This window comes from Streptomyces viridochromogenes (assembly GCF_001270495.1).
GTDB lineage: Bacteria > Actinomycetota > Actinomycetes > Streptomycetales > Streptomycetaceae > Streptomyces > Streptomyces viridochromogenes_A.
The window spans coordinates 286,252-343,922 of sequence record NZ_LGUR01000230.1; the positions used below are offsets into that span (position 1 = coordinate 286,252).

A 57,671-nucleotide genomic window follows, 5' to 3' on the forward strand; every position below is an offset into this window, starting at 1 on the left:
GCGTCCCGAGACGCCGCAGACTTGTCCACGGCCTGTGTATACGTCGGGCCCCACAGCCGATTCGCGAACCCGTTCAAGGCGGGAGACCGCGCTCCTTCTCCCCTCGGCCCGCCGATGGACGCGGCGGAGGCCGTGGATCTCTTCGCCGCCATGCTCCGCGGCCCGGTAGGCCGCTGCTACGCAGCCCGGTTCTCCCAAGCCCTGCGCGGTCGCGACCTGATGTGCACCTGTCCCCTCGGCGTGCCGTGCCACGCCGACGTTCTCCTCCGCCTCGCCAACGAGTCCGGCGACGGCGACGTGATCCGCACCTGCAACTCCCTGGAAGGCCCCCAATGAGTCACCCGATCATGTTCGCTGCGGCCAAGCACCTCACGACCGCCGAGGAGCGGCGCACGGCCGCGCGGGAGAACGCCTTCCGCACATGGGGGCCGAGGTCCGTCGCAGCAGCCGCGAAGTACGCGCGCCGCCTCCTGGGCGACGAGGCGGTCACCCTCGACTGGGAGGTCCTGGGTCTCCTCTCCTTCGAAGAACACCTGCAAGCCTTCGCCCCGCTCGACACCTTCGGAGGCCAGCACCTTGAGCTGTACTACACCGACCAGGGAGGCACGGAGCGCATCCTGCTGCGGGTGTCGTGCGTGAGCTGCCCGAGTCAGCATGTGCACGAGGTGACGTCGATGGAACAGCTCGGGCAGCTGCTGTCCCAGACCCCGGCCTGGCAGTCCATCGACCCACGCGACGGAGGCAATCTCTGATGTCTCGCGCGCACATACAGGCGCTCGCGACCCAACCGCAGGGGATCCACAGCCTTCGCGGTATGACGGCCTGGGACCGTTCCGCAATCATCCTGCTCGGCGCGGCCGGCTTCGCGTTCTCCTACGACGCACTGCGGCAGATCGCCATTGCCATCCACGCCCGGGAGACCCTGAGCTACCTGTTCCCGGTGTTCATCGACGGGTTCATTGCGTACGGCGTCCGAGCGATCGTGCTCCTCCGACACCAGCGCTTCGGCGCTCGCCTTTACGCCTGGTTTCTCTTCCTCGCGGCCACTGGGGCGAGTCTCGGCGCCAACGCCCTTCATGCGATCACGCTGAACCACGGTCCGCAGGCAGGACGGTCCGCGCTGCACCTCACGGACAGTGTCGTCGGGGTGCTGTCGACACTCGCGCCGCTGGCGCTGGCGGGCTCCGTGCACCTCTACATCCTGATGGCGCGGACCGCCGAAATGTCGGTCCGGGACGGCGCAGACAGCGGTCCGGGACCGGTCCGCCGAGATGTCCCGCCGCTCGGCAGCATCACGGCCCAGCCAGGACCTCGTCCGCTGGAGGCAACGGCGTCGGCTGAAACGCGAAGTGTCGAGGCTCGTCCGTCCGCAGTGGACAGTTCTGCTGGGACCGCCGTTGACCTGTGGAAACACGAGGATGCCCAGACTGCGGAACCTCGTACGGACGAGTCGAGCACAGGTTCGTCCGCGCTTGCGGACGGCACCGGTGCGGAGCTGGACCAGTCGGACGGACCGCCCGTCGCCCTCGCGAACCACGGGGCTGCCACGGCGCCCGCGACGGCGGCCGAGCCCTCCGTCCCGGCGACGGTCCGCACCGGTGCGGACGGCGAAAAGTCCCCCGTCCCGGACGGCGCCGAGTTCCCGCAGGACCGGGAGGCCGACAACGAATGGCTTGAGGATCTGCTGCCGATCGCACGGGCCGCTTCCGAGAAGGCGGGACGGATCAGTCGTGACGCCGTGAAAGAGGCCGTCCGCGCACACCAGCCGATTAGCAACGACCGCTTGGGCGTACTGCTGGCACGGCTGAAGGAAGAGGAGGACGAGGCCGCGAAGGCACCCGCCGCTGCCTCCAGCGCCCTCTGGTGATCTCATCTCATAGGTGCCCCCACGGCCTCCGCGGTTTCGCCCCGTAGAGGCCGTGGACGGTCCGCTTGATCAGGAAGGAAAGACCATGTGGCGACGCCGACAAGACCGAGCGGAGGACGCCGCCCGCCCCGATGCCGTGCAAGCGGGTTCCGCACTCGCGCTCCACCTCCAGAACGGTGGCGAACTTGCAGCGGTCCAGGTGGACGACCTTCCTCTTGCGGACGGGGAGATCGCCCTTGCGGACGTAACGTGCTCGGTCGCCCGGTTCTACGGAACCGACATCGTCGACCCGCGATCGGCCGGCTACTTCGAGGACCACCCAACCTTCGGCCGACGCTGGGTGCCCAACCGTCGGCTCGACGCCCGGCGTCGTCAAGAGGCGGAGGCTGCCGCTGAGCCGCAGTGGCGCGATCACACCGTGGCGCGGGTGGTCCTGACCTCCACCGGAGTACGGCTCAAGCCATCCGGTTCATCGACCTGGTTGCCGTTCGACCACGCCCTCCTGTCCGGGGTCACGACGGGACAGCCCGAAGTCGTGCTCTCCTACACCCTGTGTGCGCCGCTGCTCCTCACCGGACCGGCCGCGCCTTGGCTCGGCGTCGCGATCGAGCACCTACGGCGCACGACTTTCTAGAGATCTTCAGCTGTGCGGGTTACGAGGGGCGTGACGGCTGGCGTAACCCGCATCGTTAAAGATTTCTACCGGCCGTGGGCCGACTGTTGCTACTGATCGGTGGCCGGCCATGCGAACCCTCACCTCCGCGGTCTGCCCTTCGGGGATGCGCGCGGCAGTGAAGCGCCCCGGCTGAACGAGTGGCCTGGCGGCCCTGCCGACAGCGAACCGCAGCGCTACCCACCTAGCTTGGCGGTCACAGATGGGCGCACCCACAGGAGCTGCCAATGAGCGTTTCGTCCCTAGCCGAGGCCAGTGCCCTGCGCCTCACCCAGCCGAATATCGAAGCATCCCCGGTGCAGATTGCGGCAACCCCTGCTCCTGCACTGGCAGGCACTCCGCCGGTGCCAACCAATGTCGGGCCGTCTGGCCCACTGGCCCAGCTCTTTACTTTCATCCCAACGGAGACGCTCACAGTCTATGTGGCTGTAGACACAGCCCTAGGCGCAACCACTGCACCCAAGGGGCTCGCTCTCTGCAAAGCAAGCTTTGAGGCGCGATGGTGGTGGGTTGTAGGTCTCGCCCTTGCAACCATTGCACTGACGTGTGCGCTCAGCTATCGAAAACAGAGGCAGGCAAATCCGGCAGATTCGTTTCGAGCTCCTATTGCCGAGACAGCTGCCGCTACAGCAGGCTTTCTCATTTGGTCACTATCCTTGCCGAGTACTCCGCTAAGGGACTTCTGCGGGTACGATCCGTCGAAATGGAGTCCTGTCATCATTCTGGTCGGAACAATTTTGATTGCAACAATGCTCCACGTGGCTGGTAAAACCGTAACGTGGACCAAGGTACTTACGAGCGCAACACCGCCGGCCTGACGTTCGCTCGTGCAGCCCTTCCCGAATTTCGACGGCATGTTGGGATGTGTGTATATGTGTCCAGCTTCAAAGTGTAGCGTCCGCATGTGCAGATGCGATCATGCTGAGGCGGAGGTGTCATAGAGATAGAACCCGGCACCTAGCGTGCCAGGGTCCTTGTGGACTAGCGACATCCGCATCACCGGCGACGCGGGCTCCGGCGGCACCCGTCCCTCAGACCCGCGCACCACACATTAGGCCCTAAAACCCGGAAGGTAGAGGGCAGCGGGTTTGCGAATAATCGACGTACTCTCCCCCACTGGCGAGAAGACAGGGCGGATCGAACTTCCTCCAGAGATCTTCAATGCGAAGGTCAACCGACCCCTGATCCACCAGGTGGTTGTTGCTCAACGAGCCGCCGCTCGCCAGGGCACGCATAAGACCAAGACACGTGGCGAGGTTCGGGGCGGGGGAAAGAAGCCTTACCGCCAAAAGGGCACGGGCCGAGCCCGCCAGGGATCCAACAGGGCACCGCAACTCAGAAGCGGCGGCAAAGTACATGGTCCAGTTCCGCGTGACTACTCGCAGCGCACGCCGAAGAAGATGAAGGTCGCCGCACTGCGTGGTGCCCTCACTGACCGGGCTCAGTGTGACCGTGTCCATGTTGTCACGGGGATTACTGCTTCACGACTCCCGTCTACAAAGGCAGCTAAGCACCTAATTTCGTTGATCAGCGAACGTAAAAATGTTCTGCTAGTAATTGACCGCGCTGATGATGTCTCTTGGCTTTCCGCGCGAAACCTCCAGCAGGTGCATATTCTGGAACCGGAACAGCTGAACACGTATGACGTTATTGTTTCCGATGACGTCATCTTTACTGAGTCGGCGCTCCACCATTTTGTAAGGGCCTCGGCTCCATCCACTGCCCTCAACTTCCCCCCTGATGGAGGCAGGTCAATGCGCGTTATCGCCTATTTTATGGACAAAGATGAGGAAGGCCTCGCCCTCCGCACACTTCACAACGTTTCCCGCACTCGAAGCTATGTGATCGGCGATGTCAATACGAATGACATACCCCTGCTCGAACAGGGCGGCCTGACTGTTGACAAGATTTCCTCAGGTGCGATTGTCGAGGCTGCCTCAGCAAGCGAGAAAGTCCGCACTAGAAAGAACGTCGTTGATGATTCTATCCCGCTAGACGATAGGTCTCTTGAGGCCTCTACATCGCCGAGGTATTGGATACTTCAGTTGGCCGAACCGATGCTGGAGGATCACAGGGCGAAAATTGCGAGGATTGGCGTACACGTGCAGCGCGTCATTCAACCCAACGCATACTTGATAGTTGCCACAAGGAGGCAAGCGACGAGTTTGAACGGCTTGCCATTCGTGGCAGGGATAACAAAATATGAGCCACGCGTGGCAAATCCCATTCGACTCAGGCCCGAGATCGATGCAGAGTCACCTCGGAGCAATCTTCAGACATGGGACTTGCGCTTGACTGATGAGCATGCGGCTCGTAAATTCATTAACTGGCTGGCTAAGCACGCCGACTCCGAGGATTTTCAGATCCTGGGGTCTGCCGGGCACCGAGTTCGGATCAAATTGCCCGGCGGATCGATACTGGAACAAGAGATTCCGCAATTTGTCGGGGTCCTAGATATGGTGAAGTATGTGCCCCCGAAACTCTGCAATAGCGTTGCTCTGCAACTGATAGGGATCACAGGTGACAACCCAGGACATCGAATTCTCCCATATAGAGGAAGTGGTCAAACTATTGCAATAGCCGACAGTGGCTTGGATCAGCAGCATCCGGATTTCGCCGGTCGACTTGTTGGTGTGATCGGCCTTTGGCGCCCCGGTGAAACTAGCGACCCGCACGGCCATGGTACTCATGTGGCGGGCTCAGCATTGGGTGACGGTACGGCATCTAATGGAGAAATACAAGGTGTAGCTCCGGAAGCTCACCTATACTTCCAGGCTATTACAGACAACTACGGCCGCCTCGTACTTCCGCTTTCCCTGGCCGATGGGCTGTTTGAACCCGCCTATGCCGCAGGTGCCCGTATACACAACGACAGCTGGGGAGCCGAGACAGCGTCTACATATAACGGCAATTGTGACGATGTAGATACTTTCGTTGCGCGGCGGAGAGACATGCTGATTGTCATCGCCGCTGGCAATGCAGGAAACGAGGCAGGGCGGGTTCATTCGCAGCCCGGATATGTCGATTGGGAATCCATTGATTCCCCTGGGGCCTGCAAGAATGCGCTCACCGTGGGTGCCAGTAGAAGCACCAGAACCATCGGCGGTTACTCGCAAAAGCTCTATGGGCAAGTCTGGAGGGAAAAATTTCTAACCCCACCTATAGCGATCGAACGCGTTTCCGGGGACAAGGAAGCCATAGCGGCTTTCAGTAGTAGAGGGCCTTGCGATGACCAGCGCATCAAGCCCGATGTAGTGGCTCCGGGGACGGACATCTTGTCGACTCGCTCTAACCTCGCGCCTAGTCGCAATTTCTGGGGGGATTACCCTCCGAACATGAGGTATGCCTACCATGGCGGAACGAGCATGGCTGCACCTCTAGTGTCCGGCTGCGCGGCACTCGTCCGCGAGTACTATATGCGAACTCGCGACTTTACGCCTAGTGCGGCTCTACTTAAAGCCACTCTGATAAATGGCACACGTCCTCTCACTGCACCTGATTCCGTCGCCCGGGAGCGTCAATATCACCAAGGTTTCGGTGCCATATATATGCCGTGCACAATCCCTAATTCAAGTGTACCCAATCTAGTGTTGGAGTTTGAGGATCCTTGGCAGAACCCAGCTTTGCAGTTCCGGGCCGTTGGGGACTATGCGAGATTCCTCATTGAGGCAGGAAGCAGGTTGCCGCTACGTATATGCCTCGCCTACACTGACCTGCCTTCCAGATCTCTGCAAAACGACCTCAGCATAATCGTAAAGGATCCAGCCCAGGTCAAGCATATGGGAAATGCCGCATTCCAGCCACGACTGCTCAAGAGTGACACCACAAACAATGTGGAGATAGTCCGCTTGATGAGTCCGCAAGCAGGAACTTATGTGATTCAGGTGTTTGCGCGTAGCCTCCGCGAGCCTCCCCAAGATTATGCGCTTGTAGTTAGCGGTGACTTGAAGGGGTCTTTGACGCGTCTGCCAGACTGAGATTGCGTCTGGTCGAGAACGCCGACATCGGGACACTGCATAGACGTTAGATAGATGGCCAGGCCGTCCGAAGAGGCCTCCCCATCACAGAAGTCGGAACCTAATTCCTAGAATTAGGTTCCGACTTTTTTGCTGATTCGAGTTGTCCGCGAACCCCTGCGATGATTCAGGCACGGCCAGCGCCACAAGGCACTTCCTGGCCGATGGAGATTCGTGTATCGATCTTCCCTTAATCGAGCGAGGGGTTAACGACCTTGATATGAGTAACGGCTCATCCGAACCCTCAGCCTTGTTGCGCCATAGCACAGGTTGAAGATGACACGAAAATCGGCACTGACACGAAAGACGGCCGAAATCTCCCGTGCATGAGAGGCACCGAGGAGTAGGTGCCGCACCGCAAGGTCACCATCCATATCTCGAATCGGTAGTTGCCGGTAAATCCCGCAGAAGGAGGGATCTCCCCCCTCCTTCTGCGAAGGGGTGTTGCGGTCCCCACCTCCACGAGATCCACGAGACCGCAAACACCCGACTGTCGAAAGCCCCCTGCACCAAGGTTGTGGTTCCTGCATGCCTCGATCCGGCCGTTTTATACCTATATCCGCCACAATGACGATTATCGGTTCCCTTGCTGCACTGTCGACCGGATGCTCCAGCTCGACAGGCGGCCCCTCCAAGACCACGACCGCACTACCGCACTCCGTCTCGGTCGGCATCACCGAGACGATCTCACCAAGCGCGGGAAGCCCCGCGTCGCCGCCAAGTACCGCTTTGCCGAGGGACGTTGAGCGCACTGCGCGGGCTTTCACCACGGTCTACGCCGAGCACGACGCGCGCGACGGCAAGGACAGCTCGTACGCCGATGCCGGCGCTCGGGCGGCCCAGCTCACAGCAGGTGAACTGGTGGGCATCCTTGGCCAGAAGCGGCCGAGTCAGGACGCCGCGTGGGCCGCGCTGCGGGCCGAGAAGGCCCGCCAGACAGTCGAGATCACCTCGGCTGTGGTCCCCGACGGTGCACCGGCTGTGACGGCGTCCTCCGCCCTCGTTCGAGTGGGTTACACCCTCACGACGACCCCGAAGTCCGGGCACACGCGCCGCAGCAGCGAACATCTCGCTCTCCGTCTGGAGCACACCTCCAAGGGCTGGCGCGTCACCGCCTTGCCCTGGGCGTGACGGGGCCGCGATGAACAAGGGCACACAAGCTGGTCTGGGACTCTTCACGGCCGGGGTCATCTCGGGTGTCGCCCTGCTGACCACGTTCGGCGGGGCCGACAGCGCCTCCGCACGGGAGACCGGGCCGGGCGGCAGTATCACGACGGACGCGCCCGTTCCCGGCTGGGTCCGCGAACTCATCAACAAGCACGCGGGCGAGTGTCCGCAGGTCACGGCCTCGCTCTTGGCGGCTCAGCTGTACACCGAGAGCAAGTTCGACTCCGACGCGAAGTCGCGTGTCGGCGCCCTCGGTATTGCCCAGTTCATGCCAGCGACCTGGGCCCAGCACGGCAAGGACGGTGACGGGGACGGGGTCAAGGACATCCTCAACCCGGTCGACGCCGTCGCCGCACAGGCCGCGTACGACTGCACCTTGGCCAAAGAGGTCAAGAACGTGCCGGGTGAGTCGACGGACAACATGCTCGCGGCGTACAACGCGGGCGGCCCCGCGGTGATCAGGTTCAGCGGCGTGCCCCCGTACTCCGAGACCCGCGACTACGTGCGGAACATTCGTGCGCTGGCCTCGAAATGGGCGGACGCCGTCCGCCCGGACGCTCCGGCCGGCAAGGGCGCGGCTCGTGCGATCTCCGCCGCGAAGACGGCCCTGGGCACCTGGTACCGGTGGGGCGGCAACTGCGTCAGTCCCTACACGGGGGCAGGCGGCTGCGACTGCTCGTCACTCACCAAGATGGCCTGGGCCTCGGCAGGCGTAAACCTCCCCCGGGTCACGTACGACCAGGTCCACGCCGGGACCGCCGTCAAGAGCGTTTCCCAACTCGCTCCGGGTGACCTGCTGTTCAGCATCCCCGGCAGCGCGGGGCCCGAGCACGTCGGCATGTACGTCGGCAATGGCCAGGTTATCGACGCCCCGCGCACGGGGGCGAAGGTCCGGATCAAACCCCTCAGTTACTGGAAGCCGCAGATTGTCGCGATGCGGCACGTCGGCTAACCACTTCGGAATCCCCAGTCCCAGTCGATTTCGGCAAACTCCCACCCCCCGGATTCGCCTGACGTCCAGCCAGGCCCCCAGCCGTCGCTGGCCGATGAGGGCGCAGCCACGCGGCTGGAGTAGGCCGCTTCCGCACGCCCTGCAGTAACCCAATCAAATCTCTTTGAAAGGCAGGACTTTCATGAATCTGCGTACCCCTGCGCGTCTGGCCACTCCGGGTCTGCTGGCCCTGTCGGTGGTCGCCGGCGTGACAGCAACCACCACCTCACCGGCCAGCGCCGCCAACAGCGTCGGCACGAAGGCTTGCACCGAGTGGGTGCATTTGAAGACCACCGTGTCTGCCACTGTGAAGCTGCGCAGCGGGCCGGGGACCAAGTACGTCGCAATGAGGCAGCTCGCCAAGAACACGAAGGTCTACTGGGACTGCAACCGCGGATCGACCGGCAGCGGGAAGTCGTGGGGCCACGTGCTGGTGAAGTCGGGCGCGAACAAGGGCAAGTCGGGCTGGGTGGCCCGGACTTACATCAACACGCCGATGCAGCTCTCCTGACGAAGGAATTCGCCGCTGCCAGGGAATCCAATCCCATTCGATATCCAAAGCATTAGGGGCACCAATATGCACAACTTGCTGTCTGCCGCTGCCGAACCTTCCTTGCACTCGACTCTCGCGGCCGGGGCCGACGTCGTGTCCGGCGTGAAGCCGGACTGGGGCCCCTTCGGGAAGCTCGGCAACACGGCAAAGGTGATCTTGGGCGTCATCGCCGCCGTCGTCCTCGTCGTCGGCGCTGGCGCATTCCTCGCGGGTGTCGGCAAGTCCAAGGGCTGGTTCGGTGAAGGCCACAGCACCATGGACAGCTCGCGTGGCAAGGGCATGATGGTCGGCGGCCTGACCTGCGTCTTCCTCGTGGCCTCGTTCGGCACCATCTTCGCCATCACGTACGGCATGGGTGTGTGACCCATGGTCTCCCGATCCCGAAGGAGGAACGATTCCTCTGCGAAGGCGGCAGGAGCACGCAAGCCGTTGGCCAAGCTCTGGGGTATCGCAGCCGGCGGGGCGGCCGTGGTTACCGCGGCCGGGGTGATCGTCAGCCTGGCCACGGGCAACCCTCCCGCTCCTGCTCCCCCCGCGTCAGCACCCGTCCACTCGGCACCGCAGGCGGGGGGAGAGGGCGTGCGTGAGGTGCACAGCGTCCCCGTGGGCTACCCGCACACTCAGGCCGGCGCGAAGGCGGCGGCGGCCAACTACACCACAGTGAGCGGCAGTTCTGCCTTCCTCACGGACAAGGACGCTCGACACCGCGCCGTGTCGGTCATGGCGGCCAAGGGCACCGCCAGCACGGCGACGAAGAAGGCTGACCACGCTGCCCGTGAAGCGGTCAGCGCACTCCGGGGCGACAACGCCAAGGTCTCGACGAAGAAGGCCATCGCCCGTACCGGCGTCCTGTCGGCTCACATCCTGGGCTTCGACGCTCATGGGGCGATGGTCCGGCTGTGGACGACGACGGTTCGCGGTAGCGCGGCCGGGCATGCGACGCCGAAGGTGGGCTTCCAGTCGGTGACGGTCACGCTCACCTGGGAGTCCAACGACTGGAAGCTGAAGGCCAGTTCGAGCACGAGCGGGCTGGTCGCGCCGATCGACGCGCGGCAGGCGTCCAACGTCACGAGCGACTTCTCCGACTATGTACCGGCCGCTGCAGAAGACCCCGCCCTGAGCGGTTGGGCTGGTCAGGACGGATTCCCTGCACCGTATGCGCGCAGCGAGCGCGGCGCCCGTGCCGCCGCTGTCAGCGCCACCATGCTCTACGGCGACCCGAGGTTCTTCACCGATGAGGACTGGCGGCACCGGATGCTGACGGCCACCGCAGCGCCGGGCGTGCTGCCCTCGGTCACGTCAGACGCGGACTCGACGGCCCGCCTGGTCATGGAGAACCGGGGGGTCGGGGCCGGCGGCAAGACGGCCGACGGGAGCGAACTGATCACGCGGACGGCGGCGCTCGCCACCCGCTCGATCTCGTTCTCCGACCAGGCCGCGAGCATCGAGGTGTGGACCGCGTCTGTGGGCGGGGTCGCCGGAAAGGACGAGACACAGCGCCCGCAGGTCGCCTTCCTCCGGATGACCGTGGACCTGGTCTGGGAGGACGGCACCTGGAAGACGACGGCCGTTACGCCGTCCGAACCGCTCGTGCCGTCGCCGCCGGCCATGCAGGAGGCGGACCCGGCCGACAGCTTCGCGGACGTGGGGGGTGCCAGCAATGCGCCTGCGACTGCGTGACGATGCCCCTGGGCTGCTGAGCGTCGAACGGGGTACCCCGAGCCGCTGGCGGAGCCGCGTTCAGACGGTGGCCATGGTCAACGTGATCATCGGGTTTCTGCTCGTGCCCTCTGCGGTTGCCAATCCGTTCTGCTACATCCCGATGGTGTGCGAGGCGAAGGCGGCGATCGACTTCGTATCGGATCCGCTGGGCTTCCTTCTCCAGAAGCTCACCGAGGCCAACATCTGGTTCCTGCGCAAGATGCTGGAGCTGATCCAGAACACGACGAAGATCGATCTCACCTCGCCTGGCTTCCTGAAGCAGTACGCGATCATTTTCGCGGCCTCCAGCCTGCTCACTGTGGCCCTGTGGTTGATCGCCGTGGCCAAGAGGGCGGTCCGCGGGGTCGCCCTGACCACCGCGGTCTCCGAGGCGATCGGCTTCTTGCTCCTCCAGTTCGTGGTCAACGCGATGACTCCGGGCGCAATCGCCTTGCTGATGAGAGCCATTGACGAGGTCACAGCCGTTTTCGAGCCCTACGCGACCGCGAACTTCAAGCCGTTCCTGGAGAACATCCTCAAGACGATGGCAGCAAACCCCACCGCGGGCGTGGGTCAGCTGTTGGTCGTCAACCTCATCATGATGTTCGGCGCTCTGCTGATGTGGATCGAGCTGCTGATCCGCAGCGCGGCCATCTACGTGGCCGTCGCTCTCGGCCCCATCGTGAACGCCGGGCTCGTCGACCGCGATCTGTGGAACAAGAGCAAGAAGTGGTTCGCCGCCATCTTCGCAATCGGCCTGAGCAAGCCTGTGCTCTTCGCCCTCCTCGGCCTCGGCGGCGCACTCCTCAGCGACACCTCGGGCAGCATGTCCGACGAGGTCTCCAAGACGCTGGTCGGTGCGCTGATCCTCCTGCTCGCCGTCTTCGCGAGCGCCACGCTCTACAAGTGGACGCCCGCCTTCGGCGACGAAATGGCCCAGCTCCACCACGACCGGAAGACCGCCCAGTCATCGGGCCCGGCCGCCGCGATCGACGGTCCCGGCCAGCACGCGAACAGGGCGATCGGGGCGCGTGTGCAGGACTCCTTGGTCGGTGGCAGCTCGAAGACGGCAGGCAGCAAGGCGGCAGGCGCCAAGATGGGCGGCGGAACGGCCGTAGCCGGGCCGGTCGCCGCCGGGGCAACCGTGGCCAAGGCCGGGGTCGACATGGCGAAGAACAAGGCCACGAGTTCCCCCGGCATGCAGGGCACCGACGCCGCCAACGGCAGCACCCCCGAACACCCCGAAGGCCAGCAGGGCGGCGACGACCACGCCGGTACCCCCGGTGCACCGGCCGCAGCTCGCCCAGGGGGAGCGACCTCCGACCCGGTCGTCAGCTCTCCTTCAGACTGGTCCTCGGCCGGCAGCCACGCAGCGTCCGGACGTCCACCGGGAACCAGCGGAGCCCCGAGTACGGCACAGCCGCACTCGCCGCCGGCTCCCGATCCGGCGGTCTCCTCCCCGACGCCGCCACCCGCCTCCCCCTCCGCTGCATCAGGAACCACCTCGGGCTCCGGGCCTTCGGTCACGCCCCCGCCGCCGTCGCGTCCGTCGGGCGGCCAGGCACCCGGACGTCCGAACCCCAGCAAGGATCAGTGACCCATGTCGACTCGTACGTATCAGTTCGGAAAGCACCGCCCCACGGGGCTGGTGGGCCGCCGCGACCTCGGCGAACAGGTCGTTCTCGGTGGCGGTGCGGTCACCGGCATCCTGTTCGGCTACCTCTTCAACGGAGCGACGGCCATCGCCGCGACCTTCCTCGTCCTGCCGATCCTGCTCGCCCTGGTCATCGTGTACGCCCCGTACCGGCCGAAGGGCACGTCCCAGCGGCGCACGCTCTACCGCTGGTGGCGGATCAATCACTACCACCGCAAGGCGCTCCGCCGTACCGGCGGCGTGTGGGTGTCCCCGGCCTTTGAGGCCGGCGTGGGCCGCGACGGCACCCCGCCGGATGCCGCCCTCGCGGAGCCGGAGGGCATCACGGGCATGACGTGGGTGCCGGTCACGGTGCGCGGGCAGAAGGCCGTCGTGGTCCTCCAGCCGGAGGCCGGGTGCGTCACGGCCACCCTGGAGATCGCCTCCCCCGGCCTCGGTGGCAAGGAAGTCGGTGAACAGGTCGTCGCCCTGGAGCGCTGGGGCGAACTCCTCGACGCCTTCGGCAACGTCGAGGAACACCCGGTGAAGAGGGTTCAGGTCCTCGCCCGGCAGATGAAGTCCGACCCCTACGCGCACCAGCGGTTCATCGCTCAGCGCGACGAGTCGGCGGCGACGGCCGACGCGCCGCAGTGGCTGAAGGACTCGTACGACGTCCTGGCCAACGCCGTATCCACCTCGGCGGAGGAACACCGCTACTACATCACCATCCACGCCAAGTTCACCCGCGACCTGGCGGCCGAAGGCGCGGCCCGAGGCACCGGTGACGAAGGGGTCGCTGCCGCCATGGCCGCATACCTGGAAGAGCTGTGGTCCCGCGCGGAGGACGCCGACCTCTCCGTGATCGCACCCCTGGACGAGGGCCGGATGACCGCGTTCATCCGCAATTCCTACGACCCGGACCACGCCATCTGGGACACCGAACTCCCGCGAGCGCACGCCTTCCCGCGCAACGTCGACGTTCGCAACGGCGCTCACGTCGCCACCCGGGCCGCAGGCTCGACCGACAGATGGTTCCACGCCACGGCCGCCGTCGTCGGGTGGCCCGCCACGCCCGTGGGCCCCGACTTCCTGTCGCCCCTGCTGATCGGAATGCCCGACGTGATCCGCACCATCTCGATCACGCAGCAGCTTGAGCCGAACGACAAGGCCGTGGAACGGATGCTCGCGGAGGACACGAACAACCAGGCGGAGATGGACCGCGACCGTAAGCGCGGCAAGAACATCGACCCGCGCGACCGGATCGCGGCGGACGCCACCGGATCACGGGGCATGGCCCTGGCCTCCTCCGGCGCGGCCGGCTCCGCCGTCGTCGGCTACATCACCATCTCCTCCCGCAGCGTCGAGGAACTGGAGCGCACGAAGCGCACGACCGCTTCCCGTGCCCGCAACGCCCACCTCCGGATCGAATGGCTCGACCTCGAACACGCAAGGGCCTTCGCCACGACCCTCCCCCTCGCCGGAGGCATCAAGTGACTGACCTGCTCGACCTCGCCCCGCTGTCCCCCATGTATGAGACGGTGCGCCGCCCGCTCTACACAGAGACGACCACCAGCCAGGCCCTGTACCTTCCGATCGCGCCGCCGACCCTCGGCACTGCGGGCGCGATCATCGGCCGGGAGCTGTACTCGGGGAAGGCGTTCATCTACTGCCCCTTCTCGGCGTTCGGTGATGGCCTGCCCGGCGGGAACATGATCGTGATGGGCGACACCGGCCGGGGAAAGTCGGCGCTCACCAAGACCTACACCGCACGGCAGATCCGCCTCGGCCGTCAGGTGGTCGTGCTCGACACCAAGGAGCAGAAGGAGCGGGAAGAGGGCGAGTGGGCCGCGCTCGGTCGCTCGTTGACCGGGAAGGCCCCGGTGAAGTTCGCCCCGGGGGGCGGGCGCGGCGCCTCCTGCATCAACCCGATGGACCCCGCCATCGCGGGCAAGCGGCAGATCGAGCTGGTTCGGACGATCGTAGAACTCGGCCTCGGCAAGGCCCTGGACGAGTTCGCCGGCTCCGCACTGCGCATCGCGATCCGCCGCGCCCACCAGCGGGCGGGTGCCCTTGGCCGTACGCCGGTCCTGGCGGACGTCGCCGCCGCGCTCCGGTCTCCGGAGGAGTCCGACGCCACGGCCAAGCAACGGACACGGGACGAACTCCTCGGTGACGGCCTCGAAGCGTCCTACGTGCTGGACCGGCTCTGCGGCAGTGAGCAGGACGCGACCGGCGACCTCACCGGCATGCTCGACGGGCCGACCAGCCTCGGCGTGGATCTCGACGCCGACATGATCGTCTTCGACCTGACGAAGGTCCCGTCCGGAGGCGTCGCCATGACCATCCTGGTCGCCGTCATCAGCGTGTTCCTCGAAGAGGTCTGGCTGCGTCCGCTGTGCGAGTGCGGGACGGAACCGGGACAGCACGATCGGGTCGTGGTCGACGCGAACTCCGGAGCTTGGGAACTGGGTCCGAACCCGGAATCGGGCTGCCGCCGCTATACCCAGCGCAAGCGCATCCTCGTCTGCGAGGAGGCGTGGCACATCCTCGGAACTCCCCAACTCGCTTCGCTGTTGGAGAAGTTCCTGAAATTCGCTCGTGGCTACGGACTGTCCTGCATCTTCATCGTCCACCACCTGTCGGACATCGATGACAGCCCGGAGACCCAAGCGGCGCTGAAGATGGCGGACACCATCGTCATCTACTCGCAGAAGAAGTCCGAGGCAGAAGTGACGGTGTCCCGGCTGGGCCTGCCGTCCTGGACGATGGAGCACATCATGCGCCTGCGCCGCGGAATCGCTCTGTGGAAGGTCGGCGAGGTCATCTATCCCGGCGTCCAGCACCTCCTGGTCGAGGCCGAGCAGCACCTGTGCTTCTCCTCCGGCTCGATGACCGACCTGACCAGCACATCTCCGGACACCGAATGAGCAGGTACCGCCACCTCTCCGCCGCCGATCCCTTCCACGCAGATTCGGAGCGCGCCCCCTCCATGACCATCACCACCGACGCGACCACTCTCCCAGCCGACGAGCACGCGGTGCGGCAGGACATCGATCAGCTGCACGCCGATACTCTCGAACTCGCGCGCCGTACGAAGGCGCTGGCCACCGCGCTGGATCACGGCGACTACTCCGCCGCCGGGGGCCGCGTCCATACGGCCGTCGCTCACATCTGGCGAGCTGCCGAAGACCTGCACAGCGCCTTCCACACGGCGCCGCCGCGCTGTGCCGGGCCGGACGCGTCCCTCTCCCGGCTCTGCGGCCGGCGGATGCGCTACCTCGCGGCCCGCGTCGCACGGAGGGCCGAGTAGTGGACGTCATGCCTAGTGGGATCTCCCTGGCCCTGTACGTCCTGACAGCCGTGTGCGCGGTGGCCCTGGTCACGGTCTGGGTCCTGCTGAACCGGAGCCGGCGCAACGCCGGATTCGCGAGCAAGGGACAGCTCGAGCGCCAGATGTCGGCCAAGGCAGTCCTGCGGGCCACCGAAATCCGCCCCTCCCTCACCAGCGACAACGGCCACCCCACCCACGCATCAGGTGTGAGCTTCGCGAAGGACCACTCCGCCGTTCGCTGACCTTCCCTCTCCTCGTCGCCCACCTCGTTCCGGAGCACGTCATGCACCGCCCGCTCGATCCTCACGATTTCGGCTACTCGCTGGGCACCTCGCAACGCCCGAAGGGCGTCGAGCTGTGGTCCCGCGCCGACAAGGCATGCCGGGTCATCGGCCCCATGGGCAGCGGAAAGACCATGCGCTTCTTCGCGCCGACCATCCGCAACTGGGCCGGTCCGGTCCTGGCCACCTCGACCAAGCCCGACATGGTCGAACTGACCCTCGACGCCCGGCGACGGGACGGCCGCCCCGTCGCGGCCTTCGACCCGCAGAACATCGCTCCGAGCCTCCCGAAGTTCCGGTGGACGCCGATCAACGGCGCGTCCGAAACGGAAGTCGCGATGATGAGGGCCAAGGCGTTCGTCGCAGGCTCGCGCACTCCCAACAGCGCGGCACAGTCCAGCGAGGGCAGCGCCTTCTACAAGGGGCAGGCTTCCAAGATCCTTGCCGCCTTCCTTCACGCCGCAGCCCTCGACGGCGCCACCCTCGACTGGGTGCTGAAGTGGGCACGCAAGCTTACCGACCCGGCGCCTCTCGGCATCCTCAACGCTCACCCCGGCGCCGGCCCCGGCTGGGCGGACATGCTCCGCACGGCCACCACGGGCGACAGCCGCACCGTCGGCAACACCGCTTCGACCCTCGACGCGGCTCTCGAACCCTTCATGCACCAGTCGGTGATCAAGGCCCTCCAAGGAGACGCAGAGGACCCCACGGACTTCGACGCGTTCCTCGACGCTGGCGGCACCCTCTACCTTCTCGGCAAGGACTCGGAGGTGAACAGCGTCGCACCGCTGACCACCGCGATAGCCGAAGACCTCTTGGACCTCGCCGAGGCGCACGCCCTCACCTCCTCGGCCGGGCGGCTCGACCCCGCTCTCCTCGCGGCCTTGGACGAGGCGCCGAACATCGCGCCCATCCCCTCCCTTCGCCAACGCGTCGCCGACGGCCGGGGCCGAGGCATCACGGTCGTCTATGGCCTCCAGGCGTGGGCGTCGGCCCGTGCCCGCTTCGGCGAGGACACCGCCAAGGAGCTGGCGGCCTTCACCAACAACGTCATCGTCCTGCCCGGGGACAAGGACCCCAACTTCCTCAAGGACATGTCCGACCTGTGCGGTCAGGTCGAGCGAGAGCGCACGACGAAGACCACGTCCGGCGGGGACCGCGGCGGCCACTCGACCGCCACGCACATGGCGCTCGAACCAGTCCTTCGAGGAGACGAGATCAGGGGTCTGCCCGAGGGGCACGCCCTGGTCCTCGCGGACAACCTCCCACCGATCGTCACCCGTCTCGACGGCATGTGGACCTGGGAGTCCTGGTCCGAGATCGAGGGTCACGTCCGAGACCTGCGAGCCGCCAACAAAGCCGAGCGGACCCGGCGGGCCTCCGAGAAGAAGAACCAGGCCAAGGCCCACGCCGCCGCGTGGGCCGGCCGTGAAGGAGCGGCTGCCGCATGAACGAGACCCTGGCCCACTTCGAGCCCTTCCCCGAGCCGCCCGCGCTGATCCTGGAGTACATCGCGGAACGGACCGCGGAAGAGTCCGTGGTCGACGGCCCCGCCCCGTGGGACCTCGGCGCCCTGTCAGCGGAGTTGATCGAACCGATGCCCGCGTGGCTCGACTCCGTGTGCCGCTGGCTGAACGGACGGTACGCGTGGCAGCCGCAGGACGTGATCCCGCCCTGCTGGGCGAAGCACGAGGGCCTGGCATACGAGATCGCGGCCCTGGCCTTCGCCAGGGGAGACGCGTATATGGAAGCGGGCTCGTCCGTGATCTGGCACGAGCAGTACGACCGATTCCTCACTCGGATGAACAAGACGTTGGGCAAGGCGGGCGACGAATGCCGCGTCGGCAAACACGAGGAGCGTCCGGCGCGTTTCCAGCTCGCGGCCTGGCGTACTACAGCCCAGGGAGAAGCGACGGGACCTGCGGGACGAGTCGAGGAGATGGCCGGATGATGACGGACCCCAACATGGTCTTCTCGACGGACTCTCGTCACGGACTGGTGGCGCGAAGCGGCTGGGAGCAGGAGGAGGCCCGGACCGTGCTCCGTGATCTCGGTTGGGAGTGGGCGGAGGAGCTGCACGCGCTCGTCCCGCCGGACGACGTGCCGAAGGCCGACGCCGGACTCCAGGCAGTGGAGAAACTGCACCGGCACGGGCACCGGACCGGGTACGCCGTGGGTCCGTACGGCACCATGCGGTTGACCCTGGCTCGCGCGGAACAGGTGTTCACGAAGGTCGCCTCTCGGGAATCTGCTGCGACCGAGCCGGGCCGAGCACAGACAGAACCGCGGTCTGCCCACCGTGACGCGGCGGTCATAGACGGGGCTGAGACCGTGACGATTAGCTCCGAGCCTCCGGCGATCTAGCTGTGTTGTCCGGGCACGTTGGTGACAGGCGACACGCCTTGAGCGGTCCTTGAAAGGGGTGAGGGCCTCTGGGTTCGGTGTGGATTGCGACATCTACAACCGGCGCCCAGGAGGCCCTCGTTGTCCCACCGTGATGCCCCGCTGACTCCGACCGGCAGGCTGCGTCTGGCCCGGTGTGTCGTCGACGACGGCTGGCCTGTGCGGCGGGCCGCGGAACGATTCCAGGTCAGTCACACCACCGCCGCCCGATGGGCCGGCCGCTACCGCCACCACGGCGCCGAGGGCATGCACGACCGCTCCAGCCGCCCCCATCACTCACCCCGGCAGACGCCCGCCACGGTTGAAGCAGAGGTGGTGCGGATACGGCGAGAGCACCGCATCGGACCACTGCGGCTGGCCGCCCGCACCCGGATCGCCGCGTCCACGGCCCACCGCATCCTCAAACGCCACGGCATGCCCGTCCTGGCCGCGCTGGACCGGGCCACCGGTGAGCCAGTCCGCCGCTACGAACGCTCCCGGCCCGGCGAACTGATCCACATCGACGTCAAGAAACTCGGCCGCATCCCCGACGGCGGCGGCCACCGCACCCAAGGACGCGCCGAAGGCCGACGCAACCGGACCGGGACCGGCTACGCCTACCTGCACACCGCCCTGGACGACCACTCCCGCCTGGCCTACACCGAAGACCTGCCCGACGAGACCGCCCCGACCTGCGCAGGCTTCCTCACCCGCGCCACCGCCTGGTTCGCCGCACACCACGTCACCGTCGAACGCGTCCTGACCGACAACGGGGTTCATGGCTGGACTTGACGCGGGACCATCCCCGCGGGTGCGGGGAGCACGAGCACATCCACCCGCATCAGTTCCGGCACACGGGACCATCCCCGCGGGTGCGGGGAGCACCGGCTCCCTCATCCGGCGCCGCCCGCGGGGCGGGGACCATCCCCGCGGATGCGGGGAGCACGGCTTCGAGCTGCGCGATCTGTTCCTGATCGGGGGACCATCCCCGCGGGTGCGGGGAGCACTCCTGGACGGCGCCGAACGGCATCTACCGCGGGGGACCATCCCCGCGGGTGCGGGGAGCACGCCCTGGCACTTGGGGACTTCGCTGGGCAGTTGGGACCATCCCCGCGGGTGCGGGGAGCACCCACCGAGGGCCGGGCCGCCCACCTTGACGAGGGGACCATCCCCGCGGGTGCGGGGAGCACATGTTGAGGATCGCGGGGTCCAGGGGCGCATCGGGACCATCCCCGCGGGTGCGGGGAGCACCCGTCCAGCATCAGCTTCCGGCAGACGGCCGCGGGACCATCCCCGCGGGTGCGGGGAGCACACCACGGGATACAGAGCGGTGAGCGCGTCGTCGGGACCATCCCCGCGGGTGCGGGGAGCACATCATCGTGCCGCGGAGCTGTTCGGACCGCTGGGGACCATCCCCGCGGGTGCGGGGAGCACCGCACCGCGCCGATGGAGTCGAGGGCCGAACCGGGACCATCCCCGCGGGTGCGGGGAGCACCCCACGTCGGACGCACCGAGGACGGGCGGACCGGGACCATCCCCGCGGGTGCGGGGAGCACATCTCCAACCGTGAGTACGGCGGCCCGTACTGGGGACCATCCCCGCGGGTGCGGGGAGCACCCCAGCGATCGAAGCGCCGGGTTCGAGTCCGGGGGACCATCCCCGCGGGTGCGGGGAGCACACACTCGAGGAAGAGCCCGTCGAGGACGACACGGGACCATCCCCGCGGGTGCGGGGAGCACTGGACCGGGGCGTGGCCGCGCTCTTCTTGGCGGGGACCATCCCCGCGGGTGCGGGGAGCACCGCGAAGCGGCCCGGCCTGGCGGCCCCGCCGGGGGACCATCCCCGCGGGTGCGGGGAGCACGACTCCAGCTCCAGCCCGATCGGGGTGGACCCGGGACCATCCCCGCGGGTGCGGGGAGCACTCGTGAGCGCAGGGCGGGAGTTCTCCGCAGGCGGGACCATCCCCGCGGGTGCGGGGAGCACCGCCCCATCTCGAGGGAGAAGAACGCGGTGGGGACCATCCCCGCGGGTGCGGGGAGCACGTGCGGATCGCCATCGGCGGTCTGATCGGCTGGGGACCATCCCCGCGGGTGCGGGGAGCACGGCGTCGTACGTCCCGCCTCGTATCCCGGACTGGGACCATCCCCGCGGGTGCGGGGAGCACGCGTCAGAGCCGTCACCGCCCCATGACTCGGGGGGGGGACCATCCCCGCGGGTGCGGGGAGCACTGGAGCATCCGGCCGATCTGTTCCAGGTTCACGGGACCATCCCCGCGGGTGCGGGGAGCACTTGCTGCGCAGCGAGTCCACGGCGCCCTTGACGGGACCATCCCCGCGGGTGCGGGGAGCACAAGGCGGAGGCGCTCGACTGCCTCTTCTACACGGGACCATCCCCGCGGGTGCGGGGAGCACTCATCAAGAGTGTCGCTGAGTCGATCTCGCCGGGGACCATCCCCGCGGGTGCGGGGAGCACGACGGTATGCAGCTCCCCGTGATGATCCGCACGGGACCATCCCCGCGGGTGCGGGGAGCACAACGCGTCGCCCGGTGGCGCGAAACTGGTGACGGGACCATCCCCGCGGGTGCGGGGAGCACGAACCGTCTCGTCCGTCTTGGCCATCCTGCCCGGGACCATCCCCGCGGGTGCGGGGAGCACCGGCCTCTGCGCCCCAGGCAGCTCGTCCCCTCGGGACCATCCCCGCGGGTGCGGGGAGCACGTCGTAGGTGCGACCTTGGTAGGCGTCGAAGTGGGACCATCCCCGCGGGTGCGGGGAGCACCCGAGGAAGGACTGCGGATAAAGACGGCCCTCGGGACCATCCCCGCGGGTGCGGGGAGCACCCACTACATGCCCGCTATCGGCTTGAATGGAAGGGACCATCCCCGCGGGTGCGGGGAGCACAGAACGTCCGCCAGCAGCACCGAGCCCGACCGGGGACCATCCCCGCGGGTGCGGGGAGCACGCGATGCGGCACCAGGGGCAGCCGCGCGTGTCGGGACCATCCCCGCGGGTGCGGGGAGCACCTGGAGACCTACGGCGAGATGAGTGTCGAGGAGGGACCATCCCCGCGGGTGCGGGGAGCACAGCGAACCGGCAGGTCGAACAGGGTGTCGGGGGGGACCATCCCCGCGGGTGCGGGGAGCACGATGCGGCGGTCGATCGAGTTGGGTGCGGCGAGGGACCATCCCCGCGGGTGCGGGGAGCACGCGGTGTCGATGCCGGCCCCGACGAGCAGTGCGGGACCATCCCCGCGGGTGCGGGGAGCACTCCCAGAACCCCGGGCGCATGACCGATGAGGAGGGACCATCCCCGCGGGTGCGGGGAGCACCAGCCCCCACCCGTTCCACAAGCGGCGCTCATGGGACCATCCCCGCGGGTGCGGGGAGCACGGAGCCCGCCGATGTCCGAGTGGAACCTGAGTGGGACCATCCCCGCGGGTGCGGGGAGCACCCTGGCAGTCCCCCGACCACCCCTTGGGGGTCGGGACCATCCCCGCGGGTGCGGGGAGCACACTTCGCAACCTGCTGCTTTAGGCGTGGTCGGCCAGGTTCTCCAGTACTTTCACGGGTTCCGACATTTGGCACAGGGCTGGCATTCTGGACTTCAGCCTCTCGTGAAGCGGCGTCGTTTGGCGGCGTTGCTCCAGCCAGGTTTGGGAGTGTTGTTGGTGGGCTGGGTGTTGGGGTTCGGGCGGCGGATAAGGGTCAGGCCCTCGTGGTCGATCGGGTGCCATCCGTGGTCGTGTGTGCGGAAGGTGAAGCCCTGTTCGTTGTTGGTGGTGTGGACGAGGAGGGCGCGGCCCTGTCCCGCGTATTGCTGGACTTCGTTCCAGAGGGCGTCTCGGATGCGGGCCGACGGGTTGCCGATGAAGACACCGGCGGAGATTTCGAGGAGCCAGCGGGTGAGGAACCCGCGTAGCCCGGACGGGCAGTTGGTGAGGACGATCACGGTCACCAGGGCATCGCTTCCTCGTCGTCCGCGTCCGCGTAGTTGTGTCCGGAGGCCACCTGCCGGCCTCGGTCGCTCTGGAGCGTGACGCGGTCCAGTTCGTCGGCTGGGTGGGCGTCCGTGTCGGTGGCGTCGGGCATGAGGAGGTTCTTGATGTCGTCGACGCAGCGGTCCAGCAAGGACGTTGCGTTGATGCGGTCGCGCAGGGCGCGGCGGGTGCGGGCGCCGATGTCCTGTTCGTCTTCGCCCGCGATGTCGAAGGCGAGGGGGATTCCGATCTCGGTCTTGTACAGGTCGGCGATGTCCAGGACGAATGAGAGCTCGTGGCCCGAGTGGACGAAGCCGAGTGCGGGGCTGCAGCCGAGGGAGGCGACGACGGCGTGGGCGATGCCGTACATGCACTGTGCGGCGGCGGTCACGGCCTGGTTGACGGGGTCGCCACTGGTGAAGTCGCCGGGGGTGTACTTGCGGCCTCGCCAGGGGATGCCGGTGCGGGCGGCGTGTTCGCGGTAGCAGTCCTTGACGCGTCGGCCTTCGCGGCCGAGGAGTTCCTGCCGGGTGAGTCCCGCGGGGTCCTCGTCGGGAAAGCGCAGGCGGTACATCGCGCGTGCGACGGCGAGACGGGTACGGGGGTTGGCCCATTTCAGGGCTTGGGCCTCGGCGAGCGCGGATGAGCGGGTCAGGGCTCTGCCGCCTGCGTAGTAGCGCACTCCGTTCTCGCCGACCCAGGCGACTGCTGCCCCGGTTTCGCCGAGGACGCTCATCGCCTGGTGGGTGATGCGGGTGCCGGGGCCGAGGAGGAGGGTGCCGATGGTGGCGGACGGGATGTGGGTGGTGCCGTCCGCGTCCTCGGCGGTGATGGCGTTGGCGTCCCGGTGGACGGTGCAGCGTTCCAGGTAGACGAAGGAGAGGCGCTCGCTCGTGCGGGTGAGGTGCCGTGGAGTGAGCGCGGCGCGTCGGCCGACTGTCGTCACTGGTTACGCTCACCTGCGCTGGGAAGCGGGGCGAGCGTCATCAGCCCGCAGCCGTATGCCTTCGCCTTGCCGAGCCCCTGGACGAGGGTGCGGCGCAGCAGGTCGGAGTCGGTGACCTGGAGTCGGCCGTCAAAGGTGACGGCGACCAGGCTGACCGATCGCCGTCCTGGCGCGTTGTCACCGCGGGACTTGGCGAAGGACAGGTTGCGCTGGTCCCGGACGATGAGTTCGTAGCGGTCGCCGTGGTGGGTGGCCTTCTTGTGCGTGTTGCCGCTGGGCAGAAGTCGCTTGCTGTCGGGTTTTTCGCAGATGCGGAATCCGCAGCGTTCCTGCCGTTCGAGGAGCCATGCCATCTGATGAACGGGGGTGAGGTGGGCGGTCCTCTTGATCGGTTCGTCGTCCTTGCGGCGGATGTGGTGCACCGGGTTGGCGGTGAGCCGGAACGCCCAGGTGGTGCCCTGTGCGAGCCGGTCAAGGAATGAGGCGTAGGGCCGGGTCTGCCAGCCGGGATTGTCCGGGTCGGCCGCTGCGGCGGCCGGCCAGCCGGCTTGCTCGACGAGGTGGGTCAGGTCGGGCCGGTCAGGACTGACCACGTACAGGAAGACCTCGGCGGACGCGTTGTGGTCCAGGCGCCACAGCACCCGTGGACCATCGGATGGCGTGCCGGGACCGGCCGAGACTGTGGGCAGCAAGTGGGGAAACGACGACATGACGGCCGCGTGCAGCGACTGAGGGGAGGAGAGCAGGCGCCGGGCGCCCGGGCGCGCGGTGTTGATACGGAAGCGGGACAGGTACATCAGGGGCTCTCTTCCTCCAAAGCGGCGAACGGGTCGTGCGGGGGCACGGTCCTGGGTGTCGAGGCGGCCCTGGCGGTGGGGTTCAGCACCTCCACGGTTGAGGTGACCACGGTGCGCAGGGCGTGCCGGCGGTGTTCGGCGGCGAAGCTGAGGGGCTGGTCGCGTAGCAGGTCCCCATCGGGTTCGTCGGGACGGGCTTCGCGCAGCACGGTCAAGGACACGGTCGCGTCGCCGCGGCGCTGCTTGCGATACCAGGCGGCGGCCTGCCAGGGCTCCGCCTGCAGTGCCTCGGCAAGCCCGGCCCCGCGGTGCAGGCCGAGCCGGACCGGATGGGCCGGCGGGCAGGAGCGTCGGCCGAGGTAGGGCGGATGGACAGGGTTGTGCAGCGCAGCGTCGAGTTCGTCGAGGAGTACCTCCTCGCCCTCGACCGCGGCGACGAAGACCGCGTCGGCGAGGTAGTAACGCTCGGACAGAGGCATCGACTTGCCGGTGTCGGCATGATGGGCGGTCTGGAAGTCGCGGACCCGCGTGCCGGGTTGGTCGACGCGGACCCCGAATCGGAGTATGGCCAGCCGGGCCAGTGCCTCGTCGTCGCGGCGGTCCATACCTCGGGCCGCGGCGAGCATGCCGATCACGCCGCTCTTGGTCGGGGCGGACTCGGTGGTGCGGCGGGCGAACCGGGCCGAGGCCCCCCACGCTTGCAGGGGGCCTGCCAGCCGCAGGGTCAGCACGCTCATGCGGGCTTCTCCATGCGCTCGGCGACGGCCTGGCCGACCGTCTCGACGAGCGAGGACAGGCTGGGTGTCTCCTGGCCGATGCCGGCGAGCTTGTCGGTGGCAGCTCCCACGCGCAGTACCCAGGTTAGGGTGGACTGCTCGTCGCCGTAGGCCCGTTCGACCTCGGGAATGTATTCGGCCAGGCGGGCGGATGCCTCGCGCAGATGCCCGCCGCCGGACTCGGCGCTCACCGGTTCCTCGAATGCGGCGACGAAACTGATGGGACGGGTGGTGCGCAGCTTGACGACGACTGCATCCGGCAGGGTGTGGTGCCCGAAGGTGTTGATCTTGCCCTTGGGTAGTGAGGCGACGAAGGCGTGTACGAACGCCTCGACGGCGCGGCGTACGGGGGTGTTGACGGGTTCGTCCTCGCGCAGTCCTTCGCCGAGATTGGCGGCGAGCTGGTGCACGCTGACGGCGGCGTAGCGGTAGAGGGTCGCGGAGTTGAAGTCGACCGTTCCGATCATGCCGGCGCCGGTCTCGGCGTCGGTGTTCTCGTCGTCGACGGCCGTGTAGTAGTCGGATTCGCTGTCCACGCGGTGCACGCTGATGGCGTGGGCGACCTGGGCGGCCGCATCGACGTTGAAGTCGGTCGAGTCGGCGACCATGCGCCCGAACAGGGCGATGTCGACGGAGTGGCGAGTGTCCGCGATCTGCTTGGCGTGCGCCTTGTTGTCCTTGTCCTTCAGGTACGCCCTGATGTCGGCGGCCCCTTCGACGGCGAGCGCGGCAAGGCCGTCGAGCTGCCGGGCGCTGAGGAACATCAGGTACTTGGACTGCGGCGCCACCTCCTCCAGCTTCTCGCCCGCCGCTTCGGCCTTCGCCGTGCGCGCCTTCCGCTCCGGTACCACCATCTTCGAGCCGGTGGCTGTCTCCATCACCTCGGCCGCCAGCGCCAGCGCCTCAGCGTCCTTGATCGACGCGTCGAGATCCGTGATGCGATCCGCAAGGATCTCGGCGACCTTCTTCGTCCGGACGCCCAGTTCGCTCGGGTCGAGCAGTTGCTCGGCACCGAAGTACTCACGGGTGACACGCTTCCAGGCCTGGCTGGAGACCCGGGCCCGGGGAACCCCGCCGTAGACGGCCGACTTCGGGGCTCCGGTGTCATCGCGGTTGAGGTTGCTGGGCGGCACAGTCTGCAGGGCGTGCACGTCGAGAAAGATGCGGTTCATGATGCGTCCTTGGTCGTGTCGGAGTCAGAAGCGAGGCCGGCGGCGGGGGTTGATCCGGCCGGGTCATGGGGATCGGGCTCGGAGTTCTTGGTCGGGCGGTAGGCATGGAATGAGCGGCCCCACGCGCGGCGTACCTCGTCCCGGCCGCCTGGCCGCTGCCAGTGGCACAACTGCCCGGCGAGCAGGGCATAGTCGAGTGCGATGTCCTCGCGGCGTAGCAGCAGCACGATCTCCCGCAGCCGCTGTGCCAGCGAGGGAAGGTCCGGAGCATGGCCTGCACGGACGAGCCGTTTGAGGATCGCCTCGTCGATATCCCCCTTGGGCATGAGCCGACGGACGGCGGAGCCCAAACCGGCGGGTGCGTCCTTGCGGTCGGGCTGGTGCATACCGGTTCCACGCGACTGCTGGTGCAAGGCCCACAGGGTCAGAGCGACGTGCACGGCGTCTTCGGCACGGGTCAAGTCTTCGTCGCGCGGGGGCAGGCCGCCCTCATGCGTCGGATCGTGCAGGGGGCCGGTGTCGATCAGACCCCACAAGTCCGGAACCTGATGGACCTCCTTGCCGGCGCCGCGGCGCAGCCGGGCCAGGGCCGCCACCGCGCGCGGCTGGTCAGCCAAGTAGCCCCGCTGCAAGCCGTTGATGTTCTCCGCGGTGATTCGCCGGACCCGTTCCGGGAGAGCGACAAAGGTCGGAGTGGTCACGAGCGTGCCCTTTCTGCGGGAAAGCCTGCGCCGGCTTCGGCGGCGGAGTCGGCACCGGGAAGCTGCTGCTCGCCGGTCTCGGCGCCGGAGGAATCCAAGAGACCGAGTGCATCACCGAGCCGATGCCGGAACCACCCTTGTGCATAGGCGGAGTTGAACCACACGGCGCCCTTGGGGGTAGCCACGATGCGGCCCTCCCACGCGGCGTCTCCGGCCTCGGCCAACAGCCGTTCGCTGAGCCGACTGATAATGCGGTGGGTCTGGCGACGCCACAGCGTGCGCTGCTCGCCGGGGTCCACGGCGTCGGCCAGCCTGCTCAGCCAGATGCGGTACGGGCCGTCCAGTGCGGCGAAGCCGCGTTCTCGAGCCCTGCTACGGGGCCCTTCCGTTTGGGTCCCCGCGGCCCGCGCAAGGTCGGTGGCAAGGTCACCGAGAACGGCGACGGCCTGCTCCGCGTCCCCCACCGCATCGATCGCCTGCTGCGCGTACTCCCGGTCCTGACGGTGCAGCAGCAGGACCGCCATGGACAGGTGGTCGTTGACGATCTCGTCGATCACGGACTGCTGAGTGCCGTACACCGCACCGACCACCCGCGTCCGAATCAGGAAGCCGCGGGGCAGCTCTCCCTCGGTGACCAGCCGGGCGACCCACTCCAGGATCCCGGGACGCAGTGAAGACGCGGCCTCCGCGCCCTGGCCGGCGACTTCCCGTTCGGCGATGAGCGAGGACAGCCCCCGCCATACGGCGCGCGATGGGTCGTGCTCGCGGGGCAGGTAGACCAAGGCCTCGCCGCGCTTCTTCTCCTGCGCCTTGCTGCGCCGCCACGCGGTCATGGGCTCACGTGTGTGCAGGTTGTGCGCGGTGAGAGGGTCGCCGTAGCCGAGGACGACGCCATGCACTCCCGCCTCGTCGAAGTGGAGCCGCAGCCGCCGCGTCTGCCAGCTGTACAGGTCGCGTACGCCCGAGGGGTGTCTGTTCGCGGCGGCTGCGGGGCCGCACGGCTCGCGTCGCCAGGCCGGCCGGTCGTCGCCGTCGATGCGCAGTCCGGTGGTGTCTGCGGCGACCAGGTTGAGCAGCAGAGTTTCGCGCAGGGTGTTGCCCTCGACGAAGACCCCGCCCAGGGTGCCCGCCCAGCCCACTCCAAGCGGGTACACCTTGCCGTTCTTGGCTCGGGCGTCGCCGACGGTGCCGGTCTTGATGCCGGAGGTGTCATAGGCGTGGGCGTGCACCACCCAGCGGGCGGCCTCGGCGAAGCCGAGCCGGTCGACGGCAGGCATCCGGGAGGTGAAGAACGGCTCCCCGTTGGGGACGTCGGCGACGATCCGGTTGAGCGAGAACACCTCGTCGCGCGCTGTGCGCAAGTCCGCCACTTGGAAGAACGGTGTGCGCGGGTGCAGCAGGTCAAATCGGCCAAGGTGCGCATCGAAGTACCCAGGGACCGGCGCGAAGCAGTCGTTGTCCGCCCACAGTTGTGCCCAGTCCTCGGTGTCACGCGGCCCGTTCAGGGCGTCGTGGGCCACGGCCAGCAGCAGCCGCAGCAGGGCGAACTCCTGGGTGGGCACGTCGCCGACGATCCGGCGCAGGCTGTCGGCCTGGGCAAACACCTCTCGCAGGGATAACTCGTCCTGCGTGCCGTCCTGCCGCAGGACCGGGATCCATGGCCGCAGAGTCAGGTCGAACGACAACGAGCCGTTCGCACGGCTTTCACTGGCGTCAGACACGCGTCACCTCAAGTCCGTCGGAGGGGCTGTAACGGAGTGAAAACCCTGCCAGACGGGTCTGACAATCGGCGTCCAGCGCGAGAATCAGCTGGCCGGCCAGCCAGTGACTGTCTTTCACCTGCCAGGCGGGAACGTAGAGTTCCTCGAGTTCGGCGATGGCGCGGTCCATCACGTCCGCGTACGAGAACTGGCTCGGCAGCCGCAGCCCGCAGGCGGCCGCCGCTCTGGCCGCCCGAGGGGCGGGGGGCCGGTCCTGGGGCAGCTCCAAGTCTGCCTTGTCCGGCGCGATCCAATCCACGGTGGCCAGCGACCCGTCGGCCCGCCGCTGCACGACCACGACCTCCAGGCTCTCCCTGCTGTCACGGACCTGGGCTCGGCCCGTGCGCGTGTCGTCCGCGTCCCCCACGCCGGCCGCCACCCAGCCGATGAGCGGGCGCCCCGGCCGGCCCACCGCATCCAGCCGGAACGCACCGGCTCGCTCGGCCTGGTCCTTACGATGCTCCTCGTGCCGCTGCAGCGCCGTGTCCATCGCTTCTGCCCAGCCGGCGGGACTGGCCGCTCCTTCCGCGTACGCGCTCTGCACCAGCGGGCTGATGTCCTGCGGCAGCCGCACCGGCCGACGTGGACCGTCAAGGTGCTCCAGCAGTACGGCGGCCGAGCGCAGCAGCCCGTAGGCGCCGTACACGGCAACAGAACCCCGTACCGGCACAGGCACCTGGCCCGTCCAGTCGGCACCGGTCACCAGGCAGCGCGCGGTACGCAGCCGCCGTGGACGTTCCGCTTGGTTCTCGCCCCGCTGGTGCCGGTGCAGACGTCCCATGCGCTGCAGCAACAAGTCGACCGGGCACAGGTCGGTCACCAGCAGGTCAAAGTCGACGTCCAAGGACTGCTCCGCCACCTGGCTGGCCACCACGACATGGGGGCCACGTGGACGCTCCGCACTCTTGCCCGGCGGCCCGAACCGGGCGAGCAACCCGGCGTCCTTCGCGGCCCGGTCCAGGTCAATGAAGCGCGAATGGGCGACAGTTACGGCGTCGTCACCGAACCGCTCGCGCAGGACCCGCGCCGTTTCCAGAACCCGATTGACGGTGTTCCGCACCACCAGCGCGCACCCCCCGCCCTCCAGCTCGGCGACCAATCGGTCCGCCAGGACACTGAAGTCGTCGTCGAGACGTTCGAGACGGACCGATGTCCCGCGAGCCGATGCCTGTGGGCACTCGACGACGGGCGTACCACCCGGCGGCACAGCCGTCAGCAGCGGGTACGCATCAGTCCGCGCCACCACCTCGAACTCTTCCGCACCGACGGCGCCCCCGCCTCCCGCATAGGCCTCAGCCAGCTGCCGCCTGCGCCCGGCGGGCAGCGTCGCCGACAACACCACCACCGGCACCCGGTACGCCCCCAGCCACGACAGCACCCGGTCCAGATAGGCACTCATGTACGTGTCGTAGGCGTGCGCCTCGTCGATCACCACGACCTTGCCCGCGACGGCCAGGTGCCTCAACGCCAGATGCCGACTCTTCAGCCCCGCGAACAGCAACTGGTCGACCGTACCCGCCACGAACGACGACAACATCGCCTTCTTACGCCCCCGCAACCACGCGTGTGCCACGAGTTCGGCCGACGCGGTCCGCTTGTCATCCGCAGGCCGCCAAGGACGTTCTTCCTCATCCACCTCGACGGCGGCAATCCGCTGCGCACTCTTGCGCATCAGATCCGCGTACTCGTCGTTGAGAGCCGCCTTGGAATGCGCCAGCAACGCCGACAGCCGCGTGCCCTCCTGCGCAGGAAGCCGCTTCAGCCAGTCCAGCAGCCGTGGAAACATGGCATTTCCCGTGGCCATGGTCGGCAGCGCGAAAAACACGCCGCCCGCGCCCGACCGTGCAGCCAGCACCTCCGCCACCGCCAGCGCGGCCTCCGTCTTCCCCTCGCCCATCGGCGCCTCGATCACCATCAACCCCGGGACTGACATCCTGCGCGCCAGCCGCACCGCCGCCTCCTGCACCGGCCGTACGACGGCCCCCGGCGGCAGGACGAATCGCGTTCGGAACAACTCCTCGACGTTATCCGGCGGTTCCTCGGCCCTCCACGGCTCGGGCAGGCGAAGCCCCTGCCACGCAGCTGCCACCCGCTCGGCGCCCGTACGATGAGCCGCCTGCGGAAAATACGGAAACAGGTCAGGGTTGCTGGCGATCCAGTCGGCAACGATCACCAGTGCCGACAGCAGTACCTGTACCGGCTGCGGCAGTTTCACCGCCCGCCACGCCGCGAGCCGATCCCGTACACCGAACTCGTCGGCACACGCGTCCATCAGCTCCTCTTGCACCTGCCGCCACAACACCCGGCTCGCCCCCGGAGTCCGCAGCAGGTGAGGACGGTCGTCCAAACTCTTCAACTGCCCGTGGTCCGGGGTCACACCGTGATGCCCACCCACGACAACCGTGAACTGCGCAGACTGCCGCCCAGTCCAGCCGTGCTGCTCCTCCAGCCACTGCGCCAGCAGCACCTGCCCGGCGAGGCCGTGCGGAGCCAACCGCCGGTCAGGCCCGAACTGCCGCCGCGTCTTCATCTCCAAACCGTGCGCACGCATGACGTCGGCGAGTTGGTCGACCTGACACGCGAACGCCGGCGTCGCCTTGCCTATGTCGTGCACACCTGCCAGCCAGACCGCCAGCCGCCGGCCATCCCGCTCACCACCCGGCAACGCCTCGGATATCAAAGCCCGTACGTTCGCGGGCAGCCACCGGTCCCACAACAGCCCCGCCACCGCGGCGCTGTCCTCCATGTGCCGCCACAACGGCAACCAGCCCTCGCTGTCCCGGTCATGCTTCGCCCACACCGTCCGCACCGACCCCCTGAGCCGATCTCCCAGCCCAGACCCGGACTCTCCGTTATGCGCCATCCCTGATACATACAGGCAGATACCGCCCGACAACTCCTCCTTCGACAAACCCGAACACCGTCGCGACCTGAGTCCGCACAGCTCCACGCATCGGCAGGCCTGCCTGACGGCGACGTACACTCCGCCTTCAGCCTCAAACTGACGACCAACGACCGGTAGATTTGCACCCTATGAGGGGAATGGCCGTCTCGGTGAAAGTACTTCCGAACCCCGCTCGGCAGTCATGACACTGCAGGTCACCGAGTGTGCTCCCCGCACCCGCGGGGATGGTCCCGCCTGCGTGAGTTCGGCGTCCTGGGCTTCGTTGTGCTCCCCGCACCCGCGGGGATGGTCCCGCCGGGCGGCTCATGCTGCCCACGGGCCTCACGTGCTCCCCGCACCCGCGGGGATGGTCCCGTCTCGTCATGAGTCAGGGCGATGTTGGGGCCGTGCTCCCCGCACCCGCGGGGATGGTCCCATCCCCGATCTCTTCGCGTGGATTGTCGGGGTGTGCTCCCCGCACCCGCGGGGATGGTCCCTCCGCTGCGGCCCGGATGCTGCGCGCGAGATCGTGCTCCCCGCACCCGCGGGGATGGTCCCCGCAGTCGGCCTCTACCTACGCGAGGGCTACGGTGCTCCCCGCACCCGCGGGGATGGTCCCAAGGCCGACGTCTACGCCGCGACGCTCGCGAGGTGCTCCCCGCACCCGCGGGGATGGTCCCCCGAACGCCCTCTGGCTGATGGCTGCTCCGATGTGCTCCCCGCACCCGCGGGGATGGTCCCGTATCCGGACGCCGCGAACGACGTGTTGGTCTGTGCTCCCCGCACCCGCGGGGATGGTCCCCAGGCCCCTATGGCGGCTTCATTTGCCGATCTGTGCTCCCCGCACCCGCGGGGATGGTCCCAGGTCGAGCTGGTCGGGCTGGTCTTCGATGCGGTGCTCCCCGCACCCGCGGGGATGGTCCTGACAACCGTGCATCGGAGGCCGATAGTCCACGGTGCTCCCCGCACCCGCGGGGATGGTCCCAACGGGATCAAGTGGCGGTCCCTGGGCAGAGAGTGCTCCCCGCACCCGCGGGGATGGTCCCTCCTAATCTCGTCAGTTAGACGATAACTAGAGGTGCTCCCCGCACCCGCGGGGATGGTCCCCACCCGGCCCAGATCCGGGTGACGGAGTCGTTGTGCTCCCCGCACCCGCGGGGATGGTCCCTCCTCGGTCGGCAACGGGGTGCCGGGGTTCTCGTGCTCCCCGCACCCGCGGGGATGGTCCCTCACCGACCAGCAGCAGGCAGCGCTCAAGCCGGTGCTCCCCGCACCCGCGGGGATGGTCCCGACGAGCTGACCCTGGCGGGGGTGGTGGTGAAGTGCTCCCCGCACCCGCGGGGATGGTCCCTCGGTCGGGCTCGGCTCCGGGCTCTCGGCCTTGTGCTCCCCGCACCCGCGGGGATGGTCCCCGCGTCACCGGGAAGTTCCTGGAGCCCACACCGTGCTCCCCGCACCCGCGGGGATGGTCCCTCGGTGGAGAGTTCTTCTTCGGTGCGGCCGTTGTGCTCCCCGCACCCGCGGGGATGGTCCCGAGCTGGACACGCTCGCCGCTACCTTGCGCGGGTGCTCCCCGCACCCGCGGGGATGGTCCCGGCGACCAGCCCCGCATCCGCATGCACTTCGCGTGCTCCCCGCACCCGCGGGGATGGTCCCACAGCCCTGACCCAGATGAGGGCGACGGGCGTGTGCTCCCCGCACCCGCGGGGATGGTCCCAACCGGATCGTCGAGCCGCACGAGCGGATCGTGTGCTCCCCGCACCCGCGGGGATGGTCCCTCGAACCTGGCCGCCACGGCAACATCGGGAAAGTGCTCCCCGCACCCGCGGGGATGGTCCCTCGAACCTGGCCGCCACGGCAACATCGGGAAAGTGCTCCCCGCACCCGCGGGGATGGTCCCGTCGGCCCGTACGTCCAGGAGCAGCGTCGGTAGTGCTCCCCGCACCCGCGGGGATGGTCCCTGGGCGACGTCGTTGCTTTCGACGCGGACCATGTGCTCCCCGCACCCGCGGGGATGGTCCCGCGCCGAACAAGCCCGCCAGTGGGATGCCATCGTGCTCCCCGCACCCGCGGGGATGGTCCCTCGGTGACCCGCTGCTCCAGCTCGGCCATGCGGTGCTCCCCGCACCCGCGGGGATGGTCCCGATGTAAGTCGGTCTGGTACGGGTGAACTCCTGTGCTCCCCGCACCCGCGGGGATGGTCCCAACAACTACAGCGCACGCCTCGGATTCCAGACGTGCTCCCCGCACCCGCGGGGATGGTCCCAGCACGGGTACGCGAACGGCCCCACCCGCATTGTGCTCCCCGCACCCGCGGGGATGGTCCCTGGGTGGTGACGGGGCGGCCGTGCTGCCTTATGTGCTCCCCGCACCCGCGGGGATGGTCCCATCCCCTGCCGGGCCGCCGGGTTGAACCCGAGGTGCTCCCCGCACCCGCGGGGATGGTCCCGACGGCACCGCCGCATCCGGCTCCGGCTACAAGTGCTCCCCGCACCCGCGGGGATGGTCCCTTCAATGGCGGAACGGCCTTGAGTTCGCCGGTGTGCTCCCCGCACCCGCGGGGATGGTCCCGCGGTCGTCCTCGCCGTCCTCGGACTGCTGACGTGCTCCCCGCACCCGCGGGGATGGTCCCCGCGCCCTGCCAGTCCTGAAGGGCCGGGACTTGTGCTCCCCGCACCCGCGGGGATGGTCCCAAGTGCGCTGAGAAGGACTGGGACTACAAGGGGTGCTCCCCGCACCCGCGGGGATGGTCCCACGGTCCGGAACGCGCAGGAGCGGGTGGCGGAGTGCTCCCCGCACCCGCGGGGATGGTCCCCCGCGCGGGCACCGCTGGGCACAGTACGGCGTGTGCTCCCCGCACCCGCGGGGATGGTCCCGGGATCGTCACGGTCTCGGCGTTGGAGGAACGGTGCTCCCCGCACCCGCGGGGATGGTCCCAACCAGGTCTACGACCTCAGCCGTAGAGACGAGTGCTCCCCGCACCCGCGGGGATGGTCCCCATGCAAGAGTGTGCGGTGATCGGCGCGGAACGTGCTCCCCGCACCCGCGGGGATGGTCCCAAGGCGAAGGACCGCATCAACAACACGGTGTGCTCCCCGCACCCGCGGGGATGGTCCCGACTACCGCTCCCGCCGGGGCGAGGGCCCGGAGTGCTCCCCGCACCCGCGGGGATGGTCCCCGGCTGGTGGTCACCCCGAAGATGCGCCGGCGGTGCTCCCCGCACCCGCGGGGATGGTCCCCTGGAGGAGATGCTCCCGCGCGTCGGCGAGATGTGCTCCCCGCACCCGCGGTGATGGTCCCTTGCCCAGCTCCGGATCGTCGGCCAGCCGGAAGTGCTCCCCGCACCCGCAGGGACGGTCCCAACTTCGCCCGCTACGGCAGCCGCGTCGCGAAGTGCTCCCCGCACCCGCGGGGATGGTTGCCGGTGAGACGTCTGCGAGCAGGGCGGTCTACCTCCGCTCGCGCGGAGAGCACCGTTTCGATCCCGCCGGATCACCCCCGCGTCGACGGGGAGCACGTGCCGCAAGACGGGCACGCGATGTGCTGATGCGTGCTCCCCGCCGACGCGCGGTGATCCGTTCCCGTGGGCCATGTACGTCCAGCAGGGCACCGCTTCAGGGGCTGAGGATGTGGCCTTCGGCGTCTACCAGCCGGCCGTCACCTCCGCCCTGCCGCCTGGCTGGGTCGGCAACAGCTCCGGGGTCGGCAAGCCCGCGATGATCGCTCCCCGCTGGGACGCCGGGAAGTATCTAGGCAACTCCACCGGCGGCTCCGACGCCGCCAACATGGGCGCCGCTTCTTTCAGTTACCTGGCCACCCTCGTCCACGGCACCAAATCGACCGCTCCCGAGCGCGGCGTGGCAGCGCACATCAAGAAGGGTGTAGCTCGCCCGAGTGACCTGATCGTTTAGGCGGTGAGGTCGTACTCGTTCTGGTAGCGGGCTTGGTGGACGCGTTCGTGTGCGTGTTGCACGTGGAAGGCCCGTTCACCGATGCCGGGATCACTCCACGCGAGTTACACCCTTCCGGGAAAGTCCTTGAGATGGTCGGTGAGTCGTTGGAGCGTCGTCCAGGACTGAGCATCGGTGCCTTCGCCCAAGGGGTAGTGCAACGCGGGTCTGGCGGTGGGACCGAGTCGGAGAGGGCGGACATTGAGAGGTGGGTGGAGGGCGTGGGCGAGGCCGATGTCCATGACCGTTTCGGGGCTGAGCGTGAACGAGACGGGGATGGGCGGGACTTCGAAGCGCGGGGGGATGGTCAGGTCGCGGCGGGCGCTCCGGAGTGAGGTGAGCATGGTGACCAGGCCGTGATCGGCGGCGAGGGCTTCAGCGAGGGGCTCGACGGTGTCGAGGGGCGGGGTTTCGGTCGTGCCGTAGCCGAGGGTGAGGGTGATGTCCTCCTCGACGCCGGCCGGGGTGCGGGTGATGCGGATGGTGGCGATGGCCGGGCGGTCGGGGTGGCCAACGGCGGTCAGCCAGGTGGGCCGGGGTGCCCGGGAGCGGGCCAGGTCGGTCAGCTGGCGTGTGGACCAGGGGAGGTTGACCGGTTCGGCGGTGCTCCATCCTGCCGGCGGGGCGATGGTCAGGTGCCGGAAGGCGGCTTCGAGGGCGCGTCCGAGGACGAGGTCCGCGTCGGCGGGGTGGCGGGTGCGGAGGGTGAGGATCAGCTGGCGGTCGCCTGAGTCGGCGGTGGGGGTGAAGGCCTCGGCGATCCGGGGGGTGCCGTTGTCGTCGTGTACGGGGGTGAAGGTGCCGTTTTTCCAGTGGAGTACGGCGCCGGAGAGTCCGTCGTAGTAGCCGTGCTCTGGGTCCTGGACGACCCAGCGGTTGGGCAGGCCGTGCAGGGCGGTGCGGGTGGGCAGGGTGAGGCGTGCCGTCGGCGGCGTGACGATCTGGAGGGCGCGGTCGGTGGCGGTCGTGGTGCGCAGGGCGTCGGAGAGCCAGCTGGTTATGGCGACCAGGGGCCGGTCCTGGATGACCACGGCTGTCGAGTCGGTGAGGACGTCCACGGAGGGGGTGGAGGTGGCGGGCACCGGGATCGCCGAGACGTCGGTGGTGAGGGGGACGACGTCCGTGGTGGCGGCCTCCGGGGGCCAGACCGTGCCGCCGAGGACGGTGGCCAGGCGCCCGGCGAAGGAGCCGGCGAGGCGTCCGGCCTCGGCGACGGCGGTGGAGGCGCGGGCCTCGGTCCACCACACCGGGCCATCGTCGACGGAGTGCCCCAGCAGGCGGGTGGTTTCGCCGGGTACCTGGACGAGGATGGGGGCTTCCACGGAGACGAGGGGGCGGCCGTCGGGGGCGCAGAGTTGGACGACGGCGCCGTCGGCCGTGGTGTTCACGCCGAGGTCGGGGCCGCCGGCGTAGAGACCAGCGAGCAAGGTGGGCAGGTCCGGCATTTTCGGGGTGAGGGCGATGACGTCCTTCGTCACTCTGTGTCGGCCTCTTCAGCGGTCAGGGCGGTCTGGATCAGCTGGTGGGGGCGGCCTCGTCGGACAAGGGTGCCGCGGCCGGGCGGCTGCTGGGAGGCGTACAGGCCGGGGAAGAGCTGGCCCTCGGTGCGCTCGCCGGTCATGACGAGTGCGGTGGTGCCGGTTTCACGCAGGGCGGTCAGCAGGGGTTCGTACAGGGCGCGGGAGGCGCCGGCGGTGCGGCGGGCGAGGACGAAGTGCAGGCCGATGTCCTGGGCGGAGGACAGGTACGGCAGGAAGGGGGCAAGCGGCTGTTGTCCAGCGGCGGTGAGGATGTCGTAGTCGTCGACAAGGATGACGATCCGCGGTCCGGTGAAGGCAGGCTCGGCGGTCAGCGGCGCGTCGGGGTCGGCCGTCTCCGGCAAACGCTTTTCCAACTCGGTGGCGATGCCGGTGGACAGGGCGGCGGCGAGTGTGGCGTTGTGGGCGTAGCCGCCGCGGTAGGGCTCGGGGATGCTGCCGCGCAGGCCGCGGCGCGGGTCGAAGATGCCGAAGACGAGTTCCTCGTCGCCGTAACGCTCGACGAGCTGGGTGGCGATCAGCTTCAGCAGGTTGGTCTTGCCGCACTCGTTGTCGCCGAGGATCAGCAGGTGCTGGTCGGTACCGAACAGGTCGAGGAGGGCCGGTGCGAGGGTCTCCTGGTCGACGCCGAGGGGAATCCTCGCCGGTTCGGTGGCCGGGGTAGGCAGCTTGGCGGAGGGCAGCCGGGTGGGCAGTACACGGACGGGTGGGGCGAGTTCGCCGTGCCAGGAGGCGCGGATGGTGCGGGCTGTGCGCTCTAGGGAGGGGCCCAGGTCGCCGGTGGCGGGCCGGTTGTCGATACGGGGCAGGGCGACCTGCGCGAACAGCTTGCCGTCGGTCAGTGCGCGGCCGGGGTTGTCGGGGGACAGGGTTTCGGAGAGCTTGCGGTCGATGGTGGAGTCGGCCGGGTCGTTCAGGCGTAGCTCGATGCGGATGCCGAACATGGACTGGGTGGCGATGCGGACGTCGTTCCAGCGCAGCATGCCGGCGACGACGTGGATGCCGTAGCCGCTGCCACGTTTGAGAAGGTCGGCCACCGGATCGTCGAGGTCGGCGAACTCCTCGCGCAGGGCGCCGTATCCGTCGATGAGCAGCACGATGTCGGTGGCGCCGAGTTCAGGCAGCCGTCCCTGGGCGCGCAGGTGACGGAGCTGGTCGATGGAATCGATGCCGCGCTCGCGGAACAGTTCCTCGCGCTGGGTGAGCATGGTGCGCACCTCGGCGACGGTGCGGGCGGCGCGTTCGTGGTCGGCGCGGGAGGCGATGCCGCCGACGTGTGGCAGGTTGGCCAGGGCGGACAGGCCGCCGCCGACGAGGTCGAGGCCGTAGATGGCGACGTCGTACGGGGTGTGGGTGAGGGCCAGTGACAGGGCGAGGGTGCGCAGCAGGGTGGTCTTGCCGGACTGAGGGCCGCCGATGACGGCCACGTGTCCGCCGGCGACGGTCAGGTCCAACAGCCACGGCCGCTGCCACTGACGGGCCGGGTCGTCGAGGATGCCGAGCGGGATGCGGAGTGGTCCGTCACCGCGGGTGAGGCGCAGACCGTCCGGGCCGGCCTGGAGGGGCCCGGCGGCGGCGTCCAGGGTGGTGGCATCGGGCAGCGGGGGCAGCCAGATCCGGCGTACCGGTGGGGCGGCGGTGGCGAGTTGGCCGACCATCACGGACATGACGGTCGGTCCGGTCTCGCGCTTGGTGGCGAGGGGCTCCTCCGCGGCCACGGCCTGTTGCGGTGTGTTGTACGTCGGATAGGGCTGGGCGAGCGGCTCGTCGTCGCGCTCCTTGCGCAGGGACGGGCCGTGGTAGGCGCCCGAGACGTAGCCGGCCTTGAAGCGTTCGTAGGTGGAGGAGCCGTCGCGATAGGCCGAGGGTGTCCATGGCGGGGGCTCGGATGAGGCATCGTCGAGGACCTGTCAGGCCACCGAGCCCACAGCCGCTACCAGCTCCCGTACGCGTCACCCGCGGGTGATGGGACCGGAGTTACCGACGATCTGCCGGATCGCGGGCCGGTCACGCACCTCACCCGGGGAGACGCGCGCCGCCACAGCAGCTCGGCGGTCGTCTGCTCCGCCGGTGGCTTGGATACCTCGCCGAGCAGGGCATCACGACGGGGCCCGTGTTCCGGCACGTCCTCAAGAGCGCCGTCGCCTCGCGCGAGACCAGGGCGAAGACCGCCACCGTGCGGGGCGAGCGCCTGCGCGGCCACACGCCTCAATGAGCGTGTGCAGCTCTGGTTCTCAGCGGCCCGTCTGGTGACCGACGGCCGACCGGTCAGTTCCCAAGGTCTCCGCGCAGGCGGCGCCACTGACCTGGCCCAGAACGACGCCACCGATGACGAGCTTGAGGAAGCCGGCCGCTGGGCCAAGGGGCTTCCATCCCCCGCACCGTCTACAACCGTCCGGCGCAGAAGGCGAAGAGGGACCCGTTCGACAAGGTCCCAGTACACAATCCAGCGGCGGCGGCGGACTGACGCGGCATCCAAGGACCCGGCCGCCTCGGGTGCCGCTTGGGCTACTCGCCCTTCGGTAGTCCCGCGGCCAGTCTTGGCCCGATCCGCGCACACCGATCGGCGTACGCCTGGAGGTGTTGGACCTCGAAGGCGGCGGCGCCCCAGTCTTCCGCCAAGACGTCCCCACCCGGCCATACGTACGTCCATCCGCGTTGGCCGGTGGAGAGCACGACTTCCCGCAGCTCGTACCGGTCATCCTCGAATGCGTCGAGGATTTCCCACTCTCCGTCGGTCAGGTCGGTCAGCAGCACGCCGGGCGCCGAGCCACCGTGTGAGTACGCGACCAGTCCGGGATAGACGCGGCCAGCCAGTGCGGCGGCGCGCCATTCCGGTGCGGAGACGGGTGTGCGTGCGGGTATTCGCCCCAACAGACCTTTCAGGACAGCATCAAACTGAAGCGTGCCGTAGCAGAACAGCACGTCGGGGCCTTGCGCGACTCGTTCCCGGCGGCTGGAGGTCACCGGCTCACCGCTCTCCATTCGTCCTCGAGCATCGCGTGCACGACCGAGTCACGCCATCGGCCGGCTTTCCTGATGTGGCCGCGAATGGTGCCTTCCTCGACCATGCCCGCCGCCGTCATCGTCTTCGCTGATGCCTCGTTGAGTGGGGAGCGTGCGCCCCAGACGCGATGCAGACCTAGGTCCTCGAACCCGAGCCCGAGGAGGAGGCGAACAGTCTCGAGGCCGTAGCCAACGCCCCAGGCATCTGGGCGCAGCGCGAAGCCGAACGTGGCCGCGCGCTGCTGGTGCGGGTCCATGGCGAGCCGACCGAACCCGATCAGTTCGTTCGTATCCCGCTCGACGACGGCGAGCGCGTACTCGCTGCGCGGCTCCGCTGTGGCCGAGGCAATGGACCGGGCCACGATGTCGCCGACCTGCTCGCGAGTGCGCGGCTCGAACGACAGGTGCTCCGTGGCCTCGGGGCTCCCGTAGATGGCGAGCACCGCGTCGACGTCCTGGATGCCGAGTTCGCGGAGGGCGAGTCGTGGGCTGGTGCGCGTGACCGGGTACATGGCCGGACCCTATCCCCGAGGGAGGGCTGGCCGATTGGCTGGGAAGGCCGCGATCTCCGCACGGAGGTCGCGGGCGACGACGGCCGTGCGCGCCGGGCTGTGCAACAGCGCCTGGCGTACGCGCTGCGCTGAGACGATGATGCCGTTGTTCCGGTGAGTGCTGGGCAGGTCCAGCACGGGGCGAATGGCGGCGGCAGCGCCGTCCAAGTCACCGCTGAAGAGGCGGATTAGCGCCAGGTCGCATTGCGATCCGGCAAGGTCCCCGAACGCCCAGTTCGGGGAGCTCGGGTCGCTGAATCCCCGTACGGCTTCCTCTGCCTGCGCCGCGAGTTGGGCGTCGCCGTGGCCGAGGAGCGCCTCGGCCTCCACCGTGTAGTAGAGCTGCTTTTCAGGGGCGTACGTGAACAGTCCACCGAGCTGGTCGAGGTCGTCGGGGATGATGCGCTCTCGCCGGTCGGTGGCCTCCTGGTTGGCTTCGCGCACTGTCTCCTCGTCGCCCAACACTGCGGCGGCACGGGCCCGGAGGCCGAGGAGCCACAGCCCAACGGTTCCGCGCAGGTTGGCGGCAGTCGCGGCGCCTTGGCTCGCGTAGTGGTATGCGTCCTCCGGCTTGTCCGCCCAGTACGCGATCAGCGACTTGAGCCCGTCGGTCAGGGCAATGAGCCCAGCGTGTTCGGCGGTCCGGGCGCAGGAGGCGGCGACGCGGGTCATAGTCATCGCCTGGTACGGGGACTCCATGTCGTTGAAGCCTTTGGCGACGAGGAACGACAGCACTGCCGCCTTGACGTTCAGGTCACGCAAGTGCGACAGCTGCCGAACCCTGCCTCCCTCGAGGAGGCGGAAGACCTGTTCCTGTGTTTCGAGCAGGTCGGGCCAGAGCGTTGAGAGGGGCTCTCGCGGGTACGCGGCGACCAGGCGCCCCACCTCGTCGTCGAGGAGGCCGAGCGTGTCCTCGCCCACCACCTCGCGGTCCATCCCCAGAAGGAACTCCTTCGCGCGCTGCACAGCCATCGCGCCCGTCCTTTTCATCTCGTTCAGGTCCACGCCGACGGCGGGGTCGGTGTGGAGTGCAGTCGGTGACGCGCCGGTCAACGGAGCGAAGTTCGGTGTGGTGCCTTCGGGGACCTCGGTCCACAGGTCGTCGATGCTGTAGCCCAGCATTTCGACGATGACCTCTCGAAAGGCCCGCTGCGGCTTCCTGCCGTCGTAGAACCATCCCTCGACGGTCTTTGAAGCTGGCTCCACGTTGCTGTCCAAGCCGAGCCTCGTGGCCGTCTTCCTGTAGAGGGGAAGGACGTCCTCGGGGGTTCGTATGCCGCGTGCTTCGAGCGTGTATCGGAAGAACAACACGGCGCTTGCCTCCCATTCGTCCGTCTGCGCGTCACTGCCCCGACGGTAGAACGCTGTCCCCATCAAGTTGCCCCGTACAGACCGTACTTAGCAGATCCGAGGAAATACCGAGGGAAGTTAGAGGGCGACCGTCAACTTTGCACCAAACACCGAGGGCGATCTGGGGGTAGAGCCGTCTGCACACCGTTGCAACGCTCGTAACAGCCCTCGCTGAGAGTGCGCGGACGTGCACATTCATGGATCAGGGAGTTCCCCCATGCCCCCCAGAGTTGCCGGAGCGACGACAGCCGTACGGACGCCTCGCGCGGTCGCGTGCCGCGACGGCGACGTGATGAACGAGCGCTTCAGGGTCGCCCCCCGCCGTGGTGATACCCCGCCCCGCGCAGAGGACGCCCACCGCGTAGGAATCATGCGCCGGGTCGCTGCAGCACGGCTCAGATACTGCGGCCTCGATGAGCTGGTGGACGACGTGATGACGATCGTCTCCGAGCTGCTTACGAACGCGCTTCTCCACAGTGGCACCACGGAGATCGAGCTGAGGGTGGCTCTCGATGACGGCTCTCTCCGCATTGAGGTCTGTGACGGCCAGGAGGGCAGCATTCAGCCCAAGCCGGCGAATGACAACGACCAGTCAGGTCGGGGCCTCGCGATCGTTGAAGGCCTGGTGCAGGAGAACGGCGGCAAGTGGGGCGTCAGCGACGACGGCACGACCGTCTGGTGCCTCCTGGCGGCCCCCCATGGGGGATCGTGATGGTCGCCGTGACGGCCGACGTCGCCGCGCAGTTACTGAGCCGACCGTCCTCCAACGATCACGAGACGCTAGGAGTGCTCCTCGCCGGCCTGCGACGCTCCCTCGCCCATGAGGCGATCGACGACGAGTTGTACGACGACCTGGAGTCCGTACTCGGCGAGCACGCGCACCCCGCTCCGGGCCAAATCGTGGACATCGCGAGGCGGTTCCGGGAGGCGACGACGACGCTCGTGGAGTTCGTGCCGCACCTCGTGAGGCCGTACCCGCTCGATGAGATCCAGTGCCTGATCCAGGTGAGCGCCGAGCATCCCAGCCCCGACGGTGCACACGGCCATCTCCGCCGGTTCGCCCTGGCCGTCCTCGCGCTTCTCGACCTGATGGGAGATGACGGCTGGTGACTGTCATTGCACGCCCCGAGCTGCCGAACGACGCTATGCCTCTGACTCAAGTGGAAAGGCGCGCGGTTGCCCTGGCCGCCCTGGGCCACAGCAGCGTGGAGATCACGGGGAAGCTGGCCGAGGAGAAGCACGCCCTTCCCACGGCCGGCTTGGGGCCGATCTGGACCGGGGCCGCGACGAAGCTCGGCGCCGAACGCAGCCGGCCGCAGGGGCGGCAACCCGAACTTGTCTTTCGCGCGCGTGTCCACGCCATCCTTGACGCCCCGGATCCGGAGGACGCCGGTTGGCTACCTCCTGACGTCCTCGACTTCATCCAGGCCCTGGCCCGTGGCAGGACGCTGAAGCAGTACGCGCTGGACGACCTGCGCGTACAGGTCTGGGAAGTGGACCAGATCGCCAAGCAGACTCGGAAGCTGCTGGGCGGAGCGCCGACCCAAGCGAGCATCGTCTACCGGGCCCTGCCGCAGCTGCTGCGCACCGTGCAGCCTCCTGTCGAGGACGTCGGGACAGACCTCGTGCCGGTCTCGCGGCCGTCGCCGATCGTCGTCACCCTCCAGACCGAACTGCCCGGCGACATCAGCGCCGTGCGAGCGGCACGGTGGTGGACGCGGGCCATATTTCCCGCCCTCCGCTGGGCGGGACCCATCGTCCAGGCCGCCGAGGTGGTCGCCCGGCTGGTCGACAACGCAGTACGCCACGGCATGCCCGATCACGTGGAGACGCAGACGCTCCTCCTGCGTACCGCCGTCAACGCGGCAGGAGATCTCATCATCGACGTGAGCGACCTCGACCCCTCATTCCACGACTTCGACGCCGCAGCGAGAGGCGAGCGGGGACGCGGCCTTTCACACCTCGCAAATCTGGGCGCCCGGGTCACCTGGTTCCTGCACCACGACGGCCCCGGCAAGACCGTACGCGCACTCCTCCCGCCAGGGGAGGTGGACCTGTAATGCCGAAACAGCACTACTGGAACGGCCTCCACGTTCCCTACATCACGCACTGGACTGCGGAGGCCATCGAGCAGCCGAAGGTCGTCCGGATCGTCGGGCGCGGCGGCGAGGGCATCGGCTACGAGGACGAGAACCCCGTGACCGACCGCCGCCACGAGGCGCTGTGGGTACGCTCCGGCCTCGGGCAGGGCCGCGGCCGGCCCGACTTCGCCCGGCTCAACTCGCTCCGGCAGAAACGTGCGATGCGGTACAGCCTGTGCCAGGTGTGCGGAGAGTCGGTTCTTGACTCGCGGGCCGACGAGCGGACCCTGCACCTGATGGGCGCAGCCGTCCCGATCGCCGAGGGGGAGACCACCACCGCACCCCCTCTACACCCGCTCTGCGCGATTGAGTCGATCCAGACGTGCCCGCACCTGCGGCGAGGGTTCGCCGCCGCGCTCGTTCAGTACACCCCGCTCTGGGGAGTGGCCGGAGTGGTCTACGACCCGGTCACGCTCGCTCCGCTCCCCACCCCTGGGAAGCACCCGGACGACCTCGCGCACGTCTCCATCGGCGACAAGCGCATCCGGTGGACGCTGGCCAACTTCACCGTGGTCAGCCTGCACGGCGTCACCCCCGTGTCCCTGGAGGAGCTGCACGCGATGGCGGAGGAAGACGCACGGGGTGCAGCGGCTGGCGGCCAACGGGTGGGCGCCACCTAGTTTCTGCCCGGCGGCCCGGTTGCCGATTCGGCCCTGGCCCGCGGGCAGAGCACAACTCCCGCCGCGGGGTGGGCAGACACCGTTTCCGTCCCCCACGGCGTTACTCCTCCCCGCACCGGGCCCTACCCCCAAGAGAGAAGGAAGCTCCGCGTGTTCATCGACATCCCGAGCGAACTCGAAGCCGCTCTGATCGACCGTTCTCTCCCGCCCTGGGAGCTGGACGGTTCGTTCCTGTCGCAGTCCACCATTGAGGGGTATCGGACCGAGCTGACGGCGACCCCTCGGTTCGAGGAGACCGCCGCGATGCTGCGCCACGCACTGAACGGGGAGGGCGGCGGCTACGCCGTGCTGCGCCTGAGGAACCTCGCCAAGGCGCTGGGGACCGACGACGACCGGTTCCTGCGGCTGGCGACGGGCTTCGCGACCGAGGTGGCCGTCCCCTTCTCACCCTTCCCGCGGTGGCCCCTGTGGAAGGACATCGGGGTCAAGGTCGACAAGGACCCCGGCAAGTCCAGCGGCATCGGGTACAACGCGTTCCACATGGACCTGGTGAACGGAACCCTCCCCCCGGACTTCACCACGCTCCTGTGCGTTCGCCCCGACCCGCTCGGCGGCGGCCCCAGCATCCTCTCCGACGCCCACGCGGCGGTGGCGCGGCTGTCGGAGGCCAGCCGCGCCCTGCTGGCCGAGTCGGCCTACCACTACGGGACCTTCTTCGACCTGTTCGGCGTGGGCGAGGAGTACAAGCCGTTCCCGATCCTGGACGGCTCCGACCCGGGCGAGGGGTTCATCCGGTTCACCGCCAAGATGCTGGAGCGGTCCGAGCTCGGCCAGGCGCACGCCGACGCCGCCAGGGAACTCGCCGAGGAACTAATCCGGGGTCAGGTCTCCTTCATGCTCCAGCCCGGGGACTACCTCATCGTGAATCAGCGCCGCTTCCTGCACGGTCGGGAGGCGCTCCACAGCGGTCAGGAGACCGTCCCGGTCTCCGACCGGCGGCTGCTTCTCCAGTTGTTCCTGCGCGCGAGCGCCGGCGACGGCTCAGCCGCGTAGCCGACCGACGGCACCGGTGACCCACCGAGTCCCGCCCCCAGGTCCAGCCTCCGAGCACGCGACACGGCCACGGGGCGGAGCCCGGTCGGGCACCCCCGGAAACGGTCGCGCACCGGGCTCCCCGAGCCCGTGCACGGACCTAGATGCGCGAGTTGCGCAGCGACTGCCACACGGCGCCGGCCAGCGCCTGCGTCGCCCGCGGGACCGACAGATGCTCGTGCTCGCGGTACAGGGCCCAGTTGTACTGCACCAGCGACAACTTATTGGAGGACAGCGATCCCGCCTGGTGGGCCCTGTACACCGCAAGCGGCTCAGCCAGGCCCCGGGCCTCCGAGCCGTCCCGCATGATGCTCAACCACAGCGCGTAGTCCTGGCGCTTGCGCATCTCCGGCATCAGCCTCGTGCCCAGGACATTGCGGTCGTACATGGCCGTCAAGGCGCCGATGTAGTCCCGGCGCAGCATCGCGCGGTAGTCCACGTGCTCCCGCGCACGGATCACCCGCCCGTTCGGGACCCAGTCGGTGCTCTCACCGTCGTAGTCGGCGTCCATCTTGAAGTACGAGGTGAACGTCAGCGGCGCATCACCTTCCGCGGCGAAGGCGAGCTGTTTCTCGGTCTTCTCCGGAAGCCACATGTCGTCGCTGTCGAGAAAGGCGATGTAGTCCCCGCGGGCCCGCTGGATCGCCAGGTTGCGGGCCCGGCCTGCGCCGCCCCGTTCGGGTGCCGACTCCGGCAGAACGCGCTCGTCCTGCTCGGCGCACTCGCGCAGCAGGTCCATGGAGCCATCGGAGGACTGGTCGTCGGTGACCAGCAGCTCCAGATCGCTGTGGGTCTGCGTGAGCACCGATCGGACGGCCACACCGAGGGTGGCTGCCGAGTTGTACACGGGCATCACGACGGACACCAGGGGCACAGCACTTCTCCTTGCCAGATCAGGAACGACGGTCCATTCAAGCACCGCAATCGAGCAGGAGCTGCCATGCAGATAGTTGTCGCTGGTCAGGGCTATGTAGGGCTTCCCCTGGCCGTACGCGCCGCCGAGGTGGGTCACCGTGTCGTCGGTTACGACGTGGACACGCACCGCGTCCAGCAGCTCGCCGCCGGCCAGTCTTACGTGAGGGACGTGGACTCCTCGCGGCTGCGCGCAGTGCTGGACTCCGGGGCCTACTCCGCGACCGCCGACACTGCCGCGCTGGCCGGCTTCGACATCGCGGTGATCACCGTGCCGACCCCGCTGCGGGACGGCGTGCCCGACCTGACCTTCATCGAGTCCTGCGCCCGGACGCTGGGCGAGCACCTTCGCCCCGGTGCGACGGTGGTCCTGGAGTCCACGACCTATCCCGGCACTACCGAGGAACTGCTGCTGCCGATCCTGGAGGAGGCGTCGGGCCTCAAGGGCGGGGTGGACTTCCTGGCCGGATTCAGCCCCGAGCGGATCGGAAACAAGCGATGGTCGTTCGAGACGCCGAAATTGGTGTCCGGAATCGACGCCAAATCACTCGATGCGATCAAGGGCTTCTACGACGGCATCTTTCAGACCACGGTACCGGTGTCCGGGACCAAGGTCGCCGAGCTGGCCAAGCTGATCGAGAACACCTTCCGGTTCGTCAACATCTCCATGATCAATGAGATGGCGATGCTGGCTGCTTCCCTCGGCGTGAACATCTGGGAGGCAATCGACGCCGCCGCGACCAAGCCCTTCGGATTCACGCGGTTCACCCCGGGGCCGGGGGTCGGCGGGCACTGCCTGCCCGTTGACCCGATGTTCCTCTCGTGGAAGGCCCAGCAGGAGCTTGGCGTCCCGTTCCGGTTCGCGGAACTCGCCGCCGACGTGAACCGGCACATGCCCGACTACGTCGCCCGGCGTCTCGTGGAAGCACTCAACAAGCGCGGCATGCCCGTCAGTGGATCTCGGATTCTGCTGCTCGGCCTGACCTACAAGTACAACGCCACCGACCTTCGCAACTCCCCTTCGGCGCGTGTCGCCGAACTTCTCATCGACCTCGGCGCCGAGGTCCGCGGCGCCGAACCCAACATCCCGGACGGCGACGACACCAAGCTGAACGTGCCCCGGGTCGATGCGACCCTGGACGAGGTGGCCGCCGCTGATGCAGTGGTTCTTCTCATGGACCACCCGCGATTCGACCTCCAGATGATCGAGAAATACGCAACCTATGTTCTCGACTGCCGAAACCGCCTTTCCGGAGTGAACGTCGAGGCTCTTTAGCCTCTCGAAAATCCCCCCGGACCCGCGGCCAATCCTCCATCATCGGGAGTTGTCTTGCGCGACGATTGGGAACACGCCCACACGGACTACACCATGCCCGCGCAGCGTCGAATTCCTTCCTCGCTGGCCGAAAGCGAGAGCGACTGGCGCCACTACCTGGAGCACTCAACCCCCAACGGCTGGCTGATACGGCACAACGCGATGACCGAAGCGCTCGTCAGCGGAAAGCCGATGTACCTGCTGCACACCACCAAGGACATCGACGCCATCCGCATCAGCCGGCAGCTGCACGTCTCCACCGGATGCCTGGTCGGGGCCCTGTACTGCTCGCCTCTCATCAGTCAGCGTGGGGGACTGCGCCCCCACAACCTCGGCGCCTACCTGATGCGGACGAAGCCTTCCACCATGCCCATGGTCTTCGAGGTCATCCCGGACGCCCCGATCCGACCCAAAGGCGTCGACTACCTGCATCTCGGTGCCATCCACCTGCGTACCTACGAGCGTTACCAGAGCTTCCTGACCCTGGCCGAGAACGACCAGCTCGACCACGCCGTGCTGACCGGGCTGCGTGCCTCGGCCGTGTTCCTCGACGTCGCCCTGCGCAACGCCGTCGGCCATGCCACTCCGGCACCCGAGTTCATCGACCAGTTGTCCGACGCCGTGGCCCACGTGCCGTTCCTCGGCTACCTGTACTTCGAGGTTCTGTCCGAATACCTGATGCTCCACTCCGTTACTCCGGAGACCAAGACCTATGCCCAGGCGGGAGAGCTGAACAACTGGCTCTACAAACGACTCGCCTTCGCCGCCGTGGACGGCATGGACCAGTTGTTCGACCTGGCCCGTTTCAATCCGCGCTATCACCGGCTCGTCCAGCTCATCGAAGGTATGGAACCAGCTCTCGGCCCGGGAGTCGCCGAGTACGTCCGGCGACGACTGTCCCACCTGTTCGCCCGGATCGCGCTGCACCCGTCCCAGGATGCGGCGTCGGTCACCTTCCTGGGCGCTGATCTCAGCACGATCCGGAACGTCGCGCCTGGACTGATCGGCCAGATGATCTTCCGCGAGATCCGGTACCTGCCGCGCTACCAGCAGCTCTACCACTGCTTCGAGAAAGCCAAGGCTCTTGAGGCATGGGATTACTGGAACAGCGAGGGAATACCCACACCCTTCAACGGAGTCCTCCCCAAAGGAGAGATAGGGATAAATCCCGTCTACCCCAGGTCGGCAGTCAGAGCATGGACGGCAGAACAGGACAGTAAGGGCCACTTACATCCGGCCGACGAGGTCTCGGCCGTCTTCACGCCGCACCTGGCGTCGTGGTGGGCGCCACCTCGTCAGCGCGAGATGCGAAACGCCACCGCTGACTCACGAGTCGAGGTGGCCCTGGGAGCCCGATCTCCGATTCCCACCCAACGGGCATCCATTAATGGAGTTTCAGCATGACCTCCAACCTCCTGAACATCGTGACCGGCATCAACCGCACCTCCGTGCCTTCGTCGGGGAGCATGATCCTCGTCAACGATCTCTACAGCGCGATGCCTGACATCCACACGACCTTCCTGGGCAGGGCGCCGGTCGATCAGGCTTGGACGGCCGCGTTCGATCATCTGATCGTCCTCTCCACGACGAAACGCCCTCACGGCCCCGACTTCGACCCATACGTTGACGAGTTGACGCGTGAGGTCGGTGCGCTCATCGAGAAGATCCAGCCGAACGCCATTCACGCCCAGTACCTCGGGTTCGCTCTCAGCCTGGCCTTCACCCGAACCGCCGGCAACACCCCGATCATCGCCATCGCCCACGGCCCAGACGTGATGGTGGCCGAGCGCAGCGCATCGGAACGCGAGGCTATGAATGAAGTTGCTGCCGCAAGCGCCGCGATCGTCGCCCCGACCTCCGCACTCGCCGACCGCATCGACCGTCTCACCGGACGCCGATTCACCGATCGACTCACCGTCATCCCGTGGGGCATCCGTTTGAGCGATGCCCGGGTACGCGATCAACCGCCTACTGGAATCGGCCCCCTGTCTCTGGTGCACGCCGGTCGCCTGGACGAAAACAAATCCACGATCACCGCCGTCGAAGCCCTCGTATTGACCGATCAGCCGCACCACTTGACCGTGATCGGCAAAGGACCCCTACGGGAGCATCTGGAGCAGCGGGCTATCGAACTCGGGCTGCGGGACCGGGTCCACTTTGATCCGTTCCTGCCCCGCGCCGAACTGTGGCGCCGTCTGCCGAACTTCGACGCCTTCGTCTTCACGACCAGAGGTCTGGAGGCTTTCGGGCTCGTCCTCATCGAGGCCCAAGCCCACGGACTCCCGGTCGCCTACTCCGATCTTCCCGGTGTGAGGGAAATCCTCGGGAGCGCTGGCATTCCCTACTCTCCTGGCGACCCACGCTCGCTGGCCGTGGCCCTAGACGAGATGGGCCGGGACTTCCACCGGCGCAAGGCCCTGACCAAGGCATCTCTCAACAACGCGCGCCGATACGACATCACTACCACCGGCCGCCAGCTTCGCGAACTGACGCTCCGCGTTACCTCCTAATGCAAGGACAGGCGGGATCGACCGGGACGACCGGCGGGGCGAAAGGCGGCGGACTCCATCACAGGAGTGGCCCAACGGGTGGCTCGCTCGGTCCATCGTGCGACAGATGCGCATGCGCGTCGGCTTGCCCGGTGTAAGGAGAGACAGGAATCCCATCTCGACCATGCTGGCGACGGGGCTCGTCACTCGACGTCGGCGCCCTCCCTTCGGCCCGCGCTGACAACTCATCCCGCAGACCAGCTACGCGGTAGGCCGCACCGTTGGACGTGTTGCGCGCCTTGGCGGCCTCGGCCCGGATTTGCTTGGCTGCCTGGTTGTCCTTCTCCTGGGCCCGCCGAAGGAGTGCGGCCTTCTTCTCCTGCGGCATGTCCGCTTCGGTGAGTACGGCTTCATGTTCGCTGACCGGCCCGGCCTGCTGGGTGACCTCGTGGAGCCGCGTGCTCATCTGCTCCAGTTCTCGCGCGTCCTCCTCGCGCGTACGGAGCAATTCCTCACGGTCGGCCTCGACCGCAGCCCGATCCTTTCCACGGAGCACCGGCCGCCCGAAGCGGCCTGTCTCGGCCAACTGCTGTTCGAGTCCTTGGATACGGGCCTGCGTGTGGTGGAGTCGGTCAGTGCACTCCGTGATCGTGCCGCCCAGTGCTCGGACTTCGCGGATCGCCACGGCACGCTGGGCAACGTCCTGCTGACGACGGCTGAGCGCGAGCGCGTTCGGGCCTGTCCCGGCGGCAGCCTGCTGTTCGGCGCGATCGGCGGTAGCCTCCGCCTCGTCGGCCGCCGCGCTGGTGGCGCGCGCTGCCACGGTGGCCTTGCGCACTGCGTCGCGCAAGGCCGAAGTGGTGAGGTGAGCGTATGGGCGGTCGGCCGTCGGCGCAGGTTCCGGAGACGCGGTCGACTCCTCGCGCCCCGCGGCGGGCGCCGGGGTGGGTCGGTTCTCGGTCTCCATGTCCTCGTCGGGAGTGTCCGCGTCGTGCGGTTCTCCGGTACCGGGTGCGCGCGGGGTCGGCAGGTCCGCCACGGCCTGGCGGACGTGGACGGGGACCGCGTTCGTTGGGAGTTCGGTGAGGATCATGCGTTCCTCGGTGCCGTTCTCGATCTCGCGGATGAGGCCGGCGACGGCGCGGTCGAGCTGTTCCTGCTCGGTGAGTGCGTCGCCGCTGCGGGCGCGGTCGGCATCGGTTTCGTAGACGGAGAGCGGCAGGAAGAGGTGGGACTCCTCCTTGTCGCGGCTCATCATCGTGTAGAGCGCGTTCGCTTGTGCGCCGGGTCCGTAGACCAGGGCCTCTTGGACGCTGAGGCCCTGGGACTTGTGGCCGGTGATCGCGTATCCGAGGCTGAGTCCGCCCTGTGCGATGTAGTCGGCGTCGACCCATTCAGCAACGTCACGGTGGCCGTCGGCGGTCTTCTCTCGCCACTCGACCAGCACCCGGCGTTCCTCGTCCACGGCCCGCACGATTCCGCGGAGGCCGTTCAGCACGTCTTCGTTCTCGCCTCGGGTCCGCTTACCCCGGTAGTCGTTGATCCGAAGGAGGACCTGGTCCCCTACGGAAAGCATCAGCTCGCCGCCGCCGGGCAGCGCGTAGGCGTGCTCGGGGCCGGTGAGGTCGCCGTTCTCCTTCCGCAGGGCGCGGGCCCCGACGTTCAGTTCCTCCACGATCTCGTTGGTGGCGGCGAGCATGAGGAGCTGCTGCACGGCGGTGTGGTCGTCGGTGTGCCCGGCGCGCTTGTCGGCCCAGATGGTGAGCATCGCGGCGAGGGTGGCGTCCTTGTCCGCGAGGGCGTGCACGCGGCCGGTCCCGGCGAAGGTACGGAGTGCTTCCACCCGGTTGTCGTCGCGCCACAGTTCCAGGGCCCGGCGCTCGATCGCGTCCTTCTGCCGGAAGTTCTCGTTGAGGCTGAGTCCGCCCACGATGTGGTGCACGGCAGCGAAGGAACCGCCGATGCCGGGCGAGTGCAACTGCTTCGGGTCACCGATGCCGACAACCTTCGTGCCGGTCATCGCGGCGTGGGTGAGGAGTTCGGCAATGTCGCGGTCATCGCACATGGCGGCTTCGTCCACGACCAGCACGTCAACGCCCGTGAGGCCGGGGCCGCCGGTGCGGATGCCGGTGAGCCAGGACGCGAGGGTGCGGGACTCGATGCCCGCCTCGGCCTTCAGGTTCGCGGCGGCGACGGCGGCCGTGCTCGCGCCGGCGATGACGAGACCGTGGGCCTCCCATGCCTGCCGGGCGGTGTCCATGATCGTGGTCTTGCCCGATCCGGCGATGCCCACCACCGCGTCGATTCCGTGCCCGGCCGTAAGCAGCCGTTCGAGGACGGCGCGCTGTTCGTCGGAGAACGCGAAGGTGCCACCGTGCTGGGCCTCGACGGTGGACAAGGTCATGCCGACCGTGTCGCGGCTGACGACGGCGGCCTGCGCGCCGAGCCGGTTCGTTGCCTCAGAGACGATCAGCGCTTCCGCCGCCACGACGTCCGCCGTGGTGTACCGGTCGGCGTGCGTGAAGTGCTGAGCGCCCTTCGGATTCAACTGAACCGCGTATCCGGCGTGACGGAGGACGGAGGTCGTGAGTTGTTCGGCTTCCTCGGCGTTCGCGACTCCGTACGGGAGGGCGTCCAGCACGGCGGCGATGGCGGCGGCGTGGGTGAACTCCTTGGAGTGGCTGGTCAAGCCGGTCTTCGGGTCGAAGACCTGGGCGCATAGCTCATCCAGACCAGGGTTCTGGTCTGCTCGGGCCTGCTCCATCGCGCTGGCTGCGATGGCGTCGGGGTCGTCACCGGCAGCGCGGCCTTCGGCCTGCCAGTAGGCGCGAAGAACGTCGTCCCCGACTCCGGCGGCTTCGCCGTTCTTGGCGGCCTTGGACGCGGTGGAGGCCGCAGTGCGCTCTCGGGTCGTGGCGCTGTCGTAGTCGATGCCCAGCTTTGTCAGCAGGTCCCGGACCTGGCTGTCGCGCTTGCTGAACAGGCGGATCGTCGCCTCGAGAATCGCTGCGATCTCCCATGCGCCGGTCCGCTCCTCGCGGCGGAAGCTGATGCCGAACTTGTCGGTCAGCTCCCGGCGGATACGAGCGTTCATGAGGGACTGGGTCGCGCGGGTGTGCCGGTGCAGGTCGCGGCCCCCGCTGGCCATGGTGGACCACTTGCCGTCGGTGCCCTTGACCATGTTGGCCAGGGTGAAGTGCAGGTGGAAGTGGGGGTCGCCGTACGGGGCGCCGTCCACGGGTCGAGCGGCGCGGTGCACCATCATCCAGCCGGAGAACCCGCTCGTCTTCGCCCTCTCCGCTTCGTCGCCGTCGCCGTGGTGACCTCGCATGGCGTACGCGGTCCACCGTTCGAGGGCGGTGATGGACTCGCGGCCGGCGGAGGTGTAGATGCCCTCGACCTGGGCGGCGATCTCCTCCGGGGCGTAGGCGAGGAACGCGGACTTCGACTTCGCGAGGTCCAAGGTGACGTCGGCACCGAAGTTGCCCACCTGCACTCGGCCTTCGAGGAGAGCGGCCTTGATCTCCTCGGCGTCCCACACGTCCTCGGGCGCAAGTCCTGCCGCCTTGGCCATGGCGACGGCTTCGCGCACGTCCATCGGCAGATCCCGAAGACGGCGTTCGCCTTCGCCTTCGGTCTGGGCGTACCGGCGCTTCATTGACGCGGCGGTGAACAGGTCGCCGGGCTGTTGTCCGGTCTCGGATGCGCGGGCCTCGACGGCACGCAGGAGCGCACGGGCGTCCAGGCGGCCGCCCGCCTCGGCGGCCACGGCCTTCTCCAGCGTGTCTTCGCCGTACAGGTCGACGGCGTCGATGCCGACGGCGTCGGCGAGCTTCAGCACGGTGGAGGCGGGGACGCGGTGCGATTCCCCGAACCGCTTGAGCTGGCTCTCCATCCTTCGGAAGGCGTCCTGCTTACGCTGGGAGTCCAGCAGGGAGACGGGGTTCACGCTGCGTTCGGCGGCGGCGCGGCGGATAGCGCGGACCAGCGGGGCGGCAGGGAGCTTGGCGGCCGGCGCGATGGCGAGCTTGGGTTCTACGAGAGTCTGCCCGGTCCGGGGGTCCTCACCGTGCATGAGGCGTCGGGCGGCCTGGAAGTGCTCGGGGGCGAGGATGCTGCCGGGGGTGATGTCGAACTCGGTGAGGCCGTTGCCGATCCACACCAGGGGGCGTTCGCTGGCATCCAGGTGGTAGTCCACCTGTCCGTCGGCGGCCGGTGAGGGAAGGGCCTGTTCGCCGTAGATGTCGCGAGCATCAAGCCCGGCTGCGGCAGCGACTTCGACGGCGTCGAACCCGGTGAACCGAGCCGAGCCCTTGCTACGGATGAGTCCGCGTGCACGGAAGAAGGCGCGCTTGGCCTCGCGGGAGCCGAGCAGGGAGGCGACGGGGGAACCCGCCGCCTCGGCCTTGGCCTCGACGGCGGCAACGAGGGGGGCGGCGTCGACCGTCGTGGACTTCCCGCAGCCGTGACCGCCGGTAAGGCGGTACTCAACCTGCTCGTCGGACGGGCCGATCATGGTCACCCACCCCACCGGCCCGCTCACCCCCCGCTTGCGTTCAGTCAGATTCGGTCATCTTGGCTGATTGTATCGTCACGAAGTGACGATACCTTGGTCCTCTAAATTCAAGATCATGATCAACGAGGGGAACCTCAGGCACTCGGAGCAGCCTGGTCGCTCTTGCGGATCAGGCTGCTGGAGCCTGATGCCCTGTTGGACTGTTACCTCTGTGCGAGGTGCGTGGGCTGGGGTGCCGTACGCGGTGAGGCGGTATGACGATCCAATGTCGGTGCGGTACCTGCGCGGGGTTGTGTCGTTGGTCCGCGTTTGGAGCGCACCCCGCATCCGGCGGCTCCCCGCCAGTTCGCCGAGTTGTCGGGCCCGTACTGGATGGCCTCGGACTCCCCGGCGTACGAGCCCGGCGCGGAGGGCCGGTTCGAGCCGGGACGTGAGACTCCGCCCCCGCACCCGGGTGATCGGCACGAGGGGGAAGCGGGCTCCCGGCCGGAGGGGGCTCGTAGCCGCTGATCCGTCGCCCTGCTGTCGGGTCGAGCGGTCTTGGTTGGGCTCTGCCCGGCCCGCCAGCACTTGGTGACATGACGAAGGTCCCCGCTCCGTACTGGATGCTGTGGGTGAATTCGGCACTTCGCGTGACCTTCGGTTCCCAAGACCACAACCGGGTCTTGGGAACCGAAGGTCACGACGAGCCAGGCGCGCCCCGCCGTGACCGAGGCCCCCGGAAGGGCGTTGAACAGATCATGATGAAGAAGATGATCGTCACAACGGTCCTCGCAGCCGGCTTCCTGAGCATCGCTCCTCATGCGATGGCCATCAGCGATCACAGCGGCACGACGAGTCTCAGCGGCAACGGCGCCAAGCAGGCGTTCGGGAACTCGAAGGCGGAGGGCGACATGAGTCCGCAGCTCTCCCTCGCCCAGGGCTCGCTGGACAAGCCCTGTATCGCCCTGCCGGTCAAGGCCAACATCGGCTCCCTCGTCGGCCTCATTAACGTCGCCGTCCAGGACATCCCGATCCTCTCTGCCCCGCAGAACCAGCAGTGCACCGAGAACTCCACGCAGGCCAAGGGCGACGAGCCGCTGTCGCACATCCTGAACGACATCCCAGTCCTGTCCGGCAACGGTGAGTTCAACGGCTGACCTCGAACACGTCGCAAGCCCCGCCCTCCAGCGCGATCGCGCTGGAGGGCGGGGCTTGGTGCTGTCGTCAGACGGTGGCGTCGACCATGCGCTTTCGCCAACAGCATCCGTACTGGAGCGGGGACCTTCACGTTCACCGTGTGGCCTCACGGCGAACGGCTATCTGGTCAGGGGCCATTCGCCGAAGGGCACCGGCGCCTGACCTTGTGCTTCGCGCACGGCTTCCTCCGTACCGCACGTGGTGCAGATGAAGACCTCGCGGTCGACGGTCAGCCGGGAGCGAGCGGGCCGTTCACCGAGCGGGCCACCGCAGCGCGGACAGCGGGTGTCGAACACGGGGTCACTCCTCGGGGTGCTCGCGGGCGGACTTGAGGATCAGGTTCCAGGTGGGGCGGGAGTAGGTCTTCTCCGTCTGCCCCTGGAGCTCGGGGATCAGCTCGGCGTTCTTCGCGCCGGGGTTCGCCGCGATGGCCTGCCGCGCGAGGGTCAGCCGCTCGTCTCCTTGGTAGGGGTAGGCCAGTCCGCGGCGGCCGGCGGGCCGTCCGCCGGCGTGCCCGCGGCCCTTCCGGTCCGCGAGGTACTGCCACAGCCTCCAGCGCTTCCACTTGGGACGCCGCCGGGTCGGAAGCTCGTCCCAGTCGTCCGGCTCCGGCCATCCCTCGGGCGGGTTCTTGACGTAGTGGGAGACGGTGGTGGAGTCGGCGAACCCGCAGACCTTCGCGGCTTCGGCGGGGCCGACCATCTCTTCGGGGTCGCCGTCGAGCTTGGGCGGGTTGGTGGTGCTCGCCGCGGCGCGCTGCCGTTGAAGCTCGTGGTGCCACGTCGCCCATACGTCGCCGTCCCAGTGCATGACGCCGTCGATGGTCTCCGCGACGGGCGGGTGCCCGTTGTTCTCCCGGTCGGTCCACAGGTTCTGAAGCGTCGGCTCGCTGATGCCGTGGACCTTGCGCAGGTCCGCGCGTGAGTAGAGCGTGCGGCCGGTCTTGCGGGACACGGTCGCCTCCTGTTCTTGGTCGGGGTCGTGACCGCTTGGCACGGTCACTGGATGTCGTCCGGGTCCGGGGCCGGCGCCCACGTACGGCTGCCTGCCGGTTCGAGCCGGGTGAGGGTGGCTATGTCGGCCAGGGGGACGGCGGCGGCCCAGTCGGCGCGGCCGGGGTGGTCGGCGGGCAGGTTGAGCACGAGGTGCCGGCCAGTTGGCGGGAAGTCCTCGACGATGACGAAGCTGTCAGTGGGATCGGCGCCGATGCTGTTACCCCTCGTGAGCTGGGCGATGTCGCCGGGCTGGGGACAGTCGGGGTGTCGGTCACATAGCATGGTGTGGTCTTTCTGGTGAGAGACACCGACGGCCAGCGCCTTGTTGCCCTTGTGCGCTGGCCGTCGTCTGTTGTCTGGGGTGCGTGGCGCCCCGTGGGACGCATGGCCGGTCGGAGGTTGCCCGCTCCGC

Annotated in this window: 46 protein-coding genes, 2 pseudogenes and 2 CRISPR repeat arrays (1 of these 50 running past the window's edge); of the genes and pseudogenes, 30 read left to right on the forward strand and 18 right to left on the reverse strand. The window is 68.1% G+C overall.

Annotated elements, in window-relative coordinates; all coding sequences use genetic code 11:
• The 20 genes and pseudogenes from ADK36_RS47065 to ADK36_RS34850 form a co-directional block, all read left to right on the forward strand.
• Nucleotides 1-336, forward strand: the 3' portion of a protein-coding gene (locus ADK36_RS47065) for a DUF4326 domain-containing protein (protein ID WP_078942870.1). The gene continues 21 nt to the left of window position 1, outside the view; 336 of the gene's 357 nt are visible here — the last part of the coding sequence; its start codon lies beyond the left edge, outside the window; its stop codon occupies nt 334-336.
• Nucleotides 333-752 carry a DUF6195 family protein gene (locus ADK36_RS34770; protein WP_053200321.1) on the forward strand — a complete coding sequence of 140 codons (420 nt, stop codon included), beginning with the start codon at nt 333-335 and terminating at the stop codon, nt 750-752. The genes ADK36_RS47065 and ADK36_RS34770 overlap by 4 nt, the downstream gene beginning before the upstream one ends.
• Before the next feature lie 62 nt (nt 753-814).
• Nucleotides 815-1,867, forward strand: coding sequence for a DUF2637 domain-containing protein (locus ADK36_RS34775; protein ID WP_053200323.1), 1,053 nt, complete (start codon nt 815-817; stop codon nt 1,865-1,867).
• Between the two features lie 85 nt (nt 1,868-1,952).
• Complete coding sequence (locus ADK36_RS34780) at nt 1,953-2,501, forward strand: hypothetical protein (RefSeq protein ID WP_053200325.1); 549 nt, start codon at nt 1,953-1,955, stop codon at nt 2,499-2,501.
• A gap of 1,127 nt (nt 2,502-3,628) precedes the next feature.
• Nucleotides 3,629-4,240, forward strand: a pseudogene (gene rplD, locus ADK36_RS50660) (50S ribosomal protein L4); the annotation flags it as partial.
• A 75-nt stretch (nt 4,241-4,315) separates the two neighbouring features.
• A complete protein-coding gene (locus tag ADK36_RS50665; protein ID WP_338060812.1) occupies nt 4,316-6,517 on the forward strand; it encodes a S8 family serine peptidase in 2,202 nt (733 codons plus the stop codon).
• A 768-nt stretch (nt 6,518-7,285) separates the two neighbouring features.
• Nucleotides 7,286-7,687, forward strand: a complete 402-nt coding sequence (locus ADK36_RS34785) for a hypothetical protein (RefSeq protein WP_234329985.1) — start codon at nt 7,286-7,288, stop codon at nt 7,685-7,687.
• A gap of 10 nt (nt 7,688-7,697) precedes the next feature.
• Nucleotides 7,698-8,675, forward strand: coding sequence for a bifunctional lytic transglycosylase/C40 family peptidase (locus ADK36_RS34790; RefSeq protein ID WP_053200327.1), 978 nt, complete (start codon nt 7,698-7,700; stop codon nt 8,673-8,675).
• 181 nt (nt 8,676-8,856) lie between these two features.
• Nucleotides 8,857-9,225 carry an SH3 domain-containing protein gene (locus tag ADK36_RS34795; RefSeq protein ID WP_053200329.1) on the forward strand — a complete coding sequence of 123 codons (369 nt, stop codon included), beginning with the start codon at nt 8,857-8,859 and terminating at the stop codon, nt 9,223-9,225.
• A 102-nt stretch (nt 9,226-9,327) separates the two neighbouring features.
• Nucleotides 9,328-9,630, forward strand: a complete 303-nt coding sequence (locus ADK36_RS34800; RefSeq protein ID WP_063784567.1) for a hypothetical protein — start codon at nt 9,328-9,330, stop codon at nt 9,628-9,630.
• 216 nt (nt 9,631-9,846) lie between these two features.
• Complete coding sequence (locus ADK36_RS34805; protein WP_053200333.1) at nt 9,847-10,947, forward strand: hypothetical protein; 1,101 nt, start codon at nt 9,847-9,849, stop codon at nt 10,945-10,947.
• 73 nt (nt 10,948-11,020) lie between these two features.
• The gene (locus ADK36_RS34810) at nt 11,021-12,565 is read left to right on the forward strand and encodes a hypothetical protein (protein WP_234329986.1); all 1,545 of its coding nucleotides are present in this window, start codon (nt 11,021-11,023) and stop codon (nt 12,563-12,565) included.
• 3 nt (nt 12,566-12,568) lie between these two features.
• Nucleotides 12,569-14,095, forward strand: a complete 1,527-nt coding sequence (locus ADK36_RS34815) for an SCO6880 family protein (protein WP_063784568.1) — start codon at nt 12,569-12,571, stop codon at nt 14,093-14,095.
• Nucleotides 14,092-15,528: an ATP/GTP-binding protein gene (locus tag ADK36_RS34820; RefSeq protein WP_053200334.1), complete on the forward strand. Its 1,437-nt coding sequence runs from the start codon at nt 14,092-14,094 to the stop codon at nt 15,526-15,528. The genes ADK36_RS34815 and ADK36_RS34820 overlap by 4 nt, the downstream gene beginning before the upstream one ends.
• Nucleotides 15,525-15,911, forward strand: coding sequence for a DUF6238 family protein (locus ADK36_RS34825; RefSeq protein WP_053200336.1), 387 nt, complete (start codon nt 15,525-15,527; stop codon nt 15,909-15,911). The genes ADK36_RS34820 and ADK36_RS34825 overlap by 4 nt, the downstream gene beginning before the upstream one ends.
• A gap of 8 nt (nt 15,912-15,919) precedes the next feature.
• On the forward strand, nt 15,920-16,174 hold the full coding sequence (locus tag ADK36_RS34830) for a hypothetical protein (RefSeq protein WP_159391235.1): 255 nt from the start codon (nt 15,920-15,922) through the stop codon (nt 16,172-16,174).
• Nucleotides 16,175-16,215: 41 nt separating this feature from the next.
• Nucleotides 16,216-17,664 (forward strand): type IV secretory system conjugative DNA transfer family protein, encoded by a 1,449-nt coding sequence (locus tag ADK36_RS34835; RefSeq protein ID WP_053200341.1) that lies wholly within the window; start codon nt 16,216-16,218, stop codon nt 17,662-17,664.
• Nucleotides 17,661-18,164 (forward strand): hypothetical protein, encoded by a 504-nt coding sequence (locus ADK36_RS34840; RefSeq protein WP_053200343.1) that lies wholly within the window; start codon nt 17,661-17,663, stop codon nt 18,162-18,164. Before ADK36_RS34835 ends, ADK36_RS34840 begins: the two co-directional genes overlap by 4 nt.
• Nucleotides 18,161-18,577 carry a hypothetical protein gene (locus ADK36_RS34845; RefSeq protein WP_234329987.1) on the forward strand — a complete coding sequence of 139 codons (417 nt, stop codon included), beginning with the start codon at nt 18,161-18,163 and terminating at the stop codon, nt 18,575-18,577. Before ADK36_RS34840 ends, ADK36_RS34845 begins: the two co-directional genes overlap by 4 nt.
• Before the next feature lie 120 nt (nt 18,578-18,697).
• Nucleotides 18,698-19,369, forward strand: a pseudogene (locus ADK36_RS34850) (IS481 family transposase); the annotation flags it as partial.
• 21 nt (nt 19,370-19,390) lie between these two features.
• Nucleotides 19,391-22,104: direct repeats of the CRISPR family, unit length 29 nt; unit sequence GGGACCATCCCCGCGGGTGCGGGGAGCAC.
• A 92-nt stretch (nt 22,105-22,196) separates the two neighbouring features.
• Here the strand turns inward: ADK36_RS34850 and cas2e are convergent.
• The 8 genes from cas2e to ADK36_RS34890 are packed head-to-tail and all read right to left on the reverse strand — an operon-like array spanning nt 22,197 to nt 31,584.
• Nucleotides 22,197-22,547 carry a type I-E CRISPR-associated endoribonuclease Cas2e gene (cas2e, locus tag ADK36_RS34855; protein WP_053200345.1) on the reverse strand — a complete coding sequence of 117 codons (351 nt, stop codon included), beginning with the start codon at nt 22,545-22,547 and terminating at the stop codon, nt 22,197-22,199.
• The gene (gene cas1e, locus ADK36_RS34860; protein ID WP_053200347.1) at nt 22,544-23,515 is read right to left on the reverse strand and encodes a type I-E CRISPR-associated endonuclease Cas1e; all 972 of its coding nucleotides are present in this window, start codon (nt 23,513-23,515) and stop codon (nt 22,544-22,546) included. The genes cas2e and cas1e overlap by 4 nt, the downstream gene beginning before the upstream one ends.
• Complete coding sequence (gene cas6e / locus ADK36_RS34865) at nt 23,512-24,312, reverse strand: type I-E CRISPR-associated protein Cas6/Cse3/CasE (RefSeq protein WP_053200349.1); 801 nt, start codon at nt 24,310-24,312, stop codon at nt 23,512-23,514. Before cas6e ends, cas1e begins: the two co-directional genes overlap by 4 nt.
• Nucleotides 24,312-25,049 (reverse strand): type I-E CRISPR-associated protein Cas5/CasD, encoded by a 738-nt coding sequence (gene cas5e, locus ADK36_RS34870; RefSeq protein WP_053200351.1) that lies wholly within the window; start codon nt 25,047-25,049, stop codon nt 24,312-24,314. Before cas5e ends, cas6e begins: the two co-directional genes overlap by 1 nt.
• Nucleotides 25,046-26,260: a type I-E CRISPR-associated protein Cas7/Cse4/CasC gene (gene cas7e, locus ADK36_RS34875; RefSeq protein ID WP_053200353.1), complete on the reverse strand. Its 1,215-nt coding sequence runs from the start codon at nt 26,258-26,260 to the stop codon at nt 25,046-25,048. The genes cas5e and cas7e overlap by 4 nt, the downstream gene beginning before the upstream one ends.
• Nucleotides 26,257-26,961, reverse strand: a complete 705-nt coding sequence (casB, locus tag ADK36_RS34880; RefSeq protein WP_053200355.1) for a type I-E CRISPR-associated protein Cse2/CasB — start codon at nt 26,959-26,961, stop codon at nt 26,257-26,259. Before casB ends, cas7e begins: the two co-directional genes overlap by 4 nt.
• Nucleotides 26,958-28,682, reverse strand: a complete 1,725-nt coding sequence (casA, locus tag ADK36_RS34885) for a type I-E CRISPR-associated protein Cse1/CasA (protein WP_078942872.1) — start codon at nt 28,680-28,682, stop codon at nt 26,958-26,960. The genes casB and casA overlap by 4 nt, the downstream gene beginning before the upstream one ends.
• Complete coding sequence (locus ADK36_RS34890) at nt 28,675-31,584, reverse strand: CRISPR-associated helicase/endonuclease Cas3 (RefSeq protein WP_053200357.1); 2,910 nt, start codon at nt 31,582-31,584, stop codon at nt 28,675-28,677. The genes casA and ADK36_RS34890 overlap by 8 nt, the downstream gene beginning before the upstream one ends.
• 245 nt (nt 31,585-31,829) lie before the next feature.
• A CRISPR array of direct repeats spans nt 31,830-35,027; the repeat unit is 29 nt; unit sequence GTGCTCCCCGCACCCGCGGGGATGGTCCC.
• A 168-nt stretch (nt 35,028-35,195) separates the two neighbouring features.
• Between ADK36_RS34890 and ADK36_RS34895 the strand changes: the two genes are divergently transcribed.
• Complete coding sequence (locus tag ADK36_RS34895; protein WP_159391236.1) at nt 35,196-35,516, forward strand: hypothetical protein; 321 nt, start codon at nt 35,196-35,198, stop codon at nt 35,514-35,516.
• A gap of 104 nt (nt 35,517-35,620) precedes the next feature.
• Here the strand turns inward: ADK36_RS34895 and ADK36_RS34900 are convergent, their stop codons facing one another.
• From ADK36_RS34900 to ADK36_RS34920, 5 genes are all read right to left on the reverse strand, one after another.
• The gene (locus ADK36_RS34900) at nt 35,621-37,033 is read right to left on the reverse strand and encodes a DUF6177 family protein (protein ID WP_053200361.1); all 1,413 of its coding nucleotides are present in this window, start codon (nt 37,031-37,033) and stop codon (nt 35,621-35,623) included.
• A complete protein-coding gene (gene eccCb, locus ADK36_RS34905) occupies nt 37,030-38,811 on the reverse strand; it encodes a type VII secretion protein EccCb (protein ID WP_234329989.1) in 1,782 nt (593 codons plus the stop codon). The genes ADK36_RS34900 and eccCb overlap by 4 nt, the downstream gene beginning before the upstream one ends.
• A gap of 790 nt (nt 38,812-39,601) precedes the next feature.
• Nucleotides 39,602-40,060, reverse strand: coding sequence for a gamma-glutamylcyclotransferase family protein (locus ADK36_RS34910; protein WP_159391237.1), 459 nt, complete (start codon nt 40,058-40,060; stop codon nt 39,602-39,604).
• A complete protein-coding gene (locus ADK36_RS34915; RefSeq protein ID WP_053200365.1) occupies nt 40,057-40,611 on the reverse strand; it encodes a GNAT family N-acetyltransferase in 555 nt (184 codons plus the stop codon). The genes ADK36_RS34910 and ADK36_RS34915 overlap by 4 nt, the downstream gene beginning before the upstream one ends.
• 9 nt (nt 40,612-40,620) lie before the next feature.
• Nucleotides 40,621-42,024: a hypothetical protein gene (locus tag ADK36_RS34920; RefSeq protein ID WP_234329990.1), complete on the reverse strand. Its 1,404-nt coding sequence runs from the start codon at nt 42,022-42,024 to the stop codon at nt 40,621-40,623.
• A gap of 193 nt (nt 42,025-42,217) precedes the next feature.
• Between ADK36_RS34920 and ADK36_RS34925 the strand changes: the two genes are divergently transcribed.
• The 5 genes from ADK36_RS34925 to ADK36_RS34945 all read left to right on the forward strand — a co-directional run bounded on the left by ADK36_RS34925 (nt 42,218) and on the right by ADK36_RS34945 (nt 45,814).
• Nucleotides 42,218-42,712 carry an ATP-binding protein gene (locus ADK36_RS34925; protein ID WP_234329991.1) on the forward strand — a complete coding sequence of 165 codons (495 nt, stop codon included), beginning with the start codon at nt 42,218-42,220 and terminating at the stop codon, nt 42,710-42,712.
• On the forward strand, nt 42,712-43,110 hold the full coding sequence (locus ADK36_RS34930) for a DUF6415 family natural product biosynthesis protein (RefSeq protein WP_234329992.1): 399 nt from the start codon (nt 42,712-42,714) through the stop codon (nt 43,108-43,110). The genes ADK36_RS34925 and ADK36_RS34930 overlap by 1 nt, the downstream gene beginning before the upstream one ends.
• 50 nt (nt 43,111-43,160) lie before the next feature.
• Nucleotides 43,161-44,060, forward strand: coding sequence for an ATP-binding protein (locus ADK36_RS34935; RefSeq protein ID WP_053200369.1), 900 nt, complete (start codon nt 43,161-43,163; stop codon nt 44,058-44,060).
• Nucleotides 44,060-44,761, forward strand: coding sequence for a hypothetical protein (locus tag ADK36_RS34940; protein ID WP_053200371.1), 702 nt, complete (start codon nt 44,060-44,062; stop codon nt 44,759-44,761). Before ADK36_RS34935 ends, ADK36_RS34940 begins: the two co-directional genes overlap by 1 nt.
• Before the next feature lie 150 nt (nt 44,762-44,911).
• The gene (locus ADK36_RS34945; protein WP_053200373.1) at nt 44,912-45,814 is read left to right on the forward strand and encodes a TauD/TfdA family dioxygenase; all 903 of its coding nucleotides are present in this window, start codon (nt 44,912-44,914) and stop codon (nt 45,812-45,814) included.
• A 139-nt stretch (nt 45,815-45,953) separates the two neighbouring features.
• Here the strand turns inward: ADK36_RS34945 and ADK36_RS34950 are convergent, their stop codons facing one another.
• Entirely contained in the window at nt 45,954-46,727 is a 774-nt protein-coding gene (locus ADK36_RS34950; protein WP_053200375.1) for a glycosyltransferase family 2 protein, read from the reverse strand.
• Nucleotides 46,728-46,793: 66 nt separating this feature from the next.
• Here ADK36_RS34950 and ADK36_RS34955 point away from each other — a divergent pair, with 66 nt between their 5' ends.
• The 3 genes from ADK36_RS34955 to ADK36_RS34965 are packed head-to-tail and all read left to right on the forward strand — an operon-like array spanning nt 46,794 to nt 50,590.
• A complete protein-coding gene (locus tag ADK36_RS34955) occupies nt 46,794-48,041 on the forward strand; it encodes a nucleotide sugar dehydrogenase (protein ID WP_053200377.1) in 1,248 nt (415 codons plus the stop codon).
• 54 nt (nt 48,042-48,095) lie between these two features.
• Entirely contained in the window at nt 48,096-49,484 is a 1,389-nt protein-coding gene (locus ADK36_RS34960) for a hypothetical protein (protein ID WP_053200379.1), read from the forward strand.
• Nucleotides 49,481-50,590, forward strand: coding sequence for a glycosyltransferase family 4 protein (locus ADK36_RS34965; RefSeq protein ID WP_053200381.1), 1,110 nt, complete (start codon nt 49,481-49,483; stop codon nt 50,588-50,590). The genes ADK36_RS34960 and ADK36_RS34965 overlap by 4 nt, the downstream gene beginning before the upstream one ends.
• Nucleotides 50,591-50,648: 58 nt before the next feature.
• On the opposite strand, the gene mobF is transcribed toward ADK36_RS34965, so the two are convergent.
• On the reverse strand, nt 50,649-55,085 hold the full coding sequence (mobF, locus tag ADK36_RS34970; protein ID WP_234329993.1) for a MobF family relaxase: 4,437 nt from the start codon (nt 55,083-55,085) through the stop codon (nt 50,649-50,651).
• A gap of 740 nt (nt 55,086-55,825) precedes the next feature.
• Here mobF and ADK36_RS34975 point away from each other — a divergent pair.
• Nucleotides 55,826-56,224, forward strand: coding sequence for a rodlin (locus ADK36_RS34975; RefSeq protein WP_053200382.1), 399 nt, complete (start codon nt 55,826-55,828; stop codon nt 56,222-56,224).
• A gap of 159 nt (nt 56,225-56,383) precedes the next feature.
• On the opposite strand, the gene ADK36_RS49710 is transcribed toward ADK36_RS34975, so the two are convergent.
• The 3 genes from ADK36_RS49710 to ADK36_RS34985 are packed head-to-tail and all read right to left on the reverse strand — an operon-like array spanning nt 56,384 to nt 57,541.
• Nucleotides 56,384-56,560, reverse strand: a complete 177-nt coding sequence (locus ADK36_RS49710; RefSeq protein WP_199830307.1) for a hypothetical protein — start codon at nt 56,558-56,560, stop codon at nt 56,384-56,386.
• A 4-nt stretch (nt 56,561-56,564) separates the two neighbouring features.
• The gene (locus ADK36_RS34980) at nt 56,565-57,218 is read right to left on the reverse strand and encodes a hypothetical protein (protein WP_234329994.1); all 654 of its coding nucleotides are present in this window, start codon (nt 57,216-57,218) and stop codon (nt 56,565-56,567) included.
• Nucleotides 57,219-57,262: 44 nt separating this feature from the next.
• A complete protein-coding gene (locus ADK36_RS34985) occupies nt 57,263-57,541 on the reverse strand; it encodes a DUF6211 family protein (RefSeq protein ID WP_053200386.1) in 279 nt (92 codons plus the stop codon).
• Between the last annotated feature and the right edge of the window lie 130 nt (nt 57,542-57,671).

What these genes read in the sequence shown, in the direction of transcription:
- ADK36_RS34770 (WP_053200321.1), top strand. Translation starts at nt 333, where the DNA reads ATGAGTCACCCGATCATGTTCGCTGCGGCCAAGCACCTCACGACCGCC.
- ADK36_RS34775 (WP_053200323.1), top strand. Translation starts at nt 815, where the DNA reads ATGACGGCCTGGGACCGTTCCGCAATCATCCTGCTCGGCGCGGCCGGC.
- ADK36_RS34780 (WP_053200325.1), top strand. Translation starts at nt 1,953, where the DNA reads ATGTGGCGACGCCGACAAGACCGAGCGGAGGACGCCGCCCGCCCCGAT.
- ADK36_RS50665 (WP_338060812.1), top strand. Translation starts at nt 4,316, where the DNA reads ATGGACAAAGATGAGGAAGGCCTCGCCCTCCGCACACTTCACAACGTT.
- ADK36_RS34790 (WP_053200327.1), top strand. Translation starts at nt 7,698, where the DNA reads ATGAACAAGGGCACACAAGCTGGTCTGGGACTCTTCACGGCCGGGGTC.
- ADK36_RS34795 (WP_053200329.1), top strand. Translation starts at nt 8,857, where the DNA reads ATGAATCTGCGTACCCCTGCGCGTCTGGCCACTCCGGGTCTGCTGGCC.
- ADK36_RS34810 (WP_234329986.1), top strand. Translation starts at nt 11,021, where the DNA reads ATGGTCAACGTGATCATCGGGTTTCTGCTCGTGCCCTCTGCGGTTGCC.
- ADK36_RS34815 (WP_063784568.1), top strand. Translation starts at nt 12,569, where the DNA reads ATGTCGACTCGTACGTATCAGTTCGGAAAGCACCGCCCCACGGGGCTG.
- ADK36_RS34825 (WP_053200336.1), top strand. Translation starts at nt 15,525, where the DNA reads ATGAGCAGGTACCGCCACCTCTCCGCCGCCGATCCCTTCCACGCAGAT.
- ADK36_RS34830 (WP_159391235.1), top strand. Translation starts at nt 15,920, where the DNA reads ATGCCTAGTGGGATCTCCCTGGCCCTGTACGTCCTGACAGCCGTGTGC.
- ADK36_RS34835 (WP_053200341.1), top strand. Translation starts at nt 16,216, where the DNA reads ATGCACCGCCCGCTCGATCCTCACGATTTCGGCTACTCGCTGGGCACC.
- ADK36_RS34840 (WP_053200343.1), top strand. Translation starts at nt 17,661, where the DNA reads ATGAACGAGACCCTGGCCCACTTCGAGCCCTTCCCCGAGCCGCCCGCG.
- ADK36_RS34845 (WP_234329987.1), top strand. Translation starts at nt 18,161, where the DNA reads ATGATGACGGACCCCAACATGGTCTTCTCGACGGACTCTCGTCACGGA.
- cas6e (WP_053200349.1), bottom strand. Translation starts at nt 24,312, where the DNA reads ATGTACCTGTCCCGCTTCCGTATCAACACCGCGCGCCCGGGCGCCCGG.
- cas5e (WP_053200351.1), bottom strand. Translation starts at nt 25,049, where the DNA reads ATGAGCGTGCTGACCCTGCGGCTGGCAGGCCCCCTGCAAGCGTGGGGG.
- cas7e (WP_053200353.1), bottom strand. Translation starts at nt 26,260, where the DNA reads ATGAACCGCATCTTTCTCGACGTGCACGCCCTGCAGACTGTGCCGCCC.
- ADK36_RS34890 (WP_053200357.1), bottom strand. Translation starts at nt 31,584, where the DNA reads ATGGCGCATAACGGAGAGTCCGGGTCTGGGCTGGGAGATCGGCTCAGG.
- ADK36_RS34895 (WP_159391236.1), top strand. Translation starts at nt 35,196, where the DNA reads ATGTACGTCCAGCAGGGCACCGCTTCAGGGGCTGAGGATGTGGCCTTC.
- ADK36_RS34915 (WP_053200365.1), bottom strand. Translation starts at nt 40,611, where the DNA reads ATGTACCCGGTCACGCGCACCAGCCCACGACTCGCCCTCCGCGAACTC.
- ADK36_RS34920 (WP_234329990.1), bottom strand. Translation starts at nt 42,024, where the DNA reads ATGGGGACAGCGTTCTACCGTCGGGGCAGTGACGCGCAGACGGACGAA.
- ADK36_RS34925 (WP_234329991.1), top strand. Translation starts at nt 42,218, where the DNA reads ATGCCCCCCAGAGTTGCCGGAGCGACGACAGCCGTACGGACGCCTCGC.
- ADK36_RS34930 (WP_234329992.1), top strand. Translation starts at nt 42,712, where the DNA reads ATGGTCGCCGTGACGGCCGACGTCGCCGCGCAGTTACTGAGCCGACCG.
- ADK36_RS34940 (WP_053200371.1), top strand. Translation starts at nt 44,060, where the DNA reads ATGCCGAAACAGCACTACTGGAACGGCCTCCACGTTCCCTACATCACG.
- ADK36_RS34955 (WP_053200377.1), top strand. Translation starts at nt 46,794, where the DNA reads ATGCAGATAGTTGTCGCTGGTCAGGGCTATGTAGGGCTTCCCCTGGCC.
- ADK36_RS34965 (WP_053200381.1), top strand. Translation starts at nt 49,481, where the DNA reads ATGACCTCCAACCTCCTGAACATCGTGACCGGCATCAACCGCACCTCC.
- mobF (WP_234329993.1), bottom strand. Translation starts at nt 55,085, where the DNA reads ATGATCGGCCCGTCCGACGAGCAGGTTGAGTACCGCCTTACCGGCGGT.
- ADK36_RS34975 (WP_053200382.1), top strand. Translation starts at nt 55,826, where the DNA reads ATGATGAAGAAGATGATCGTCACAACGGTCCTCGCAGCCGGCTTCCTG.
- ADK36_RS34985 (WP_053200386.1), bottom strand. Translation starts at nt 57,541, where the DNA reads ATGCTATGTGACCGACACCCCGACTGTCCCCAGCCCGGCGACATCGCC.